The sequence below is a fragment of the Acinetobacter sp. YH12076 genome, from assembly GCF_013419525.1.
Taxonomy (GTDB): domain Bacteria; phylum Pseudomonadota; class Gammaproteobacteria; order Pseudomonadales; family Moraxellaceae; genus Acinetobacter; species Acinetobacter amyesii.
In genome coordinates this window covers 57672-115342 of the sequence record NZ_VOZY01000008.1, presented here as the reverse complement: position 1 = coordinate 115342, position 57671 = coordinate 57672, and the positions used below count along the sequence as shown (strand labels likewise).

The 57671-nt window shown below is 40.2% G+C and carries 62 protein-coding genes (2 of these 62 cut by a window edge); 16 read left to right on the top strand and 46 right to left on the bottom strand.

Annotated features, from left to right (window positions below; all coding sequences use genetic code 11):
* Both rhlB and FTU22_RS09790 read right to left on the bottom strand, forming a co-directional pair.
* A protein-coding gene (rhlB, locus tag FTU22_RS09795) for an ATP-dependent RNA helicase RhlB (RefSeq protein WP_180003018.1) crosses the window boundary here: on the bottom strand, positions 1 to 339 show its 5' end (the start). It extends 813 nt beyond the left edge of the window; 339 of the gene's 1152 nt are visible here — the first part of the coding sequence; it begins with the start codon at positions 337 to 339; its stop codon lies off the left edge, out of view.
* Positions 340 to 438: 99 nt separating this feature from the next.
* The gene (locus FTU22_RS09790; protein ID WP_005014923.1) at positions 439 to 651 is read right to left on the bottom strand and encodes a cold-shock protein; all 213 of its coding nucleotides are present in this window, start codon (positions 649 to 651) and stop codon (positions 439 to 441) included.
* Positions 652 to 1066: 415 nt separating this feature from the next.
* Between FTU22_RS09790 and FTU22_RS09785 the strand changes: the two genes are divergently transcribed.
* From FTU22_RS09785 to FTU22_RS09760, 6 genes are all read left to right on the top strand, one after another.
* Positions 1067 to 1261, top strand: coding sequence for a sulfurtransferase TusA family protein (locus FTU22_RS09785; protein WP_078189214.1), 195 nt, complete (start codon positions 1067 to 1069; stop codon positions 1259 to 1261).
* A 142-nt stretch (positions 1262 to 1403) separates the two neighbouring features.
* The gene (rpoH, locus tag FTU22_RS09780) at positions 1404 to 2273 is read left to right on the top strand and encodes an RNA polymerase sigma factor RpoH (protein ID WP_180034717.1); all 870 of its coding nucleotides are present in this window, start codon (positions 1404 to 1406) and stop codon (positions 2271 to 2273) included.
* 168 nt (positions 2274 to 2441) lie between these two features.
* Positions 2442 to 2807 carry a DUF423 domain-containing protein gene (locus FTU22_RS09775; protein WP_078188880.1) on the top strand — a complete coding sequence of 122 codons (366 nt, stop codon included), beginning with the start codon at positions 2442 to 2444 and terminating at the stop codon, positions 2805 to 2807.
* Between the two features lie 57 nt (positions 2808 to 2864).
* Complete coding sequence (gene thiS, locus FTU22_RS09770; protein WP_180007313.1) at positions 2865 to 3062, top strand: sulfur carrier protein ThiS; 198 nt, start codon at positions 2865 to 2867, stop codon at positions 3060 to 3062.
* A gap of 12 nt (positions 3063 to 3074) precedes the next feature.
* Positions 3075 to 3860: a thiazole synthase gene (locus FTU22_RS09765; RefSeq protein WP_111885685.1), complete on the top strand. Its 786-nt coding sequence runs from the start codon at positions 3075 to 3077 to the stop codon at positions 3858 to 3860.
* A 181-nt stretch (positions 3861 to 4041) separates the two neighbouring features.
* A complete protein-coding gene (locus tag FTU22_RS09760) occupies positions 4042 to 4614 on the top strand; it encodes a hypothetical protein (protein ID WP_180094210.1) in 573 nt (190 codons plus the stop codon).
* 67 nt (positions 4615 to 4681) lie between these two features.
* Here the strand turns inward: FTU22_RS09760 and FTU22_RS09755 are convergent, their stop codons facing one another.
* A complete protein-coding gene (locus tag FTU22_RS09755) occupies positions 4682 to 5293 on the bottom strand; it encodes a glutathione binding-like protein (RefSeq protein ID WP_180023888.1) in 612 nt (203 codons plus the stop codon).
* A gap of 215 nt (positions 5294 to 5508) precedes the next feature.
* On the opposite strand from FTU22_RS09755, the gene FTU22_RS09750 reads away from it, so the two are divergent.
* The 3 genes from FTU22_RS09750 to trmB all read left to right on the top strand — a co-directional run bounded on the left by FTU22_RS09750 (position 5509) and on the right by trmB (position 10072).
* Positions 5509 to 6951 carry a SulP family inorganic anion transporter gene (locus tag FTU22_RS09750; protein WP_180094209.1) on the top strand — a complete coding sequence of 481 codons (1443 nt, stop codon included), beginning with the start codon at positions 5509 to 5511 and terminating at the stop codon, positions 6949 to 6951.
* Positions 6952 to 7240: 289 nt separating this feature from the next.
* Entirely contained in the window at positions 7241 to 9181 is a 1941-nt protein-coding gene (locus tag FTU22_RS09745) for a sensor histidine kinase (protein WP_180094208.1), read from the top strand.
* Between the two features lie 174 nt (positions 9182 to 9355).
* The gene (trmB, locus tag FTU22_RS09740) at positions 9356 to 10072 is read left to right on the top strand and encodes a tRNA (guanosine(46)-N7)-methyltransferase TrmB (RefSeq protein ID WP_078188891.1); all 717 of its coding nucleotides are present in this window, start codon (positions 9356 to 9358) and stop codon (positions 10070 to 10072) included.
* Positions 10073 to 10175: 103 nt separating this feature from the next.
* On the opposite strand, the gene FTU22_RS09735 is transcribed toward trmB, so the two are convergent.
* From FTU22_RS09735 to FTU22_RS09710, 6 genes are all read right to left on the bottom strand, one after another.
* Positions 10176 to 11792 (bottom strand): GMC family oxidoreductase, encoded by a 1617-nt coding sequence (locus FTU22_RS09735; protein ID WP_180094207.1) that lies wholly within the window; start codon positions 11790 to 11792, stop codon positions 10176 to 10178.
* A gap of 215 nt (positions 11793 to 12007) precedes the next feature.
* Entirely contained in the window at positions 12008 to 12691 is a 684-nt protein-coding gene (locus FTU22_RS09730) for a class I SAM-dependent methyltransferase (protein ID WP_180094206.1), read from the bottom strand.
* Between the two features lie 62 nt (positions 12692 to 12753).
* On the bottom strand, positions 12754 to 13530 hold the full coding sequence (locus FTU22_RS09725; protein ID WP_180094204.1) for a Rossmann-like and DUF2520 domain-containing protein: 777 nt from the start codon (positions 13528 to 13530) through the stop codon (positions 12754 to 12756).
* Positions 13531 to 13756: 226 nt separating this feature from the next.
* Positions 13757 to 13969 (bottom strand): hypothetical protein, encoded by a 213-nt coding sequence (locus FTU22_RS09720; RefSeq protein WP_078193638.1) that lies wholly within the window; start codon positions 13967 to 13969, stop codon positions 13757 to 13759.
* Between the two features lie 331 nt (positions 13970 to 14300).
* A complete protein-coding gene (gene pepN, locus FTU22_RS09715) occupies positions 14301 to 16910 on the bottom strand; it encodes an aminopeptidase N (RefSeq protein WP_180094202.1) in 2610 nt (869 codons plus the stop codon).
* 353 nt (positions 16911 to 17263) lie between these two features.
* Positions 17264 to 17539: a hypothetical protein gene (locus FTU22_RS09710; RefSeq protein WP_180094200.1), complete on the bottom strand. Its 276-nt coding sequence runs from the start codon at positions 17537 to 17539 to the stop codon at positions 17264 to 17266.
* A 495-nt stretch (positions 17540 to 18034) separates the two neighbouring features.
* Between FTU22_RS09710 and FTU22_RS09705 the strand changes: the two genes are divergently transcribed.
* The 3 genes from FTU22_RS09705 (at position 18035) to thiM (ending at position 20485) form a co-directional block, all read left to right on the top strand.
* Positions 18035 to 18298, top strand: coding sequence for a hypothetical protein (locus FTU22_RS09705; RefSeq protein ID WP_111885040.1), 264 nt, complete (start codon positions 18035 to 18037; stop codon positions 18296 to 18298).
* A 148-nt stretch (positions 18299 to 18446) separates the two neighbouring features.
* Entirely contained in the window at positions 18447 to 19604 is a 1158-nt protein-coding gene (locus FTU22_RS09700) for a hypothetical protein (protein ID WP_180094198.1), read from the top strand.
* A gap of 11 nt (positions 19605 to 19615) precedes the next feature.
* Positions 19616 to 20485, top strand: coding sequence for a hydroxyethylthiazole kinase (gene thiM / locus FTU22_RS09695; RefSeq protein ID WP_180063121.1), 870 nt, complete (start codon positions 19616 to 19618; stop codon positions 20483 to 20485).
* A 97-nt stretch (positions 20486 to 20582) separates the two neighbouring features.
* On the opposite strand, the gene FTU22_RS09690 is transcribed toward thiM, so the two are convergent.
* From FTU22_RS09690 to FTU22_RS09680, 3 genes are all read right to left on the bottom strand, one after another.
* Complete coding sequence (locus FTU22_RS09690) at positions 20583 to 21134, bottom strand: hypothetical protein (RefSeq protein WP_180023898.1); 552 nt, start codon at positions 21132 to 21134, stop codon at positions 20583 to 20585.
* A 19-nt stretch (positions 21135 to 21153) separates the two neighbouring features.
* Positions 21154 to 21882, bottom strand: a complete 729-nt coding sequence (locus FTU22_RS09685; RefSeq protein WP_180094196.1) for a hypothetical protein — start codon at positions 21880 to 21882, stop codon at positions 21154 to 21156.
* Between the two features lie 379 nt (positions 21883 to 22261).
* Positions 22262 to 23782 (bottom strand): transporter associated domain-containing protein, encoded by a 1521-nt coding sequence (locus FTU22_RS09680; RefSeq protein ID WP_078193645.1) that lies wholly within the window; start codon positions 23780 to 23782, stop codon positions 22262 to 22264.
* Between the two features lie 616 nt (positions 23783 to 24398).
* On the opposite strand from FTU22_RS09680, the gene FTU22_RS09675 reads away from it, so the two are divergent.
* Positions 24399 to 24863 (top strand): MarR family winged helix-turn-helix transcriptional regulator, encoded by a 465-nt coding sequence (locus tag FTU22_RS09675; RefSeq protein WP_078193646.1) that lies wholly within the window; start codon positions 24399 to 24401, stop codon positions 24861 to 24863.
* A gap of 20 nt (positions 24864 to 24883) precedes the next feature.
* Here FTU22_RS09675 and FTU22_RS09670 read toward each other — a convergent pair whose 3' ends face one another.
* Entirely contained in the window at positions 24884 to 25543 is a 660-nt protein-coding gene (locus FTU22_RS09670; RefSeq protein ID WP_180094195.1) for an SOS response-associated peptidase family protein, read from the bottom strand.
* A 38-nt stretch (positions 25544 to 25581) separates the two neighbouring features.
* Here FTU22_RS09670 and FTU22_RS09665 point away from each other — a divergent pair, with 38 nt between their 5' ends.
* Positions 25582 to 26568: a hypothetical protein gene (locus FTU22_RS09665; protein WP_180094193.1), complete on the top strand. Its 987-nt coding sequence runs from the start codon at positions 25582 to 25584 to the stop codon at positions 26566 to 26568.
* Between the two features lie 76 nt (positions 26569 to 26644).
* On the opposite strand, the gene FTU22_RS09660 is transcribed toward FTU22_RS09665, so the two are convergent.
* From FTU22_RS09660 to FTU22_RS09640, 5 genes are all read right to left on the bottom strand, one after another.
* Entirely contained in the window at positions 26645 to 28087 is a 1443-nt protein-coding gene (locus FTU22_RS09660) for an aldehyde dehydrogenase family protein (protein ID WP_180094191.1), read from the bottom strand.
* Positions 28088 to 28198: 111 nt separating this feature from the next.
* Entirely contained in the window at positions 28199 to 28675 is a 477-nt protein-coding gene (locus FTU22_RS09655) for a hypothetical protein (RefSeq protein ID WP_180094189.1), read from the bottom strand.
* A gap of 88 nt (positions 28676 to 28763) precedes the next feature.
* Positions 28764 to 30926, bottom strand: coding sequence for a malate synthase G (locus FTU22_RS09650; RefSeq protein ID WP_180054559.1), 2163 nt, complete (start codon positions 30924 to 30926; stop codon positions 28764 to 28766).
* A gap of 525 nt (positions 30927 to 31451) precedes the next feature.
* A complete protein-coding gene (gene zapE, locus FTU22_RS09645) occupies positions 31452 to 32603 on the bottom strand; it encodes a cell division protein ZapE (protein ID WP_111885050.1) in 1152 nt (383 codons plus the stop codon).
* 84 nt (positions 32604 to 32687) lie between these two features.
* Complete coding sequence (locus tag FTU22_RS09640) at positions 32688 to 33695, bottom strand: AraC family transcriptional regulator (protein WP_180094188.1); 1008 nt, start codon at positions 33693 to 33695, stop codon at positions 32688 to 32690.
* Between the two features lie 157 nt (positions 33696 to 33852).
* Here FTU22_RS09640 and FTU22_RS09635 point away from each other — a divergent pair, with 157 nt between their 5' ends.
* Both FTU22_RS09635 and FTU22_RS09630 read left to right on the top strand, forming a co-directional pair.
* Positions 33853 to 35382, top strand: coding sequence for an NAD(P)/FAD-dependent oxidoreductase (locus FTU22_RS09635; protein WP_180094305.1), 1530 nt, complete (start codon positions 33853 to 33855; stop codon positions 35380 to 35382).
* A gap of 49 nt (positions 35383 to 35431) precedes the next feature.
* Positions 35432 to 36340 (top strand): lysine exporter LysO family protein, encoded by a 909-nt coding sequence (locus FTU22_RS09630; protein ID WP_180094186.1) that lies wholly within the window; start codon positions 35432 to 35434, stop codon positions 36338 to 36340.
* Positions 36341 to 36418: 78 nt separating this feature from the next.
* Here FTU22_RS09630 and pyrF read toward each other — a convergent pair whose 3' ends face one another.
* The 28 genes from pyrF to FTU22_RS09490 all read right to left on the bottom strand — a co-directional run.
* Positions 36419 to 37099 carry an orotidine-5'-phosphate decarboxylase gene (gene pyrF / locus FTU22_RS09625; RefSeq protein WP_078193653.1) on the bottom strand — a complete coding sequence of 227 codons (681 nt, stop codon included), beginning with the start codon at positions 37097 to 37099 and terminating at the stop codon, positions 36419 to 36421.
* 240 nt (positions 37100 to 37339) lie between these two features.
* Entirely contained in the window at positions 37340 to 37705 is a 366-nt protein-coding gene (locus FTU22_RS09620) for a lipopolysaccharide assembly protein LapA domain-containing protein (RefSeq protein ID WP_078188931.1), read from the bottom strand.
* Positions 37706 to 37729: 24 nt separating this feature from the next.
* A complete protein-coding gene (locus tag FTU22_RS09615) occupies positions 37730 to 38032 on the bottom strand; it encodes an integration host factor subunit beta (protein ID WP_067767464.1) in 303 nt (100 codons plus the stop codon).
* Between the two features lie 162 nt (positions 38033 to 38194).
* Complete coding sequence (rpsA, locus tag FTU22_RS09610) at positions 38195 to 39874, bottom strand: 30S ribosomal protein S1 (RefSeq protein ID WP_078193655.1); 1680 nt, start codon at positions 39872 to 39874, stop codon at positions 38195 to 38197.
* 107 nt (positions 39875 to 39981) lie between these two features.
* Positions 39982 to 40665, bottom strand: a complete 684-nt coding sequence (gene cmk / locus FTU22_RS09605) for a (d)CMP kinase (protein ID WP_078193656.1) — start codon at positions 40663 to 40665, stop codon at positions 39982 to 39984.
* Positions 40666 to 40682: 17 nt separating this feature from the next.
* Positions 40683 to 41114: an SRPBCC family protein gene (locus FTU22_RS09600; protein ID WP_180094185.1), complete on the bottom strand. Its 432-nt coding sequence runs from the start codon at positions 41112 to 41114 to the stop codon at positions 40683 to 40685.
* A 26-nt stretch (positions 41115 to 41140) separates the two neighbouring features.
* A complete protein-coding gene (gene tadA / locus FTU22_RS09595) occupies positions 41141 to 41692 on the bottom strand; it encodes a tRNA adenosine(34) deaminase TadA (RefSeq protein WP_111885055.1) in 552 nt (183 codons plus the stop codon).
* Between the two features lie 7 nt (positions 41693 to 41699).
* Complete coding sequence (locus FTU22_RS09590; protein ID WP_180094184.1) at positions 41700 to 42821, bottom strand: enoyl-CoA hydratase/isomerase family protein; 1122 nt, start codon at positions 42819 to 42821, stop codon at positions 41700 to 41702.
* Complete coding sequence (gene ung, locus FTU22_RS09585; RefSeq protein WP_078193660.1) at positions 42818 to 43531, bottom strand: uracil-DNA glycosylase; 714 nt, start codon at positions 43529 to 43531, stop codon at positions 42818 to 42820. Before ung ends, FTU22_RS09590 begins: the two co-directional genes overlap by 4 nt.
* 36 nt (positions 43532 to 43567) lie before the next feature.
* On the bottom strand, positions 43568 to 44164 hold the full coding sequence (locus FTU22_RS09580) for a 6-carboxytetrahydropterin synthase (RefSeq protein WP_180077646.1): 597 nt from the start codon (positions 44162 to 44164) through the stop codon (positions 43568 to 43570).
* 130 nt (positions 44165 to 44294) lie between these two features.
* A complete protein-coding gene (gene gspK, locus FTU22_RS09575) occupies positions 44295 to 45242 on the bottom strand; it encodes a type II secretion system minor pseudopilin GspK (RefSeq protein WP_180094183.1) in 948 nt (315 codons plus the stop codon).
* A gap of 39 nt (positions 45243 to 45281) precedes the next feature.
* Complete coding sequence (gene gspJ, locus FTU22_RS09570; protein ID WP_180094303.1) at positions 45282 to 45911, bottom strand: type II secretion system minor pseudopilin GspJ; 630 nt, start codon at positions 45909 to 45911, stop codon at positions 45282 to 45284.
* Between the two features lie 46 nt (positions 45912 to 45957).
* Complete coding sequence (gspI, locus tag FTU22_RS09565; protein WP_078188947.1) at positions 45958 to 46350, bottom strand: type II secretion system minor pseudopilin GspI; 393 nt, start codon at positions 46348 to 46350, stop codon at positions 45958 to 45960.
* Positions 46340 to 46897: a type II secretion system protein gene (locus tag FTU22_RS09560; RefSeq protein ID WP_078193664.1), complete on the bottom strand. Its 558-nt coding sequence runs from the start codon at positions 46895 to 46897 to the stop codon at positions 46340 to 46342. The genes gspI and FTU22_RS09560 overlap by 11 nt, the downstream gene beginning before the upstream one ends.
* A gap of 9 nt (positions 46898 to 46906) precedes the next feature.
* On the bottom strand, positions 46907 to 47521 hold the full coding sequence (locus tag FTU22_RS09555) for a TetR/AcrR family transcriptional regulator (protein WP_078193665.1): 615 nt from the start codon (positions 47519 to 47521) through the stop codon (positions 46907 to 46909).
* A gap of 42 nt (positions 47522 to 47563) precedes the next feature.
* The gene (locus FTU22_RS09550) at positions 47564 to 48337 is read right to left on the bottom strand and encodes a TatD family hydrolase (protein WP_078193666.1); all 774 of its coding nucleotides are present in this window, start codon (positions 48335 to 48337) and stop codon (positions 47564 to 47566) included.
* A gap of 31 nt (positions 48338 to 48368) precedes the next feature.
* Positions 48369 to 48710 (bottom strand): PilZ domain-containing protein, encoded by a 342-nt coding sequence (locus tag FTU22_RS09545; RefSeq protein WP_111885061.1) that lies wholly within the window; start codon positions 48708 to 48710, stop codon positions 48369 to 48371.
* Positions 48711 to 48725: 15 nt separating this feature from the next.
* Positions 48726 to 49709 carry a DNA polymerase III subunit delta' gene (locus FTU22_RS09540; protein ID WP_180094182.1) on the bottom strand — a complete coding sequence of 328 codons (984 nt, stop codon included), beginning with the start codon at positions 49707 to 49709 and terminating at the stop codon, positions 48726 to 48728.
* Between the two features lie 13 nt (positions 49710 to 49722).
* The gene (gene kdsB, locus FTU22_RS09535; protein ID WP_180094181.1) at positions 49723 to 50484 is read right to left on the bottom strand and encodes a 3-deoxy-manno-octulosonate cytidylyltransferase; all 762 of its coding nucleotides are present in this window, start codon (positions 50482 to 50484) and stop codon (positions 49723 to 49725) included.
* 3 nt (positions 50485 to 50487) lie between these two features.
* Positions 50488 to 51501 carry a tetraacyldisaccharide 4'-kinase gene (gene lpxK / locus FTU22_RS09530; RefSeq protein WP_180094180.1) on the bottom strand — a complete coding sequence of 338 codons (1014 nt, stop codon included), beginning with the start codon at positions 51499 to 51501 and terminating at the stop codon, positions 50488 to 50490.
* Between the two features lie 3 nt (positions 51502 to 51504).
* On the bottom strand, positions 51505 to 53232 hold the full coding sequence (gene msbA, locus FTU22_RS09525; RefSeq protein WP_180074254.1) for a lipid A export permease/ATP-binding protein MsbA: 1728 nt from the start codon (positions 53230 to 53232) through the stop codon (positions 51505 to 51507).
* A complete protein-coding gene (locus tag FTU22_RS09520; protein ID WP_078193671.1) occupies positions 53232 to 53654 on the bottom strand; it encodes a biopolymer transporter ExbD in 423 nt (140 codons plus the stop codon). The genes msbA and FTU22_RS09520 overlap by 1 nt, the downstream gene beginning before the upstream one ends.
* A 13-nt stretch (positions 53655 to 53667) precedes the next feature.
* The gene (locus FTU22_RS09515; RefSeq protein ID WP_180094179.1) at positions 53668 to 54309 is read right to left on the bottom strand and encodes a MotA/TolQ/ExbB proton channel family protein; all 642 of its coding nucleotides are present in this window, start codon (positions 54307 to 54309) and stop codon (positions 53668 to 53670) included.
* Between the two features lie 31 nt (positions 54310 to 54340).
* Positions 54341 to 55228: a ParB/RepB/Spo0J family partition protein gene (locus FTU22_RS09510; protein ID WP_168378888.1), complete on the bottom strand. Its 888-nt coding sequence runs from the start codon at positions 55226 to 55228 to the stop codon at positions 54341 to 54343.
* On the bottom strand, positions 55225 to 56007 hold the full coding sequence (locus FTU22_RS09505; protein ID WP_078188958.1) for a ParA family protein: 783 nt from the start codon (positions 56005 to 56007) through the stop codon (positions 55225 to 55227). Before FTU22_RS09505 ends, FTU22_RS09510 begins: the two co-directional genes overlap by 4 nt.
* A 24-nt stretch (positions 56008 to 56031) precedes the next feature.
* A complete protein-coding gene (gene rsmG, locus FTU22_RS09500) occupies positions 56032 to 56664 on the bottom strand; it encodes a 16S rRNA (guanine(527)-N(7))-methyltransferase RsmG (protein WP_180003083.1) in 633 nt (210 codons plus the stop codon).
* Positions 56665 to 56748: 84 nt separating this feature from the next.
* Positions 56749 to 57438 carry an N-acetylmuramate alpha-1-phosphate uridylyltransferase MurU gene (gene murU / locus FTU22_RS09495; protein WP_180094177.1) on the bottom strand — a complete coding sequence of 230 codons (690 nt, stop codon included), beginning with the start codon at positions 57436 to 57438 and terminating at the stop codon, positions 56749 to 56751.
* On the bottom strand, positions 57438 to 57671 hold the 3' portion of the coding sequence (locus FTU22_RS09490) for an aminoglycoside phosphotransferase family protein (RefSeq protein ID WP_180094174.1). The gene runs 780 nt beyond the window's last position; the window shows 234 of its 1014 coding nt (coding positions 781-1014); its start codon lies off the right edge, out of view; the stop codon is at positions 57438 to 57440. Before FTU22_RS09490 ends, murU begins: the two co-directional genes overlap by 1 nt.

The following is a 57671-nucleotide window of genomic DNA, read 5'->3' as shown; positions in this document are numbered from 1 at the left end:
GAGCAAAGTCATGACATTGAGATCAGTGTATTTCACTAATTCTTTTGCATCACTTTCAATTTGCAAAGCAAGTTCGCGCGTTGGTGCAAGAATCAATGCACGCGGTTCACCACGATAACGCTGTTCCTTAATTGGATTATTCAACAAGTCATTGATCACACTGACCAAGAAAGCCGCAGTCTTACCAGTACCAGTTTGAGCACGACCAATAGCGTCATGTCCAGCCAATGTAAATTTTAAAACCTTTTGCTGAATAGGCGTCATATCCTTAAAACCTAAAGCATCAATGGCTTTTTTAAGGTTCGGATGTAAATTTAAGGTTTCAAAACCTGATGACATATAGATGTGCCCTAATTGAATAATCACAAAATTGCTGAAGCATTATAAACAAAAAACGCCCCAATTTACATTGGAGCGTTTTTGAGTACATTCAGACGATTAGTCTAAAGGTTGTACTTCTTCAGCTTGGAAGCCTTTTTGACCTTTAACAACGCTGAATTCTACGCGTTGACCGTCACGAAGTGAACGGTGGCCTTCGCCCATAATTGCGCGGAAATGAACGAATACGTCGTCGCCGCCGTTACGTTGAATAAAGCCAAAGCCTTTAGTGTCGTTGAACCATTTAACAACGCCTTGTTCACGAGCTGTCATAAGTTAATCCTTATCGTATTTAAAAAAGAAGGACCACCCGGTGTTGCAAACAGCAGACCAAACAAGGTTAAAAAAAATATTTTTATTTCTAAGCTTGTAATCATTCTGTAAAACTATCAACAAAATCCCGGTTACATCCAAATATATCAAGAGTTAAGAGGCTTCACAGCCAACAAAAATCTTAACAACGCAACGAGCTTAACACGGGTTTACCGCAATTAATAGATTTTTTTGATCTATTTTCCTTTTGAATATTCTTATTTTTTCACATCGTTTGAGTTATAAATCACAAAGGATTTTTACCTATTTTAGGTTGGGATTTGGCACTGTATTTGCTAATATTTCCATTGAAATGTAAACATGTTGGATCTGCTTCGTGAATGACAGCCAAAATTCGCTTTTAACTGTAGATGCAATGGGTAAACCCTGCCCGATGCCACTATTGATGCTCAAAAAAGCTTTAAAGAAAAGTCCAGACCAATCTTTATTGTTAAAGTCATCCGATCCGCACAGCCAACAAGATGTATCACGATACTGTCAAATACATCAGTTAAACTGTGAAATGCGCAAAATTTCCGATTCTGAGTTTCATTACTTGATTGAATCTTAAAAAGATTCAGTTAAACTAAATTGCTTCATAATTGAATAAAAGTTTACATTTCTATACCCAATTTTCCATAATTTACGGAAATATTGGATTAAGATGAATCTTAGTTATTGGGCTTACCCATTTTAATTCTCAAGGAGAAAACATGAGTGACAGCAGCAATCAATTGATGCCCCTGTCATTATCGGCACCTGGGGTGAATCTTGGTGCTTATATTAGTACTGTTAATCAGATTCCAATTTTATCGGCCGAACAAGAAAAAGAGCTGGCTGAGCGTTATTATTATGACCAAGATTTAGACGCAGCTAAAATGCTAGTGATGTCGCATCTTCGTTTTGTTGTGCATATCGCACGTAGCTATGCAGGCTACGGTTTGCCACAAGGTGACCTGATTCAAGAAGGTAACTTGGGCTTAATGAAAGCGGTAAAACGTTTTGACCCAAACATGGGCGTACGTCTCGTATCTTTTGCTGTACATTGGATTAAAGCAGAAATTCATGAATATGTGATTCGTAACTGGCGTATTGTCAAAATTGCGACCACTAAAGCGCAGCGTAAATTATTCTTTAATTTACGTAGCTTAAAAAAGTCCTCTAAAAAATTATCTTTGGCTGAAGCACAGTCGATTGCCAATGACTTAAATGTAACACCTGAACAAGTCTTGGAAATGGAAGGCCGTTTAACTGCTTATGATGCTGCCTTTGAAGCTCAAGGTGATGACGACGATGAAGGTTCGACCCATGTCGCTCCTGCCCTTTATCTCGAAGATAACCGTTACGACCCTGCGCGTTTAGCGGAAGATGAAGATTACGAAGAACAAAGCACTTCAGCTTTACATGAAGCCATGGATCAGTTGGATGACCGTTCGCGTAACATCTTACAACGTCGCTGGTTAGATGACGAAAAGTCGACGCTGCATGAATTGGCGGCGGAATATAATGTATCTGCTGAACGTATTCGTCAGTTGGAAAAAAATGCGATGGAAAAAATTAAAGTCGCAATGTCCTCAAACTAAGTTGAAGGCTTTTCCAGTCATTCTTAAAAAGAGCACTTCGATGCTCTTTTTTATGTCTGAATAGTATTGAATGACAAGCTACAACACAAAAACTTTGGGCATTTTTGCTTTAACCCTGCGTGCTAAATATGCTATGGTTATGCGCAAATTTTGTTAAGGTGAATGCACATGTGGATTGCCATTTCCGCACTTAACTTAGCTTTTGCTGTAATGCTTGGTGCCTTTGGTGCACACGGATTAAAAGCTCGCGCGACTGAAGCCCAATTGGCTTGGTGGCAAACTGCAACGGACTATTTCTTTTATCATGCACTGGGCTTACTTGCCCTCGCGATCTTATCCAAAGTCATTCCCCAACTTCCAATAAAAGCCAGTTTCCTACTTATACAAATTGGTATTTTCTTCTTCTGTGGTTCTTTATATGTGATGGCTCTAGGTTTACCACGCGGTCTCGGTGCAATTACCCCGATTGGTGGAGCGCTGATGATTGCTGGATGGCTCATATTGGCATGGAATGCGTTTAAATACGCAAAATAATCAACAGCAGATATTGGTCTTACTCAACAGGTAAGGCAGCAAGAACGGAATCCGCAAATGCAAATCTATTTAAACGGCGAAGCTACACAAACCGAATGTGTCAACCTCTTGCAATTGGTTCAACAATTACAACTGGAAGGCAAACGCTTCGCTGTTGAAAAAAATGAAATGATCATCTCGAAAAGTAAATTGGAACAAACCCCAATTACTGAGCAAGATCATATTGAAATTATTCATGCCGTAGGTGGCGGCTAAAATGGAGCTCCCATGGAAGATACACCCCTAATCATTGGTTCACGTACATTTAATTCACGACTTTTAGTTGGTACAGGTAAGTACAAGGACTTAACGGAAACTGACCAGGCCATTCAAGCCAGTGGTGCTGAAATTGTGACCGTTGCCATTCGCCGTGTGAATATTGGTCAACATCCAGACCAGCCAAACTTGCTTTCAGTGGTTCCACCTGAGAAATATACGATTTTGCCAAATACAGCAGGTTGTTTCGATGCGAACAGTGCGGTCCGTACTTGCATGTTGGCGCGTGAACTCTTAGATGGTCACAATTTGGTTAAACTTGAGGTTTTAGGCGATGAGAAAACCCTATATCCAAATATTACCGAGACTTTAAAAGCTGCACGTACATTGATTGACGATGGCTTTGAAATCATGGTTTATACCTCAGATGACCCGATTGTGGCACAAGAACTGGAAAGCATGGGCTGTGTAGCGATTATGCCTTTAGGTAGTCTCATTGGCTCAGGTTTAGGCATTCTCAACCCACATACTATTTCGATCATTAAAGACAATGCCAAAGTGCCTGTCTTGGTCGATGCGGGTGTAGGTACAGCAAGTGATGCAGCGATAGCGATGGAATTGGGCTGTGATGGCGTATTAATGAATACAGCCATTGCAGCAGCTCAAAACCCTGTTCTAATGGCTTCAGCGATGAAAAAAGCAGTTGAAGCCGGTCGTGAAGCATTCCTAGCAGGACGTATGCCGCGTAAACGCATGGCAAATGCCAGTTCACCTGAAACCGGCTACTTCTTTAAATAAGAACTCATTCACGGTATAAAAGAGGACTCTATTGAGTCCTTTTTTTGATTTTGAAAACCTGATAACAATGAAAATATCCCATATATTTTGTACTTTGAGTCTTTGTGTCGCATCTAGTTGGCTGTCTGCCCAAGTGCCCAGCACAGCCAAATCACTCGCGCCTCAAGGTTGGGACATTTTGATGGCTACGACTGGCGACCTAAACAAAGATCAAATGCCAGATATTGCGATGATCGTGGAAAAACAAAAAGTCGATGTGGTGACCTATGATGACGATGGCAAAGTCGTTCATAACCATCCACGACAACTCATCGTATTTTTTAAAACCGCAAAGGGATATCAACGTATCGTAGAAAACAACAGTATCCCAGTCGCTCAGCAACCGAATTCATGCTTACTTGATCCACTTGCTGAAGCAGAAGACATCCAAATCAGTAAAGGCAATTTACTCGTTCATTTTAGTTATTTTATGGCTTGTGGTGGCTGGGAATGGCCCCGACATAGTTATACCTTCCGTTGGCAAAATCAACGCTTTGACCTGATTGGTTTTGACTACAGTAGCTTTCACCGAGCTTCTGGTGAAGAAACATCGAAAAGCTATAATTTTTCGACCTTAAAACGTAAGGAAATTGTAGGCGGCAATATGTTTGAAGATGCCAAAACTCATACCAAATGGTCAAGCTTCAAAGCACCACAACAGCTGACGCTTAAAAATATTAACTTTGATGATTTCTATACACAGTTCGAGTACTAAGTTGAACCTGAGCAATAAAAAACCGCCAATTTCGGCGGTATTTTATTATTCAATTTGAATACACAACTTAAGGAATCAATCCTTCATCACGCATCGCAATTTGAACTGATTGACGCTCTGCAACTTTGTTACGTAATGCAATGATATTTTTATATGGCGTTAAATCATGTCCGATGCCATTTGACCAATTTGTCAGTACAAAGAGATAGGCATCTGCTGGGCCAAAGTTATCATCGACCAAATAGTCGTTATCCGATTCATCAATCGCTTTATCGATATATGTCAATAAACGATCAATTTCTGCATAAGCTTTTTCTTTAGCGTCTGCATCTAGTGGTGCACCAAAGAATACGGCATAAGCATCATGTAATTCTGAGTTCAAATAGCCAAGCCATTCTAAAACTTTGGCACGACCTAAACCTGATGGCGGAATTAAGTCTTGTTTTGGATCATGCTGTGCAAGGAACGGTAAAATGGCCACATTCTCGGTCAAGATCAAACCTGGGTTAATTTCTAATGCAGGTACATAACCTTTTGGGTTGATCTCGTAATAATCTACCCCTTTTTCTGTTTTATGGTTTTTTAGGTCAACACGGACCAAATCAAAATCGACATTAATTTCATTTAAAATTATATGTGATGCTAATGAACATGCACCTGGAGAATAATAAAGCTTCATATCTGATCCTTGTTATGTACTATTCAATGTTTTAAATCTCTTCTGTCAAACTTTCAAGTGATCAAACCTGTAAATTGCAAAAAAGCGTAAATGCTGAAACATATATACTCATTGACTATTATCCATATTTAAGAAGATTTCAAGTCACTGTGTTATGCATTTTTATACTCAGTTGTTTTAACATAGCCGCGTTTAAGATTTGATGAAAAGTTACCGTGTTACAACTTAAAAAAGAACAATGGTTTTCCAATATTCGTACTGATGTACTCGCTGGCTTGGTGGTTGGACTTGCGTTGATTCCAGAATCCATCGCCTTTTCAGCCATCGCTGGGGTTGACCCTCAGGTTGGTTTGTACGCTTCGTTTTGTATTGCCGTCACCATTGCCTTTTTTGGTGGTCGTACAGCAATGATTTCAGCTGCTACGGGTGCGATGGCCTTACTTATGATCACGTTGGTCAAAGATCATGGTTTGCAATACCTTTTGGTTGCCACGATTTTAACTGGTGTGATTCAGTTCATTGCTGGCTATTTTAAAGTCGCAAAACTTATGCGCTTCGTCTCGCAGTCAGTGGTGTATGGTTTTTTAAATGCACTCGCGATTTTGATTTTTTTCGCACAGCTACCTGAAATGTCAAAGATGGATAGTTTGGGCTATGTCTTTATGCTTTTAGGGCTTGCAATTATTTATCTGTTTCCATATCTACCTAAAATTGGCAAAGCCATTCCATCACCGCTGATTTGCATTATTGTCCTCAGTGGTTTGGCATTATTTTTAGGTGCTGACCTGCGTACTGTGAGTGATTTGGGTAAGTTTCCAGAGACTTTACCTATTTTCTTGATTCCTGAAATTCCTTTTAATCTTGAAACCCTCACGATTATTTTTCCCTATTCCATTACCCTAGCAACAGTTGGCCTATTAGAAACCATGATGACCACGACAGTGATCAATGAAGTCACTGGAACTGAAGGTGATCGTCATCAGGAATGTCGTGGTCAAGGGATTGCCAATATAGTCAGTGGCTTTATGGGCGGCATGGCTGGATGTGCCATGATTGGGCAGTCGATTATTAATGTTAGTTCTGGCGGGCGAACTCGCCTTTCCACTTTGGTTGCAGGTGTATTTTTGTTGTGTTTGGTGGTGTTCTTAAAAGAATGGTTGGCTTATGTCCCAATGGCGGCCTTAGTCGCGATTATGGTCATGGTGTCATTCACTACTTTCCAGTGGAATTCCGTCAAGCAATTTTCAAAGCATCCAATGTCTTTTAATGTCGTGATGATTGCTGTGGTGATCGTGGTGCTTGCAACACATAACTTGGCGCTTGGCGTATTGGTTGGTGTGCTCCTCTCTGCGTTGTTTATTATCAATCAACTGGAAAGTTCGGTAAAAGTCACATCAGAACTTAAAGACAAAGTCCGTAGTTACACGGTCTATGGGCAAATTTTCTTTAGTAGCTCTGAGAGTTTTTATCAATTTTTTGATTTTCAGGAGAGGGTTAGTCATGTTCGAATTGATCTGAGTCATGCACATATTTGGGATATTACTTCCGTTAATATTTTGAAGAATGTCGTGCAAAAATTTGAATCAAGACAGATTCAAGTAGAGGTTTTTGGCTTAAATGAAGCAAGTAGCACTTTACTCGACCGTGTCAGTGACTAATGGATTTTTGAAATATTCACTTTGAATCCAATCAATTTTCAATAAAGTGTGACCTATTGAAACCCTATTCAGGATGTATATAGCAAAGGGTTTCAATAATCAAAGTCTCATTTGTAATGACATTACATAAAATACTAAGGCTATAAAAAAGAGAAAAATTCACCATTCATTCGATTTAACTGTATAATTCATCTCATAAAATTATAACTATCAAGAATAAAACAAAGATTTGATGTGACTTTCTATTTATTTTTTTAAATTGTGGATACACAAAATTGGGGGAATTTTGATGGTATGGTTTTGGTCACGACACTGCATTCAAGCAAATCAGCTGCTGGTCTTAGCGAGTCTATTTTGCCTGCTATGTTGTATTGCTATACCCACTTTTGCCAATTCCACCCCTCAGATCTCAAGCAGTCATTGTCCTGTTGAAATTACCCATATTGCCACAGCTAAAAGCGCTGTCGAGCAAGAGCGCCCACGTACAGGTTGGCAAAATCTGCAAAAGCTTCCAGACACATGGAATAAACGTTGGCCGGACTATCATGGTATCGCTTGGTACAAAATCCAATTTAAGTTGAACTGTAATTTCCATCAGTTAAATCAACCCATCGCTATCGCTATACAAGGCATCACCCAAAGTGGACGGGTTTACATCAACGATGCCCTACTTTGGCAAGATTATATTTCAACAGAACATTTTTCACGAAGCCAACATCAACCTAGACTATTGAACTTGCCTAGCTCGAGTTTAAAGCAAGGTGTAAATACCATTTGGGTGCAAGTGTATGGTTCAGTGACCCAAAAATCAGGACTCAGTTCAGTTCAAATTGGAGAATACCCGCAAGTCTATGACACCTTTAAAATTTGGTTACTCGAACAACGACAATTAGTCGAACTCAATACGATGATTAATTTCGTCGTGGCTGTGTTCTTTTTTTTAGCATGGCTCGCCAATCGTAATGAAAGAGCTTACTTATGGTTAACCATCACAGGCATGGCTTGGGTATTTTATAGCCTGTGTATTATTTTTAATGGGCCAATTGCATTTCTAACCACCGTTCAAGTCGACCGCCTACAAAATATAATTTTCTGCTTTTATACGGTTTTTGGCTGTATTGGTGCATGGTATTTTGCAAACCACCCATTCCCGAAAATTCAGAAAATGTTATTAAGCCTAGCCACCATCGCCGCGCTCTGTATAGGTTTTGCGCCAGAGGCTTATTTAAAGACCGTCATCCAAATTTGTTTTAGCTTCTTTGTTTTTGTCTTTGTGGCCAAATGTATTAGCTACCCCTATTTAGCGTATAAAGCCAAAATGGCTGAAACCTATTTGCTTGCAACGCTTTATCTGATTTATTTACCGATTGCGGTACATGATGCTCACTTTATGATGACCATGGAAGGTCATGCCCTCTCGCCCTATACCGGGCCAGTGACCACCCTCATCTTGGGCGGCGTACTGGCTTTACGTTTAGCCCGACACACCCGTCAAATTGAGCGCTTTAATAAGACCTTAACTGAAAATGTACAACGTGCAGAACTGAAACTCGCCACTTCACTTGGTCAACAACATCAACTCGCACTTGAAAATGCACGACTTCAAGAACGAATTCATTTATCTCATGACTTACATGATGGTTTAGGCGGATCAATTGTCCGTTCAATTTTACTGTTAGAACAAAATGACAAAATTGAAAAACCACAAATCATGTCGATGCTTAAACTGTTCCGAAATGATTTAAGACAAGTCATCGATTCAGGTTCGAGTATAGGAACGAAAGTTCCCGACACCCCGATCGAATGGGCGGCACCGATTCGCCATCGCTTTGTACAGCTCTTTGAGGAATTAGACATAAGCTCGAGCTGGAAAATTGCTGCCGAATGGATTCACTCACCTTCTGCGACCCAATGTCTCAATTTGACACGTGTCGCAGAAGAAACCCTCACCAATATTTTAAAACACAGTCAAGCAAGCAAAATTCATTTCAGTTTGTGCCAAATAGAAACTCAGTTGGTATTACGTATTGAAGATAACGGTATAGGCTTCAACCCTAACAATGTTGAACAAGGTCTACATGTTGGTCTACATAGTATGCAAACACGAATCCATCGTATCGGCGGTGAATTTATAATACAATCACAGCCGGGTTCTACCGTTCTTGAGGCCATTTTGCCATTTAAATCTGATGGTACTGATAGTGAAGATCTTGATGAAAAAACAGCCTAGATTAATGTTAATTCATGACTTTTGAGCTAAGTAATTCACTGTACATGGCAAATGCGAAGCACGGCTCCAATCGGTAAGATTGAGCAAAAAGCGGATTTATTCACGGTAAAAATTTGACTTGTGTATCTCAGGACTTAAAATACGGCATTCGAATTTTTTACATTTGCCAAAGTTATGTCGAACGATCAATTAGACCAGCACGCAGTAGATCTGGATAACCTGAACGAACACCGTGAAATCGTGACGTTTATGCGCCGCTCTGCGCCACTTAATACTTCGCAACGTACTGCGCTGGAACAATATGGTCATCTAATTTTGGAATATCCTGTTGGGGATTTGCGTCAGCATTTTGAACACCCTGAACGTCCATTAACTGTTGAGATCGGTTTTGGTATGGGGCGTTCTTTGGTACTAATGGCAAAAGCAAACCCTGAACGTAACTTTGTCGGTATTGAAGTACATGTTCCGGGTATCGCTCAATGTGTGTATGAAGCCGGTCTTGCAGGTTTAACTAACCTTCGAGTATTGGATGCTGATGCCATCCAAGTGCTACGTGAAATGCCAGACAACAGTATTAACACTGTGCAATTATACTTCCCAGATCCATGGCAGAAGAAACGTCATTTCAAACGTCGTTTTGTATCTCATGACCGTATGCCATTGGTTGAAGAAAAATTAGAAATCGGCGGTACATTCCATTCAGCAACTGACTGGGAACCGTATGCTGAATGGATGATCGAAGTGCTTGAAGAACGTCCACGTCTTGAAAACCTTGCAGGTAAAGGCAATAGCTACCCTCGTCCAGACTGGCGTCCGCAAACTAAGTTTGAACGTCGCGGAATTGAAGCAGGCCATAAAATTAATGACTTCATCTTCAAAAAAGTAAACTAACTTTGGAATAAAGCAAAAAACCACCGTTAGCGGTGGTTTTTTATTGCTGTTTTTGATCTAAGATTTATCTGTGTTGTATCAAATCATATAAAACGAATAACCACTAAGCTACTTGCGCTTGGAGCTGACTTTGTCGAATCATATCCACGGCTTTTTCAGCAATCATCACTGTCGGCGCGTTGGTATTGCCATTCACCACAGAAGGCATGATAGATGCATCGACGACACGAAGGTTTTGAATCCCGTAGACTTTCAATTCAGGGTCAACCACAGACATTTCATCTACGCCCATCTTACAACTACCGACAGGGTGATAAACCGTATCCACACGCTGACGTAAGATTGCACGTATGTCATCATCGGTTTTGACCAGTGAGGTAAACAAATCTTGCTGATAATGGTTCGATAGAGACGGTGACATCATCAATTGTTGCGTCAATTTAAAGCCTTGTACCAAATCTTCTAAATCCTGTTCATCCCCTAAAAAGTTTGGATCAATCAATAATGGATCATTGACACTAGAACCACTTAGTTTGATCGTGCCGCGGCTTCTTGGATTGAGCAGACACACATGACACGATAAACCATGGCTTGCATGAAATTTCCGTGCATGGTCATCTACTAACGCCACGACAAAGTGTAATTGCAAATTTGGAATGGCTAAATCGGGTGAAGACTTTAGAAAACCACCGCATTCTGCAAAATTTGAAGCAATCATACCCCGCCGTTTCTTACGATAGCGACTGATCTGCTTGAACATATCAATTGAGCCGGGTAAGGACACCCCAAATGTGCCCTGGTATTCTTTGACTTTATAACCAAAAATGAAATCGGGATGGTCGTGGAAGTTCTTTCCTACACCCGGTAAATGGTGTTTCACTTCAATGCCATGCGCTTGGAGTTCGCTCTGGTCGCCTACTCCAGACAACATTAAAATCTGCGGTGACTGCATCTCTCCGGCACTGAGTAAAACCTCCCGTCTGGCTTTTAAGTGTTTCATTTGCCCTGCATGTTGGACTTCAACACCTGTGGCCACTTTATCTTCTATAATGATTTTATGTGTTGTGGCTTTGGTCAATACCGTTAAATTTGGTCGGTTTAAATGCGGAAACAAATAAGCACGCGCCACACTACAACGCTCTCCATTGATATGTGTTACCTGATAAACCCCTAAGCCTTCTTGTTCTGCGCCATTAAAATCATCGAGAAATTTATGGCCTTGTGCACGAGCCGCTTCGGTATAGCGTTGATGGAAAATATTATCGCTTTGCACATCTGTCACGGAAAGAGGGCCGTCATTACCGTGAAATTCATTGTGTATTCGGTTGTTATTTTCCGAGCGAATAAAATAGGGCAAGACCTCGTCGTATGACCAGCCAGTATTTCCCTGTGCCGCCCATTGATCATAGTCATTTTTATGTCCACGAATATAAATCATGGCATTAATACTGGATGAACCGCCTAGGCATTTTCCACGCGGTTGATAGCCTTTACGACCATTCAAGCCAGCTTGAGGCACAGTTTCAAAGGCCCAATTATTGATCTTGGTCGGCAAGCTCACCACGCATGCAGCTGGAATATTGACCGTCCACTGATCACCTTGCCCGCCTACTTCTAGTAAGCACACAGATATATTCGGATCTTCGCTGAGTCGTGCAGCAAGTACGCACCCCGCACTTCCACCACCAATCACAATGTAATCAAATTCCATTTTTGACATTATTTTCATCCAATTGATTATTTTTATAAATGCACAATAATGGATTTAACGCTGACAGAAAAAGTTTCTTTCTTAAAATAATGAGCGCCATACCGAGCAAGAAAAATGAGACTATTGATCAAAATTTTGATGCAAGTTTCACTCATGCAACGTAGTAACTATATCGGTGAAAATGATCGATAAACTTAATACACTCAAACTTGGTCTTTATTCTTTTAATCCATAGCCTTTTTAAATGCACTGTAAGCTGCATAGCTAAAGATTTGACTGAAACAATAAATTTGATCAAAGCCTATTTCCGTCAGTAAGCTTTGATAGTGCTGCTGGCTAATCAGTTCAAAATCATCTTCTAAACGCTGCATCATTTTTGTCGCTTGCGCAGCAGATAAACCTTGCATTTGGCAAAATTCAGGCAGGACACGCTGCTCAAAATTCGAATGAGTTTGCATCAAGTCAAAACTTAAAAAAATGCCCTGCGGTTTAAGCAGTTCAAATGCTTTTGCTAAAAAATTCGTTTTCTCTGACAACGCAATGAAATGTGTCACCAAGATATTCAGCACCGCATCAAAACAACTTACTTCCTCAAAAGCAGTATGACTGCCCAAAACAAAATTGACGCGATGCAACTGTCCAGCGGCTTCAACGCGTTGCCGTGTTTGATTCAGCATATTTTCAGACAATTCTGTAACGGTAAATGACCATGTTGGATTCAAGTCCATGAGATAACCCAATTCATAGCCCGTCCCACATCCAATGATCAGTACATGGGCATCTTCAGCGACATGGCAATTCAACACCGCCTGAATCTGTTGATGGACAAGTTCATAGCCGGGAATTAATTTTCGTATATGTGCATCATAACTTTCGACCACTTGCGGACTATTAAAATCTTTTGCCATGTAAAATCCTGTTTGACATGTATGTCTAAGCTAATAAATATTCATTATTCTATATGGATTGTTTATTTCTGATGATGCCCAAGAATCTGCTGACTCAGCATTTCATAGACCGCTTTCAGATCGACTTGATCAGCTTGCTCAAGCATATGGGCGTGCATTTGCATGATATTTTGATCCCCACGCATGGCAGGACCTGTTTGCATGTTACGTGGTTCAGCCTGAGTAGCTTTATTGGCTGTCTCTAAAATCAAAGGATAAAGTAAGCTAAAATCGACGTGTTTTGCATCGACAATCTGCTTTGCCATGTCATAACAATAATTACTAAAATTACAGGCAAACACCGCAGCGAGATGCAAACTCAAGCGCTGTGCCGAATCATATTGATAAACCCTTTGGCTAATGCTGTTTGCTAAATCTGTAAGTGTCGTCAAATCTGTAGGATCTGCCGCTTCTACAAAGATCGGTGTCGACGTCCAGTCCACATCTCGATCTAAACTAAAAGTTTGTAAAGGATAAAACACCCCTGCTCGCGAATGCTGCTGGGTCAGTACTGTGATATTGGTGCTACCTGACGTATGCACAATCAGAACTTGTGGCAGATAGGCTTTGACTTGCTGAATAACGGTTGCAATCGACTGGTCGCTCACCGCTATGATCAATAGATCAATCTCAGCATTCAACTCACTTGGGCTATGAATGGCTTCTGCACCTACACTTGCTGCAAGTTTTTCTGCCTTTTCAAGATTTCGTGCATAAATTTGCACAATGTGATGTTGTGGATGAAGCACATTGAGCAAATGATGTGCAACACGACCTGCACCCACAATACTGATTCTCATATAAATTTAACTCATTTTGGATGGCTACAGCATGTCAGGAAAATATCGGACGTGCAAATCGAGTCGTATTGATAGAATGATTTATTTTCAATACTTCCCATCAATTTCGCTCAGATAAGCACAAAAAAGGGATGCACTTCATCCCTTTAGCTAGACGTCAATCTGAGTCTGATTCGTATCTTGCCCATTTCAATCTAGACAATATCCACGATATACACTTTAGCTTTTACGATTTACCAATGATTTGATTCAGAGTCTGTAGGTATTGTTCTGCATCGCGGCGCGCATTGAATTTCTTTTCAAATACACCTGTGTTTTGCACACTATTGGGCGTGTATTCTACCGACACAACAAAGGTATCAAGCAAATCTCTATTAATCCGAATTGCAATAATATGATGTGAGTTTAAATAAAAACCTTCATCAACCTTAACTAACATGACCCGCCTCAAAATCTTGCACAATGAAATAGATAAAAAATCTAAACATTCATGAACTTGGATGCCTTACCGCATACAGTCATTCATGTGTTAGACCTATTTTATTGTAGCGCCATTATGTGATTTATGTTGCAATTATTATGCAATTTAAATAAATACTCAGAGAAAATTTTTGAGTTTCAGCCATCTAAACATGATTGATTTTCAATTCTAGCTAAAGATTGGATAAAAAGACTGGATATAAAAAAAGCCTGCTGCCATAGCCATGGCAACAGGCTCATTTCAGTACGACTGATTTAACTCAAATCAATCGTACAGAGAGGTTGAATGATTAAACACTTAACATGCTATTTAAGGTTTCTGATACATTCTTCGATTTCACGACAGGTTTAAGCGCTTCAAGTTCGGCTTTAACTTCACTACGCTGCGGCTCTGCCAACGTGTACCAACGGGACAAAATTTGCAGTAACCGTGAACCGACAATTGGATTTTTCTCATCGAGGAATTTTGCTAATTCAACAATATGCTGCACACCAAAGCTCCAAGTGTTGACAGGATTGCTATTTAAGCCACCAGTAACCGCACGAATACGGTTCGGCACTTTCAAGTCATAATCAGGATGAGCAGTCAGTGCCTTAATGGTTTCCGCAGTTGCTTTCGGATGTGCCGCTTGCAACATAAACCATTGGTCCATCGACAAAGCTTCATTTTTAAAGCGTGTATAGAAGGTTTCTAAAGCTTGCTGTGCTTGTGGTGCATCATTCCAAACCAATACTTTTAAAGCACCAAGGCGTTCAGACATATTGCCTGTTGAGCTGAATTGTTCATAAGCCAATTCAAATACAGAGGCATCGCCTTGACGTGCCATCATGCTCAACATAATGTTTTTCAATGCACGAACACCCATAGCTTGTGAAAACTCTTTCTGCGCATCTGGGTCTAAAGTTGCATAAGTCTCTTTAAAGAATGAACCTAGCTCACGTGCCACACGACTTAACAGTGCTTCACGCTGTTCTTGCACTTGGGCAGGACTGTAGTCGGTATCAATACGGCTACCTAAATAACCCTCTGTCGGTACATCGAATAAACGTGAAGCAAGTAATGGATCACGCTCAACCAATGCTGGTAATGTATTTTGTATAGCTTGGACATAGATGTCAGCATCATGGCCATTTAACAAAATACGTTCTAACAAGGTTTGGCTGGCTTGCCATTGGTTAAAACCATTCGGCTCGTACTGCATCAGGAAAGCAAGCTCTTCATCTGAATAGTTAAATTCAAGATTAACAGGTGCAGAGAAATTACGCAGTAAAGACACAACAGGCTGGGTTTTTACACCGCTAAATGTAATGGTTGCAGTATCGGTATCAAATAAATACACGCCATCTTTGATGCCATTTTCAACCAATGCATCTGAGCTGAGAAGTAACTGTTCACCACTCGTCGCATCAAACAATGCCAAAGCCACAGGAATAGGCACTGCTTTTAAATTTGGATATTTCGGATGCGCTTTTAAGCTTTGTTTCAAGCTTAAAGTATAGGTTTGATTTGCAGCATCGTACTCACCTTTTGCTTCAAGTTTTGGTGTGCCCGGTTGGTTATACCAAATCAAGAAATTCGATAAATCTACACCTGATCCCGCTGTTAGTGCTGCTACCCAATCTTCAACAGTCACGGCTTGACCATCATGGCGTTTGAAATATTCGTCTGTACCTGCGCGGAATTTTTCTTTGCCTAGCAATGTCGCCATCATGCGGTTGATTTCCGCACCTTTTTCATACACTGTTGCGGTATAGAAGTTATTAATTTCAACAAAATGATCTGGACGCGGTGGATGTGAAAGCGGGCCTGAATCTTCTGGGAACTGATGTGCTTTTAACACTGCAACGTCATCGATACGTTGTACCGCAGCAGATTGTAAATCTTCTGAGAACGACTGATCACGGAATACTGTCAAACCTTCTTTTAAGCAGAGTTGGAACCAATCACGACAGGTAATACGGTTACCCGTCCAGTTATGGAAGTATTCATGTGCAATCACAGACTGAACGCGCATGATCGCAGCATCAGTGGTGTATTCTTCATCAGCAAGCACACAAGAGGTGTTGAAAATATTCAAGCCTTTGTTTTCCATTGCACCCATATTAAATGCACTGGTTGCCACGATCATATAATTGTCTAAATCATAAGGACGACCATAATGTTCTTCGTCCCAACGCATCGAATGTTTTAAAGCTTCCATGGCAATATGACATTTTGGAATGTCTTTTTCTTCTGCATAGATTTCTAAAGCAACATTACGACCTTCAGACGTCACATAAGTGTCTTTAAGTACTGCCAAATCACCAATCACACAAGCAAATAGATACGATGGTTTTTTGGTTGGATCTTGCCAAACGGTATAATGACGACCTTCACCGGTTTCACCCGCTTCAATCAAATTACCATTGGCAAGTAATACAGGGAATTTTTTATCCGCTTCGACACGTGTGGTAAATACCGATAGCACATCAGGACGGTCAGGATAATAGGTAATTTTACGGAAGCCTTCAGGCTCGTTTTGGGTAACGAATAAATCGCCTGCCGCTTGGTATAAACCTTCAAGTTGAGTATTGCTTTCAGGATGAATCACGACTTCGGTTTCAATGACAGCTTGGTCAGGTGCATTTGAAATTACCAGTTGTTCTGCATCTACAACATAGGCATCTGCTGGCAAAACTTGACCATTTAAGCGAATTGATTTGAGTTCCAAATCACGACCCAATAACACCAAATCCCCAGCCGTTTGACGCTGCATCACTAATTTTGCATTTACATTGGTATGCTTATCAAAGACTTGAATATCTAGATCGATACTTTCTACGACAAATGATGGTTTTTGATAATCTTTTAAATAAACAGTTTGGTCTGCTTCGACCACTGGATTTGCCGCAATATTCATATCTCGTCCTATTCCTTAGTTATTGCTTCATCAGCTTTTTGAACACATTGTGAATGACTTGATCATACGACAAGATGCATAAGCTGTCTTCGCATTTACAATGATTTATATATGGGCTCAGCGCATGTTGTTTTCAATCATCTTTATTGAATAATTTAAAGGCTGGCACATATTTTCGCCATGTTTCAGCAAAATAAATGCCTGAGTTGAGTACAGCTATAACAATGTGCAAATTTTTTATCTACCTAAAATAAATAAAGCGCCTATATACTAGAAAGAGAAAGTACAGGTGCTTAATCCATCTGTACGTTCAAATTATTGCGCTCAAACTTACCTGCTTAAGACTTAGAGGATTATTGATTTTCGAAAATTAAATCGAGCGCGCTGTCATAGTCTGCAGCAAAGTAAAATTGAAATACCGTGACTTTTGAGGTGAGGAATTGCTGAATTTCTTCCGTCGCACCCGCCACATAAATTTTAGATACTTGATGTTGCTGCGCCAGGCCCAATAACTCGATCGTCTTTTCTAAAGTTTGATCATGCCCAATAATCAGCGCACCAACCGTACCCTGTGGCTGCTTATATAATTGCATACGGGTGATATTGCTGTTTTTAAGTGCGTCTGACATATGTATTCCATACAAAGAAAGGATAAAAAAAGATCAAAACCTTTAGAAATCCAGCTGAATCATGCTGTGTATCAAGTTCAGTAGATTCCGCTTGGTTTCAATCCTAGAAGCCTAGATCATTAAAAATTATAAGCTCAATATATACAAATATACTTTTCAAATCCAATCGCTTAGGTGATTCCTTCCAAAAAGCACCTTAGTACGTAATTCATATCAATCTTCTAATTTGTATTTGATTGCATACTTCTGTTTAAACCATGCACCAAGATGTTTCTTTTTCAACAGTTTAAGCATTTTGAGAATTCATTAGACATAGCCATACACATCAATATTATTTTGTTACTTTTAAATTAATAATTTATTTTCAATATCTTAGTAAATAATTATAAAGTTTATCTGCTTTAAAATGTCTACTCAAAACATTTGAGCATGCGTTTTGCATCTACTTAATTGCCAAAAGCAAAATCATCAGGCTAAAACAAAAAGAGGTGCATTATGTTTATTAAAGAACACATCATCCGTATTGAAAATATGAAGACCCTGCAAGCGCTTGATGCTGCAAATATCGACCATCAAGTAATTGCAATGTTTATGACTTGCGAAGGGATTCCACTCAAAGCCTTTGAGGTCAGTTCATTACTTAACTCATATAGTGCATTAGGCACTAAAAAAGTCGCGTCTAAAAAAGTGCAAGCCTTAATACAAGCCAAACAAGTTGGAGAGGAGGACGAATCGATCCCATGCCCAGCCGCCTATTAATAATCCATTCTGACTAAAAGCTGCATCATCACTATGCAGTTTTTTTATTTGTCGACATATCGCCTGAGCTGCCGCAACTGAAATTGCAAACCCGTCTTTAAACAGAGATGTGTATAATCAATTTAACCTTTCAAGAAACGCTGGCAACATGTTCAATATTCTACGCAAACAAATGGATGAAAGTACGCAATGCCCGTTGTGTCGTGCATCTATGTATTGGGTAGATGCTGAAAAATTAGATGAGCAAGAATTTAATTTTTATCAGTGTAGCCACTGTCATCATCAAATATTTCCAGAACAGCAATACAACTGCCATTGTGAAAACTGTCAGGCCGCGCGAAAAAAACTACTGAAAGAAACCCGCTTACAAGAACAGCGTAAACTCAAAAATAAAGATATCGTTGAACGTGAATTAAGTGAACTGAGTTTTTTACAGAAACTCTTTTTGCTGGCTTTATTGGATAATCACGTCCAAGAACATATGGCACATCAAGAATTTATCGACTGGGACGCTATTAAATACCACAACATCAGCCCGAATTATTTCTTCCAACAATCACTCAAAAAGCATCTCGTGCATGAGCAAATTTTGATTGTGAAAGATGATGCGCTACAAGCTGAACAGTATTATGTCAATGTCCGTCTGGATGGCTATTCGGAGCCCAGTCTTTTTAGCGTAGCGCAGCAACTCCGTCATTGGTTTTATGAAAATTTAGCCTTGGGTGTTCCCTTTAAAAGTGCTGACGAAGTGAAAGAGTGTTTGTATCTCCTACTGTTTCAAGAAATTGTGCAATTCATGCAGTTTTATTGTAAGACATGGGGTATTCAAATTGCAGGAAATAAAAGCTTTCAAGTGTTCTGTTATCGCCTACTCGACCATCTAGCGGTTGGGCAGATTTACTATATGATTCAGTCAGCACTCGAATACCTACATAAACAAAAAGCCCTGCAAGTTCGTAATGAAAATTTCATTAACACCAATCTGTTGAAAAAGACCTTACAGCAATACCGTGAACGTGGCTTACAGGAAAAATGGGAAACCTTTACCCTCCCTCGTCCGCCACAACTCCCCTTTAGTAAAATGAGTGAAATTTTGCTCTTTAACTTTTTAGGACTCGATGAAAGTATCTTTGTGCAACCAATACGCCATGCTTGGAAAAAAATCGAACCTCGCTTAAATTTTTATTCCACAAAGCGTTGCATGTACTGTGGTTCACAAGAACTCTCTGTCGATTATGATGCCGCAGATTATGTGACCCTGTTCTGCCGTAATTGTAAACATCAAGACCATTACTTCACCCGCTAAGGGAGAAAACGATGAATCAATCTGAAAATTTTGAAACGACCATGAACAGTGAATTGACTGACTTAAATAGCCCGCTTTTACAAAGCGTCATCAATGCGTGGATTGAACTTCAATCCAAACAACCTTTGGTGCATATCATCACCAATGCAGTCGCGAGCAATTATGTGGCCAATGTCCTTTTAGCTGCGGGTGCTTCTCCTGCAATGATTGACAATCCCTTTGAAGCTGAAAGCTTTGCCTCGATTGCCAGTGCATTGAATATCAATTTAGGTACGCCAACGTCTGAACAAATGCAGGCCATGCAAATTGCTGCACAAACAGCACAAAATTTAAATAAACCTTGGGTGCTTGACCCTGTCGGTTATGGCCCCGTTTTGCCATGGCGATCTGAAATGGTTGACCAATTACTCCAATACAAGCCAAGTATTATTCGCGGCAACGCATCAGAAATTAGCGGTCTTGCAGGTAACCAAGGAGAATCACGTGGTGTAGATAGCACGCTCAATAGTGCAGAAATTTATTTAAATGCTGTGCCCTTGTTAGAACACTGTGAATGTGTGGCAATTTCAGGCGAATCAGATTTCATCTTATCGAAAGAAATGAATGCAGTGATACAGATTAATGGTGGATCTTACTTACAACCCAAAGTGACGGCTTCTGGCTGCGCTTTAGGTGCGTTAACAGCGGCGTATTGCGCCGTAAGTGAAACGCTAACTGCTGGCACGATCGCAGCACATTTGCACTTTGCGATTGCGGGTCAAAAAGCTTATGAAATTAGCTCAAGTGTCGGCAGTTTTAATGTTGCATTTTTAGATGAAATTTATAATCTCAATGAAGATGATTTCAATCAACTTGCCAACATGCAAATTTATTCACTATAAAGCTATGATACCTTGAGAAAACAAAAACAGCTTGAGTATAGGACTCAAGCTGTTCAGGGATTCATACTGTTTTGTACTAATTAATATGCAAAAAAATTTACTGTGCCGTACTGTCACTTGCAGCATTGGCATCAAACATTTCTGAATCTTCGATCGTTTCTGTTGGATTACTCAAAATCATGTCTAGGTCATAGTCCCCCGCATAGACAATATTTTTTATTTTTGAACAGTCGCCATCACTCATTTCATAATTTAAGACTTTGGCTTCATCACCAATTTTAAACTCAGCACGAACAACGTTTTTATTTTCATCAAAACTCAGTTTAGGCTGAACGCCTTTTTTCGAATCTTGCTGCGGATCTTGGCTATCCGTGAATATATCAAAATCCACATTACACACTTGTTGCGACTGCTTACAGTTAATTTCTGCTTGCATACGTTCCGCTAACGATGGCTCAAAATAGGCAGCAAGTTGATCTTTACTCAAAGCATGTAATTTCAACTCTTGGTCATAAATTTGTTTGACCAGTTTTTCCGGTGCAACACATTTCTGCGATTGCTCTTGTACTTTTTGCTCTGCAGGCTGACAAGCCGTTAAAAAGATTGCCGCACCGAAACCGAATAATCGATATATTGTCATTTGTCGCATAATACATCCATGTCCATCATTAAACTGCCCGCCCAACTGCCAGATTCATACTTGCTTCAAAAATGGTTGATACATTTAATTTACAAATACACATTAACCCCATGCCATCAAAATAATCTGGCACGTGCTGCATAAAAAATTGAACATGTTCATCAGATTTTTTCCGTAGCCGAACCAATTGCTCAGGCGTCACCTTCGGTAAATCACAACGATGAACAAAAATATCCTCAGCCCGATGCTGCACATCATGCTGACGGATTTTATAACTGTTTAAAACATCCGCATACTCAGTGGGCATCGGGACACCGTGCCTTGGATAAAACTTAACAGAGCGCGAGGCAAATAATGTATATACCTTTGGTTGTGCCAATGTAGCCACAAACCACATCGGAATCGCTGGAAATCGAATCTGATGCTGCATTGCCACTTTAATCGCCGAGTTTAAGGTCAGGTTTTTCCGACGATAATCAACCAATACCCCAGCCCGTGAATTAAAAATAAAAATCGGCCGATTGTTATGCATAATTTTTAATATACGCACAATATTTTGCCCGATCAGTTTATCATGCTCAAAATACTGAATGATTGGTAATGCAACAATATCGGGGTCATGCATGTATTGATAGAGTTGCTCAATCTTAGAAGTTGGGAAAATACATTGATCAAACTCCCAGAGCCGTTGAAACAACTCATGTTTTTCTTCAATCGTGAGTTTACTAAAATCAATGATATTCTCAGTGATCGCCATACCAACACCCATTTTTTTAATGGATTAACTTTGAATTTCTTCAAAGTACCTAGTTATAAAGTTTTCCGAAGCGATATTTAAATGAAATAAAATTATTCATAGATCATCAATGATGATTAAAACCCCAAGTTAAAAATGAATCGCTATTTACCCTCATGCTTTTTTAAAATCAACCCCATCAATATTTTTTACTTTTGAACCGCTTTAACCCTCTAAAAGCTCAAAAGTTGCAGCGTTTTTTGACTGTTACATCATGTAAATATAATACGTTTTAACATCGTGAATTGCAGCTCTCGTTATATAGGATTTCTTATACTTTCTAGTCATAAAAAAGACAGCTTCGAAAAGCTGTCTTAGGGTCATTTTTAATATTTGAGCATTAGGCCTGGTAATAGATATCAACCGTTTTAATGCGGTTTTCATCCATTGCCGTGACTTTAAATTGAATGCCTTTAAAATCAACCACAGTACCGACTTCTACATTGCCGTGGGTCTGATCTAAAATAAGACCTGAAACACTGATATAACCATCATCTTCTTCGATCAAATCCAGCATTTCCAATTCAAGTTCTAACTGATACAGATCGAGCATGCCTGAAGCTTTCCAATGTTCATCATCGATTTTAATCAAATCAAGTTGTTCATCTGCATCAGGGAATTCACCAGCAATCGCTTCAAACACATCGAGTGGTGAAATCAGACCTTGTACCGCCCCAAACTCATCCGTAACCAGCACCAAAGAGCCTTTTGAGGTACGCAAGGTATTAATCGCATCAATCACCTTCATCTTTTGGAAAATAAAGATTGGACGATGACGTTTAATCAATGCTTTTAGATCATCTTCACTGTCTAGAACATCAATAAGTTCTTTCGCGCGGACAATACTAATCACTTTATCCAAGCTACCACGACACACAGGGAATAAACTGTGCGGCACTGAAAGGACTTGCTCACGAATTTGTTCAGGTGTGTCATTTAAATCCACCCAAGAAATTTGATTACGGGGAGTCATGATCGACGCAACTGAACGCTCTGCAAGGGTCAACACCCCCCCAATCATGTAACGCTCTTCGTCTGCAAAGGTTTCTTGCGCCTGATTACCGACTTGATCAGCTTCTAAGCGCCCACCCATCAGTTTTAAAATACTGTCTGCAGTACGATGGCGTAATGGAATTTTCGCTTCATGTTTTTGAGCATTGCGTTGACTAAACTGGTTAAAGGCTTCGATGACAATCGCAACACCAATACCTGAGTAGATATAGCCTTTCGGAATATGGAAACCAAAACCTTCTGCTATCAAACTAATACCGATCAGTAATAAGAAGCTTAAACATAGGATCACGACGGTCGGATGTCGGTTTACAAAAGCCGTTAGCGGTTTAGATGCAAGTAACATCACTGCCATTGCCACAATCATTGCTGCCATCATGACATAAATGTTGTCGACCATACCGATCGCTGTAATGACAGAGTCTAAAGAGAAAACCGCATCTAAGACAACAATTTGCGCAACAACTGCTGTAAAGCTGGCATATGCCACTTTTGTTGTCACTTGAACTTCTGGTTTTCCTTCTAATTTCTCATGTAGCTCTGTGACCGCCTTATAGACTAAGAACAATCCACCGAACAATAATATGAGATCTCGACCAGAGAATGTCCAATCAAAAACGGTAATCAGGGGCTTTGTTAATGTGACCAACCAAGAGATTGCAAATAACAATCCTAATCGCATAAATAATGCGAGTGAAAGACCAAGTACGCGGGCTTTATCACGTTGTTCTGGAGGGAGTTTTTCTGCCAAAATGGCAATAAAGACTAGGTTATCAATCCCTAGTACAATTTCTAAAATAATTAATGTAAGTAAACCAACCCAGATTCCGGGATCTAACAAAAATTCCATTAGCTCTCTTCCTCATTCTGGATTGTAAGAATATCTTCAAGCAGACCAACGCACGGCGACGGATCCATAAATTTAACCTGTGTAACTAGAGACCATTCCATTATGCATAATCTTGCGCATTTGTAATGTATTCAAGCATATTTTTTCGCATCAACAATATGACAAAATGTTAAAAACGCTGAATGTATTACAAATCGAATGGGCGATATAAAATACACATCTAGATGTTAAAACCTACTTTTTGACATCTCCTCTTCCACTTTAAAAAAAGTATGAATTCACCTGACTTTTAATTAAATGTAATTAAATACGTTGTATGAAATTGTATGACAAATCTAATGAATTATTTATTTCTACCTTTTGGTAAAAAATATTAATATTCAATTCAAATTAAAAACTTATTTATTTTCACTACACTATCTCTATACTTAACCTTATTTTTAATTTCTGTTAAGCATTTAGACAGAATATCAATATAATCTATTTAGATAATCTAAAAATGAGATATCTTCTACTTTCTATTTTTTTATTGTGAACTCTTGCTATTACCCTCTATTTTTCAATAGAATGTTAAAACATTAAATAAAATTAAAACAAATATTCAGGGGACTCCTTTATGACAAAAAAGTATTCAAAATTTTTACCATCCACCGATGACTTTAGTTTAGAAAATTTTCCTTTCTACTGGGTTACTCAGGTGCATTCACAATATGTTTTAAACGTCGACCATGCATTAAAAAAGTATGGCGTTGATAATTCACGTCGTCGTATCCTGCTCGCACTCAAGTCTAAACCTCATGCGAGTGTTTCAGATTTATCTGAAATGGTCGTATCTAAAATGTCGACGACAACCAAGATCGTTTATCGTTTAAAAGATGAAGGCTTAGTAGATACCTATTCTTGTGAAGATGATGCGCGTATTACCCGCGTCGTGTTAACCGATAAAGGCACTGCTATGACGCAGAAGATTAACGATCTAACGAATGTCGTTCTAGAGCAATCTTTTGAAGGCTTAACACCGCTACAAATTGAAAAAACCATGGAAAGCTTAAAGCATATCTTTAAAAACTTAGCTCGATAAGCATTTGCATCACCGAAATATCAATCGAAAATATTCAGTTGGGGACTGATTTTTTCGATTTTTATTTTGGGTGCGTGCGCACATTCAAACTCATCAACAGGAAAACCTTGTACAAAACTTTGGATGTTGGGTGATTTCCAACTTAGCCATTCCTCTAAGCGCGCATGCGGAATCACAATGACCGAACGTTTTACATTGCCCGGCTCATGAAAATGCTTCATCATCTCATGCTGAATAGCATCCATCGTAATCATGGTACTTGAACGTACAATCTCATCACCTTGTCTACAAATGTCATATAAGGCAGCAATATAAAACGCTTCTCCATCTCTGCGTTTGACACTCCAACGCTGCGGCTTATTATCGATATACATTGACTCATAAAATTCAGACACGGGTATCACGCCAAACTTACATTTTGAGATCGCATTAATAAACGTAGGCTTTTGATACAAAGTTTCATTTCGAGCATTATAGGTTTTAAGTGCGATTGATTTGTCTGCGGCCCATTTAGGCACCATGCCAAAATTCACTTTTCGCCACTCTAACCCTTGTTCAGACTTAAAGAGTAATGGCAAATCATAATTTGGATAGACTTCCTCAGGATATTCAAAGCTGATTTCAGGCAAGTTTTGAGACTTTAATTGCGATAAGGTAATCGGTTTGAAATTAGCACACATATTTGCCATAATCCGCAAAAAATCAATCTTTATAATAAATGAAAAATCTGGACCGAAGTCGCTTTATCGTTTTAATTCTAATTTCAAGCCTATATTCAACCGCACATGCCGCAAAAGTCTCTGTACATACCGTTTCATTTCTACCTTTTAGTCTCGACGCGCTCTATCTCAACGAATATCCATTTAAACAAGACCTAATCAATAAGGTCGAGATTCCTGCAGGCAAATACCGCATTCAGTATAAGCATTTACGCAATCAGCAAATGATCAGTTCGAATCACTGGGTTACGGTCAAAAATCTTCCCAACACCCAAGAACAACAATTTTCATTGGTCATCTTGCCTGATGGTGAAGTATTCAATGTCTCTGACTTTAAAATTACATCTCCAGAGATGTTTCCTGAAATCCGTTTTGCAAAACGTGCTCAAAATAGTTATCGCTTGATGCAAAATCAGCAAAGACAAAGAGATCAGTTTGGCGTGATTTTTCCTGACGTAGATGAAGCACACACGACAGAATTAGAAGATCAATTTGGCTGGTTTACGATGAACGCAGATGGAGGCCGTGTCAGGACTAATTGTACAGGCACGTTTAAAATCAATCCTCAAGATGCGCTCCCCTATTTCACTACTGCAAATTCAGCTCTTCAGTTTAATTATCAACAAGGAAACAAAATACATAACGCATATTTAGCGTTTAGTGATAACAATCCGCTTATTCCAATTGCAGATCGAACAATTCATGAGGCAACAGATTACAAAAATGGCTTGAAGTTTGATGTGTATATTCACAATATCCAAAAAATGAAAACCGAGAGTATTTCTTCTAATTATTCAATCTACAATTACAAGGTTCAGGTCAAGCTGTATATGACGGCCTTGCAGCGTAAACCTATGCTGTTGATGAATCACAAAATGTACTATCAAGATAACTGTTCAAGTCAGGATATTGACGCTTTTCTGTATTACAAAACACGTTGGAGCCGTTTTTGGGACTATATTCTGCCTGATATTTCATGGAAATAAACTAAAAATATCCTGCGTAACAGAACCTGCAGTGAAGTCTATTGCACAAGATTAAATAGACTTCACTTTGAGTATTTTAAGCAGGGAAAGTTTGCCAATGGGTGCGGGTAAATTCCTCAAATATCCAATCACCATTAAAACGACCAAGGCCTGAATTACGTTCACCGCCAAAGGGTGCATTAGAATGATCCGCCACACTGATGCCATTGATATGCGTCATGCCTATATCGAGTTTGGCAGCAAACTCTCCACCGCGCGCTAAGTTTGAGGTACATACCGCGCTCGACAAACCAAATCGGGATGAATTCGCCAATTCAAGTGCATGCGCTTCATCTCGAGCTTTTAAAATTGGCAAAATTGGTCCAAAGCTTTCTTCTAATGCAATATCAGCGTGCGCATCCACATGGGTGAAAATATGCGGTGCAACCAATTGACCTTCTATGCCGCCTGCATAGGCTAAAATCGCATCTTGCTGAATAGCATTTTGAATAATGGTTTTTAATTTATCGACTTGCGCCTTATTGATGATAGGCCCTATCAGAGTTTCGGTAGCATTCGGATCACCGACCACAATGCTTTTTACCCTTTTAATTAATTTTTCAACATAAGCATCGTGTAGGGATTCATCCACAATCACTCTATTGGTACTCATGCAGATTTGCCCTTGATGCAAAAACCGCCCCATCACGGTCAGTTCAACGGCTAAATCTAAATCCGCATCATCTAAAATCACTAAAGGCGCATTACCGCCAAGTTCCAGCGCTAAACGCTTAATCCGTGAACTTCCTAGTGCTTTCACCCCGACCTGCTGACCCACTTCAGTTGAACCTGTAAATGAAATCATTTTAGGCACAGGATGCTCCACAAAATAGTCGCCAATTTCACTGCCGCTGCCTGCAACAACATTTAATACGCCATGCGGCAAACCCGCTTCTTCAAATAATTTCCCGAGTAACGTTCCACCTGTCACTGGCGTGTCACTTGCAGGCTTCAGTACCACACTATTGCCGCAAGCAATCGCAGTCACCACAGAACGCATCGACAAATGAAATGGGAAATTCCACGGGCTAATCACCGCAATGACACCCAATGGTTTACGCAGCACAAAACTCTTTCGGCTCGGGTCTTTACTCTCTAGCTCCACGGTTTGCATTTTTTTAGGAAAACTCAGCGATTCTTGGATAATGCCGAGCGCAGCATCAACTTCAATATTGGCTTTTAAACGTGTACTACCAGATTCATCAATCAGCCATTGAATAATCTCTTCTCTTCGTTGCTGAATGGTTTGAGTTAATTTACTGATAACTTGCTGACGTACTTCAATGGACTTGGTTATTTCTGATTTAAAGGCAGCTTCTGCAGCACTATAAGCACTGTCTACATCGACACTGCTGGCAGCCTGCAATTCAAAAATTTCTGCTTGACTAAAGGGATTTATATTTTTGATGTATCGCGTTGAAGTCCCTGCTCGCCATTGTCCACCAATATATTGCAAATCTAATGCTGTATATGCTGACATCGCTTCCATCCTATTTTTATCATTCATCCCAATGTAAAGGCTTCAGCATTGAAAAGCTATGAGAAAAACAGGATAAAACTTTATAATTAATTTCTTTTACAACCTTATACTTTAAACAGGCTGATGAATCTGCCGCATCGCTTTATAGATTCGCCAATAAATATAACAGCTAATGATGACTTCAAAACTTAGATCTTTAACTGTGGTGAGTTGCTCAAGCGCAGCCTCCTCCATGTTTAGGGTCAACATGGGTAACAGCCCTTCGACTACAACAGCGATCAAGATAAAGAGGACTAAACTCTGAATCGTTACGGGCAAATACAATGCAATAAAGCGCTTTAAAAAATCTCGGCCTTGCTCGCCGCCATTGGCTTTAAATATGGCATTCACCCAGCTAATCAGCAGCCCAACTTGTAAAACAAACGAAGCCCAAGCTTCTGTAGGTTTGGATTCTGGGGTTAAGGTCAGTGCTAAGTAGCTAAAGAAAATCAATATTGAGCTGGCAATATAGTAGTTTTTATAATGGGTTTCAGAGACTTTATTCAGTCGTATATCCTCCACCAACCGATTTACATTCCATACATACATGGAGTTTCCTTTTCATTTTTTATGTCGACATTCTAACTTTCTCAAGCAATAAAAAAAGCCTCCGAAGAGGCTTTTTTTGATTTACAGATTAGTCACCTGTATAACCTTTTAATTTTAAACGGTAAGCATGAAGAAGCGGCTCTGTATAACCAGAAGGCTGCTCGCCACCTTTGAATACTAGGTCATATGCAGCTTTGTATGCATAGCCATCAAAGCTTGGTGCCATTGGCGTATAAAGTGGATCATTAGCATTTTGCTCATCCACAACTTTCGCCATGCGCTTAAATACTTCTTCAACTTGCTCAGCAGTTACGATACCGTGACGTAACCAGTTTGCAACGTGTTGAGAAGAAATACGTAAAGTTGCACGGTCTTCCATCAAACCAACATTGTTGATGTCTAGAACTTTTGAACAACCTACACCCAAATCAACCCAACGAACTACATAACCCAAGATACCTTGAAGGTTATTTTCGAGCTCTTTGGTTTTCTCTTCTTCAGACCAGTTTGTATCTGTCGCTAAAGGCGGTGTTAACAAGTCATCTAAAGATAGCGGTTGAGTATTCAACAACTCTTTTTGACGCTCAGAAACATTGCACTGATGGTAATGGATCGCGTGAATAACAGCACCAGATGGAGACGGAACCCATGCACAGCTTGCGCCAGCTTCTGGATGCTCAATCTTAGTTTTATACATATCAAGCAACATATCTGGTTTTGGCCACATGCCTTTACCGATTTGCGCTTTACCACGTAAGCCGGCTTGAAGACCGATCATCACGTTACGGTTTTCATATGCAGGGAACCAGATTTGAGACTTCACTTCGCCTTTACGAACGAATGGACCTGCTTCCATGAAAGTATGGATTTCATCACCCGTACGATCCATGAAACCTGTATTAATAAAGATCGTACGATCTTTCGCTTGCGCGATACAGTTTTTCAAGTTCACAGAAGTACGACGTTCTTCGTCCATGATACCGATTTTCAAAGTCTTCGCAGGTAGACCAAGCGCTTGTTCAGCACGCTCAAATAATTCAACTGCAAATGCAACTTCTTCTGGACCATGCATTTTTGGTTTAACGATGTACATAGAACCTTTACGAGAGTTCTTGTTTTCGTTTTCGCCTTTAATGTCTGCAAAGGTCAATAACGGTGTGATCAATGCATCCATGATGCCTTCGTAGATTTCAGCACCATCTACAAGGATCGCAGGGTTTGTCATCAAATGACCTACGTTACGAAGCAACATCAATGAACGACCGTGAAGCGTAGTTTCACCACCGATCAAGTTTTTGTGCGTACGGTCTTTATTTAATGTACGCGTTATGATCTTACCATTTTTCTCGATTGACTCAGAAAGTGTACCTTTCATTAAGCCTAACCAGTTACGGTAGCCTTCAACTTTCTCTTCAGCATCAACTGCTGCAATTGAGTCTTCTAAGTCTTGAATTGTGGTTACCGCAGCCTCAAGAACTAAGTCTTTAACGCCCGCAGCATCAGTTGAACCAATTGGGCTCGTCGCATCAATTTCAATGATTACATGCAAACCATTGTTTAAAAGTACAATTTCAGTTGGCGCAGCTTCGTCACCATTAAAACCAACAAACTGAGCTTCTTTCGCTAAAGTTGCAGTTGAGCCATCTTTTAGGCTTACAACTAACTTTTTGCCTTCTACCGCATATTTAGTTGCATCTGCATGCGAACCATTAGCTAGCGGGAAAGTTTCATTTAAGAAGTTTTTAGCAAATTCGATAACTTTTGCGCCACGAGCTGGGTTATAGCCCTTACCTTTTTCCGCGCCACCTTCTTCTGAGATCACGTCAAAACCGTAAAGAGCATCGTAGAGTGAACCCCAACGTGCGTTCGCAGCGTTTAAGCAGTAACGTGCATTACGTACAGGCACTACTAATTGCGCACCAGCCAATAATGCGATTTCTTCGTCTACATTTTCTGTGCTGATTTGGAAATCTTCTACTTCTGGTAATAAGTAGCCAATTTCAGTAAGGAAAGCTTTGTAAGCTTCGAGTTCAAATTTGTTGTTGCGGTGCCATTCATCAATCTTCGCTTGAATGTCGTCACGCTTAGCCAATAGTGCTTTGTTCTTTGGGCTAAGATCGACAACGACTTGTTCAAAGTTTTTCCAGTAAGTTTCACTGTCTAAACCTGAACCCGGTAGTGCTTCATTTTCGATGAAATCGTAAAGTTCTTTAGCAATCGCTAACTTGCCTTTTTGAATACGTGCAGTCATTGTCTTTCCTGATATTGCTATTTTTTATAACAAGAGATTCTAGTATACCCATTTATACTTTGCTGAATAGTACTATCACATTCCTAAATAATGATCATTTTCTATGTAATGAAATACCCTCATCATTCAACATAATAAAGATCAGAAATACGACGTCATCATCAGCCTGAATACCTTTTTACAGTGTATAAAGTTTTTGAAATGTCGAAATTAGACTTAAGTGCAGAATTTTGTTCTAAAACTGAACAAATAGACCCAAGCGTCAAACAAACTCACTCGATTAAGCCATGAAATGCTGCCAATGTCGATGCTACAACTTCAACCAATCAGTTTAAATTTAACGCTTTTATCGATGAATTATTAAACAACCCTTCTTCTTATTTAATGATGCTTTTATCATGAGACTTTGCTTTAACTTCTATTGTTCGTTCCACAGCTTTTCTTAATTTATACATGTTTTCTAAAACTAAAAATCAAAAAAAAGAACGCCATCAAGACGTTCTTTTTTCATTCCAACAGAAACACTTAATTTTCTGCCGTAGATTCTGGTGCATTGATTTGACGGTGAGAGGTATGTAGATAATCATCAGATTGCATTTCCAATAAGCGCGAACGTGTACGCTCAATTTCAAATGCCAATTTTTCACCTTGATATAATTCAATAATCGTATCTTCTGAAGTAAGCAACAACTTCACACCACGGTCATAAAACTCATCAACCAGGTAGATAAAACGACGAGTCCCTTCAGACAAATAATCCGTCATGTGCGGCACATTACTCACCAAGACTGTATTATAAATATTGGCAATTTCAATAAAGTCCGCTGGACTACGTGGTTTTAGGCAAAGTTCAGAATATTCACACCACAGCACATCTTCCGTATGACCAATGGTTTCTACAATACGCTGATTAATAATAATTGGCTCTTGCGAAACTGTTTGGGTTTGCGTTAATGCTGTAAAACGCTGAGCCATCCACAACTTATGTTCATGTGTTAAAGGCGACTTAAACAACTGCGCTTGTTTCAATACACGTAAACGATAGTCTACGCCTGAGTCTACATTTAAAATCACACAGTTCTTTTTTACCATTTCGATGGTTGGGATAAAACGGTCACGATGGATCCCGTTTTTATACAAACCATCTGGTGCGATGTTAGATGTTGCAACAAGGGTGATCCCACGCGTAAATAATTTTTGGAATAGATCACTCAAAATCATCGCATCCGTGACATTGGATACAAAGAATTCATCAAAGCAGATCACGACTGCTTCTTTATAAATTTGGTCGGCAACAAGGTCTAGTGGATTACGCTGACCTGAAAGCTTATTTAATTCACGGTGTACGTACTGCATAAAGTGATGGAAATGCATACGTGTTTTGCGTCGAAATGGCACAGAATCATAAAACTGATCCATCAGCCACGTTTTACCACGTCCTACACCGCCCCACATATACACCCCTTTCGGTGCAGTTTGACGACGGAAACGACGAAACGCTTTTTTAGAAGCCTTAAAACGTTGGATTAATTCTTGCCAAACTCGATCCAACTCATGCACCGCTTGCGCCTGTTCCTGATCTGGTAAAAACTGACCAGATGCTAAGGCTTGAGCATAACGCTCAGCCGGTGAAATCGGAGTAAATGCGGTGTTGTGTGGTGACTGAAAATCTGACATATCATTAAATACTTTTTTGGGCTAAATGAATTATAACGAAGAATAAACTCGAAGATATAACACTTTGGCAGTAAAGCGCATTGGCTATTTATTATATTGTCTCGGACTATGCCCAAACCAACGTTTAAACGCATGATTAAACGCCGCAGGTTCTGAATAGCCCAGCAATTCTGCAATCATTTCAATTGAATATTCATTATATTCAATCATACGGAGTGCTTTATCTTTAATAATATCTTCACGAATTTGCTTATAACTGGTATTTAACTGTTGCAGTTGATGACGCAAAGTTCTTTCAGGCAAGTTCAACGCTTGAGCAGTTGCTGCCATACTTGGCATCGCACCACTTTGTAATTCCAAATAATCTTGCACACGTTGAACCAATGATGGCGCATCTTCATCGGCGCTTAAACGTTCTAACTCCGCAATACATTTCGACTCATATAATCGAAAAGTAATCATATCTGCGGAAGGGATCCGAATATCTAAAACATCTTCATCAAACCAAAATGCCGCAAATGGCGCACCAAATCGAACTTGAGAGCCATAATAATCAGTAAACATTTTTAATTTTTCAGGATCTTTGGGTTCAGCGAACGGCAAATCAATTTGAACTTGCGGTGTAGATAGCCCCATCATTTTGTACAGATCACGGATGAATTTATAAGTTCCTGAAATCTCTGACTGTGCCAATAATGCACCCAGTGGTGCATACACATCTTGGGGTTGATAACATAAGGCCACTTTATGCTGACTGATTTGCAAACTCAAACGCCCAGTTAGATGCGTCAACTGTTGAAAGCGAATTCCCTGATTTAAAGCTTGGCGTAAAGTATCACTGGTGACCAATAACATCAGCAAAGGGCCATAACCCGCCAATGTATAATGCTGACCAATAAATAACCCTTGCTCAGGTTCTACATCTTTACCAATGACTTTCAGTACATCCCACTCCAAACTCGGATGAATCACTGAAGTTGGATCGAGTGCATCGACACGCAGGCCAATGGTTTGCAAACGTTGATCGACATCTACGCCCGCTTTACGCATTCCTTGTACTAAATACATCAGGCTTAGAATAGATCGTTTCATAAATCGTAAAATAACATTAAATTTCTTCTTTTTTACTACAAATTTGCAATTATGAACATTGCCGTTTCGATCAATTTTTCTGTCACCTCAATCATATTGTTCTGATCATGAACTCAAGTATGCTTAGCTTGTAATCTCGCTTGGAATTAAAAAAATGATGCAGGAAGCGCAAACAAAAACAGTGCAAACCCCAAACGCCAATTCTGAAATACATACACAAATCGCCATCATCGGCGGTGGTTTTGGTGGTATTGCTATGGCGATACGACTTTTACAACAAGGCAATCAAGATTTTCTGATCCTCGAAAAAGCCAATGATTTTGGTGGAACCTGGCGTGAAAACCGCTACCCTGGCGCTGCGTGTGATGTGCAATCACATATGTATTCGCTTTCTTTTGCACCCAAAACAGATTGGTCAAAACGTTACGCCGAAGCGCCGGAAATATTTGACTATATCCAACACGTTACCCGTGAATATAATTTAAAACAGTTCTGCCGCTTTAACAGTGAAGTGCTTTCAAGCCACTACAATGAATCAACCTGCGACTGGCATTTAGAACTCAAAGATGGCGTTAAAATTACCGCTCAATATGTGATTTTTGCATCTGGCCCGTTACATGTCCCACAAATTCCACATATTCCAGGTATTGAAAAATTTAAGGGTAAAGTGTTCCATTCTTCTCAATGGGATCATCAATATCCATTAGCAGGTAAAAAGGTCGCATCGATTGGTACAGGCGGCAGTGCCATCCAATACATTCCTGAAATCGCACCACAAACAAAGCAACTGTATGTTTTTCAGCGTACCGCGGCTTGGGTCATTCCACGAGATGAGCGTAGTTATCATGGTTTAGAAAAATTACTATTTAAAAAATATGATTGGTTTCGAAAAATTCACCGTGCTCGCCTGTATTGGACCAACGAATCACGTGTCGTGCCAATTGTTAAACCGACCACCATGAAGTATGCGCAAAAACTTGCAGAACTGTATATTAAGTATCAAGTGAAAGATGCTGAACTTGCCAAGAAACTAACGCCAAACTACATCATGGGTTGTAAACGCATTTTAATTTCTAATAAATACTTTCCAACCTTTAATCGACCTAATGTGGAATTGGTCAGTGATGCAATACAAGAAATCACTGAAAATGCTATTATTACCAAAGATGGAAAATCCCGTGAAATTGATTGTCTAATCTATGGTACTGGCTTTATTACCGATCCAAGAATTTATTTAAAATCATTTGAATGTATTGGTGAAAATACTCAAGAACTCAAACAAGTGTGGCAGGCTGGCGCAGAAAGCTTTTATGGCATTTGCACCAAAGGCTTTCCAAATCTGTTCCAATTATTAGGCCCCAATACCGTACTTGCCCATAATTCAGTGGTATTTATGATTGAGGCACAAGTCGATTACATCTTACAAATGATGCAATTGGTTTCAAAATCTAATGTTCAAGCCATCGCTGTTAAAGATCAGGTGCAAGATCAATTTAACACTCATGTACAAGACATGCTTGATGGTACGGTATGGCAATCAGGCTGCGTGAGCTGGTATCAACAAAATGGCGGTAAAAATTTTGCACTGTGGCCAACTTATACATGGAAATATTGGCTGGCTACTCGAAAAATAAATCCAGCCGATTTTCGACTCCTCAGTAAAACAAAATCTAGTCATGCAGCTTAAGCAATAACAGGTCATAATAGGCAGGTATTCATTATCTGCCTATTTTTGTATGCAATCTTTCTGGTTGATTTTCCAGCTCTTGGCCTGTTTAGGGCTTGGTTTTATTCTTGCACGTCGCCTACCCACTTGGCTTGAAAAAATCGCCTTTAAACTTCTGCCGTATTTTACTTATATTTTGTTATTTGCGATTGCAATCGAATTTTCCGAAACATTACACAATATTCCAGCACCTCTGCAAATCCTCTCTTCATCAGTACTTATTGCACTATTGACCTCAGTGGGTGCTTTGATTTGCTGCTATATTTTATTTAAGCTTTTAGGCTACAAACCAAGTCATGGCAAAGTGTCTATGCAGTTAGTAATAAGCTCACTCATCAATATTAGCTATGCTTTTATTGCATTAGGTTTAGGTTACGCTTTTGCTGAAATGGCAGCACATTTTAGTCTTCAGCCACATATGAGTACATGGGATCTACTTTTAGTCTTTATGTTTCTGATCGGTCTAGATCTCGCCTACTCACCGCTCGATCGTTCTTGGTTAAATTGGAAAATTCTACTTGTTCCACTCGGCTGTATCGTCGGTTCACTTTTGGGCGCTTTTGCTGCTGCATACCTATTACCACAAATCAGTTTGAAAGATTTGATTATGTTGTCACAAGGCTACGGTTTCTATTCGATGACAGGCATCGTCGTGACTGAATTAAAAAATGCGCATCTAGGCAGTATCGCGCTGATGAATGATTTATTCAGAGAAATTTTTGCGATTGTATTTATGTATATTATTGGCTGGCGCTACCCACGCTCTGCAATTTCATCTGCGGGTGCAACAGCTATGGATGTCACCCTACCTATGGTCAAACAAGCCTGCGGTAATGATTTTATTCCACATGCCATGGTCAGCGGCTTTATCCTTTCTGTACTTGCACCTATATTGGTGAGTATATTAGCAGCTATCTAACCCTCACCTAAGTCCTCTCCCAGAGAGGGAGAGGACTTCCTCTCTCCCTTTGGGAGAGAGTTAGAGAGAGGGTAAATATTAAAGTGTCGCCAAAATATCTTTTAAAGTTTGACGCATATTGTCCGATTTAGTAATTGGACGGCCAATCACCAAATGTGTAGAACCATCAAGCATTGCCTGTTTAGGTGTCACAATTCGTTTTTGATCATCCGCTGCAGAACCCTCAGGACGGATACCCGGTGTTACTAATGCAAAGTCAGCACCCAAAGTTTCACGTAACATTTTCGCTTCTTGTGCCGAACAAACTACACCATCCAAACCACTTTCTTTCGTTAAAGTCGCAAGACGCTTCACATGTTCAAAAGGTTCCACATCTAAGCCTAATTCCGCAAGATCTTCACGACCCATTGATGTCAAAACCGTAACAGCAATTAGCTGAGTATTGTAATTGCCCGCCTTTAGGCGCTCTACACAGGTTTCCATCATTTTACGGCCACCTGATGCATGGACATTGACCATCCACACACCCATATCCGCAGCTGCACAAACTGCTTGTGCTGTGGTGTTTGGAATATCATGGAATTTAAGATCTAGAAATACTTCAAAACCTTTATCGTGCAATGCTTTAACGATACTTGAACCCTCATGGGTAAATAACTCTTTACCAACCTTAACTCGACATAATGCAGGATCTAACTGCTCTGCAATTGTAAGTGCGTCATATTGGCTTTTAGCATCTAGTGCAACGATGATACTCAAGAGACTTACCCTTCATTTTGACAAAATTAGTGCATTATAGATGGATTCAACTTGATCAGAAAGTCATAAAACTCATGTTAATTGAAATGATTAATTTGAATTTAGCTATCTCATTATTTTATTTAAGATATATGGCTTATTTTTTCAGCCCATAAAAAAACACCCCGATGATCCACCAGAGTGTTTAATATAAAATTTAACTATACTCATAAAAGTAGTTAATTTACTTCATAAGCCCAATTATAACGGGTTAGAAGGACGCTCATTTGCATCAATATCTAAAACTGTTTTTTCATGACGTGTATGTGCAGCCGCTTCAGCAGCAGCCAGTTGAGCAGTTTGAATTTGCTCTTTACGTAGGCGGTCAATATCTTTACGTAGACGTTTAATTTCCCAGTTATTTTGAAATACTCGGAATACTTGCACTGCCAATAAAAGACCTAAAACCAAACCTAATGACAATGTTAATAGCAATAAAAGCCCTAAACGCATTGCAGGCACTTGTGTAAACAACAAATCGACTGAAAGTTCAGTGCCGTTTTGCAGAACCAAAGCCAATGAGTATCCAAATAGGACTAGTAGAATTACGACCAATACGTAACGCATAAACACCCCTAACAATGTTTTGAATTAGTTTGCAGATTCGTTTACCGCATCACGTAAAGCTTTACCAGGTTTAAAGTGCGGTACAGCTTTTGCTGCAACTTCAACTGATTTACCTGTTTTTGGGTTACGACCCACACGTGGTTCACGGTGATGTAATGCAAAACTACCAAAACCACGGATTTCAATTCGGTTGTCTGTAGACAAAGCTTCGATCATTTGATCGATCATTATCTTAACGGCTTCTTCCACTAAGGGTTCAGCTAAGTGTGGGTTTTTAAGAGAAATACGCTCTATTAAGTCAGACTTATTAAGTGCTTCAGTAGTCATCTGCGACCTCTTTAATTATCAAGCTACCTAGGATCAGTTTCCCGATAATAACCTGTTTAAATACAAAACGGTAGCGTAATAATCACTTACTACGCTACCGTTACAGTAATTGTGTAAAATATATTAATTAATTTACATTAACAATACAATTCAAACACTTACTTAGTGGTTCATTTGAGCTTTGATCAAATCACCAATAGTTTTAGGACCATTGTCTGAAGTTGCTGTAGCTGTCTTGTTCAAGTTAGCTACTGCTTCTTTTTCTTCAGCTTCGTCTTTCGCTTTGATAGACAAGTTGATAGAACGTGATTTGCGGTCTACGTTGATGATTTTAGCTTCAACTTCTTGACCAACTTCAAGGAACTTAGTTGCATCTTCAACGCGGTCGCGGTTGATTTCAGATGCTTTAAGAGTCGCTTCAACTTCGTCAGCTAACTTAACAGTAGCGCCTTTAGCGTCAACTGCAGTTACAGTACCTTTAACAAGCGCACCGCGTTCGTTAGCAGCTAAGAAATCGTTGAACGGATCGCTGTTCATTTGTTTGATGCCAAGGCTGATACGGTTGCCTTCAGCGTCTACTGAAAGGATAACCGCTTCAACTGTGTCACCTTTCTTGTAACGACGGATAGCTTCTTCGCCTTGTTCGTTCCAAGAAATGTCAGACAAGTGAACTAGACCATCGATACCGCCTGGTAAACCGATGAAGATACCGAAGTCAGTGATTGACTTGATAGTACCTGAAACTTTTTCACCTTTGTCGTGTTCTTTAGCAAACTCTTCCCATGGGTTAGCACGAGTTTGTTTGATACCAAGAGAAATACGACGACGCTCTTCATCAACTTCAAGAACCATAACGTCAACTTCGTCACCGATCTGAACAACTTTAGATGGGTGGATGTTTTTGTTAGTGTGGTCCATTTCTGAAACGTGTACTAAGCCTTCAACGCCTTCAGCGATTTCAGCGAAGCAACCGTAGTCAGTTAAGTTAGTTACACGAGCTTTAACGATAGAACCTTTAGGATAACGGTTCATGATCGCTAACCATGGATCTTCGCCTAATTGTTTAAGGCCTAAAGATACGCGGTTACGTTCGCGGTCGAATTTAAGTACTTTAACAGTAACTTCTTGACCAACTTCAACAACTTCTGAAGGATGCTTGATACGTTTCCAAGCCATGTCAGTGATGTGAAGAAGACCATCAATACCGCCAAGGTCAACGAACGCGCCGTAGTCAGTAAGATTTTTGATAGTACCAGTAACTGTTTGACCTTCTTCAAGCTGAGCAAGAAGAGCTTCACGGTCAGCTGAAGATTCAGCTTCCATAACAGCACGACGAGATACAACAACGTTGTTACGTTTAGCATCTAGTTTGATTACTTTAAATTCTAACTCTTTACCTTCTAAGTGAGTAGTATCACGAATAGGACGAGTATCAACTAAAGAACCTGGAAGGAACGCACGAACTGGACCGATGTCAACAGTGAAACCGCCTTTAACCTTACCAGAGATAACACCAGTAACGATTTCGCCGTCTTCAAAGATTTTTTCAAGTTTAGTCCAAGTTTCAGCACGTTTAGCTTTTTCACGTGATAAAACTGTTTGACCCATACCGTTGTCAAGAGCTTCAACAACTACATCAACAGTGTCGCCAACTTGAACTTCAAGTTCACGTTGTTCATTTAAGAATTCAGCGCGGTCAACAATACCTTCTGATTTAAGGCCAGTGTCAACTGTTACCCAGTCAGAGTCGATGCTTACTACAACGCCTTGGATGACAGCACCCTTTTCAACGTTGAGGTTTAATTCGCTTTCTTCAAAGAGGGCTGCAAAAGATTCGGTCATGATATACCTAGTAAAGTCAGCGGTCTTGGATCAGACAAGGCCGGTTTAATTAAGCGTCTACATAGTCCGTATAAGACTGATCAAGCTATGCTTCTGCTGAAAATTCTTTAGTTTGCTAATTGCTGATCGATGTAATTCGTCATCAGCGTGAATACTTCATCAATACTCAAAGTTGAACTATCAATGAAGTAAGCATCTGGCGCAGGCTTGAGTGGAGCGACTGCGCGTTCCATATCTCGCTTATCACGCGCTTCGATATTAGCTAAAATGTCGTTTATTTTAACATCCACGCCCATAGCCTGCAACTGATTTACACGGCGCTCCGCACGGGACTGAGCAGAAGCCGTTAAATAAATCTTGGCTTGGGCATTTGGAAAAATCGTAGTTGCCATATCACGGCCATCTGCAACCAAACCAGGTGCTTGAGCAAAGGCATGCTGACGTTCTAAAAGCGCAGTTCTAAGTGCAGGAATTGCAGCAACTTTTGAAGCGAACTCTCCAACTCTCTCAGTACGGATAACTTTTGAGACATCTTCACCATCTAAAAGCACCGAAACACCTGCTTCATTTGTCACAAATTGTATGTCTAAATTTGTTGCAATTTTTACGCATTCATCGAGCTTTGAGTCTAATGCATCAATTAAGTCTTGCTTATGCAATGACAATCCCAACAGACGATATAACGCACCTGAGTCGAGTAAGTGGAACTGATAATGTGCCGCAATTTTTGCTGCCAGTGTTCCTTTACCTGAGCCACTTGGGCCATCAATTGTAATGATTTGAACTGTCATTGCTCTTCCACTTTTGTTTATACGGTTTTTGCAAGTTTTGAAAAACCAATTTTAATCGCTGACTTCAGTTGCGCAAGGATTAAATGACTAACGAATGGCGCACGCGTCTGTAATTCAATCGTATAAGTGACTAAAGTACGCCCGGCATCGATCGCTTCGAATTGAATCACGCCCAAATGATGTTTCACCAATGGGTTTTTAATAATTTTATATTCAATACGTTGGTTTGGCTCAAGCAAAGTAATTTGCTCTTGTAATGGCTTCACGGGCCCAAAGCCCATACGACGTACAGAACCTACACCATCAGGACGTTCAGGATCTGCTGAATCTTTTACGCGCACCACTTGAATCGGCGCAAAAGCCACGTTGTAGGTCGAATGTTTTGAAAGTAATTCAAAAACCTGCTCGACCGGTGCATTAAATTCTTTTTTTACTTGAATGGATTTCATGGTGTACCCTATTTTATTTGACAATATTAATTGTCAGTAGAGTTTACTTGGTTTTTTAAATTAAGTTCAGTCAAAGTGGCTTTTTCCTGTAACTTCATCAGTCGTTTTTGTTCACGACGCATTTTAAAAAAATCACTTAATTGTTGAGAGCATTGCTCTTGTAGGCAACCATGCTCAAACTCAAAGATATGATTATAGTAGCCTGAATTTAATAATTGACGCGAACTGACCAAAGAACCTGCTTTAGGCTCAGTCGTCGCAAATACCACTCGTTTTATTCTTGAATGTACCAAAGCGCCCACACACATCGTGCATGGCTCTAAAGTTACATATAAAGTTGCGTCGTCAGGTAATCGGTAATTATCGATATTCAAACAAGCTTGACGCAAAGCTTGTACTTCCGCATGTGCGGTGGGATCTTTCAGAGAAATCGGCGCATTAAACCCTGCACCTATGACTTGATTTTGACTCACAATGACTGCGCCTACAGGAATTTCTTGCAATTCGGCAGCTTGTGCAGCCTGCTCGAAAGCAAGCTGCATCCAATGTTCATCACTATATAGATTTTGTTCAGACATCAATTAATTAAATTACACCATACTGTCTTAACAGTGCATTCCAACTGTCAATATTGGTTACAGGAGGCTCATCAGCCAGAATTCCTTTAAGGGAAAGATCTGTACCTTTTTTCCATTCTGGAGACAGGTCTTTATCGACTAGACGTGCGCGCACACCTTCCACAAAGTCTGCATGACGAATTTTCCAATCCGAAATTTGGGTTTCAAGTTCAAACACTTCATTCCAAGAATGTACCTGCTTGCCCCACTGCCATAACAACCATGTTAATGCGGCGGTTGCAGGTGAACCTTTTTGTAGATTTTCACTGGCTTGACGTAGCCAATCACTGCGTGCATCGCTTAAACCAATAATTGATTCATAGTCATGTTCAAAATTATGCCCACGGCACACACTTTGAATCACATCCAAAGAATTTTGTAATGGGCCAGGCCCCACAGGACGATGCATACTATTTAAAGTGTCATCAATGGCACGAAAATCGCCAGCTGGATAATGATCCCAATCAATATTGATGACAGTTTCAAGTACGTTATCACGCTGTGCATCACAAATATGCGTTGCCCAACCGATACCATAAGCACCTGCTGCAGTCATAATCGAGCCTGTAAGTCCCGTAAATAAACCAATGGCACCACGATCAGCAAGGAAACGCGTCGCACCCACATCTGGATACAAACCGATATTAATTTCAGGCATTGCTAAACGTGAATAAGGTGTTACCAAACGGAAAGGTGCGGCCATAAACAGACCTAAACCACCACCCATGACATAACCTTCACCCCAAACTAAAATCGGCTTTGCATAGTTATGCAGCAGCAAATCTAGGGCATATTCTTGTTCAAAGAATTTATTCGCCGTTTCAACTTCATCATTGACCACCAATTGTCGCAATTTGCGTACATCGCCACCTGCACAAAATGCTTTCGGCGTAGTGGAATCTAACCAAATCGCCTTTACAGCATCATCGTGTTGAAAGTCCTGAAAGACTTCAAGCAACGCTGTACAGATAGATTCATCTAATGCATGAAGTGATTTTGGGCGATTCAGGCGAACAATGCGCCAGCCGTTTTTCGCTTCTTCAACAATCAGATCTGGGTGATAATTTTTTGAAACGGGAGAATAAGTCATGCGTCCAGCTGCCAGTCTATTGGCTCAATGCCATTTTGTTTAAGATAATTATTACTTTTTGAGAACACCTTACAACCAAAAAAACCACCGCGGTTTGCAGCCAAAGGTGATGGATGCGCGGCTTTTAGCACCAAGTGCTTATTTTGGTCAATGCGTTGTCCCTTACGCTGTGCATATGCCCCCCATAAAATAAAGACAATATGCTCACGTTGCTCATTTAAAACATCAATCACATGGTCTGTAAAATCTTCCCAGCCACGTTTTTGATGTGAAGTTGGTTGCCCAGCCTCAACAGTCAGTACCGCATTTAAAAGCAAAACACCTTGTTCTGCCCAGCGTGTTAAGTCCCCATGTTTTGACACAGGCACCCCAAGGTCGGTATTTAACTCATGGAAAATATTACGTAAAGAAGGTGGTAATGCAACCCCCTTTTGTACTGAAAAACTCAAGCCATGTGCCTGATTTGGCCCATGATACGGGTCTTGACCTAAAATCACCACCTTTACATTTGCCATAGGTGTCGTGTTTAAGGCATTAAAGATCAGCGGATTCGGTGGATAAATCACTTTATCCTGTTTGATTTGTTGTAGCAGAAAGTCTTTTAACTCATCCATGCGAGGGCTAAGCAAAAACTCACTTAGGGCATATTTCCAGCTAGGCTCAAGCTGCACTTTAGCGAGTTTTGCTTGTTGCTCTTCTGTTAAAGACATCACTGTTAACCAATCCTAATAAAACCAAATATTTACTTAAATTCTAACTTGTAAATCAACTGCAGGGTTTAAAAATTTTTGACCCTGTTTTAATTTTTCATACATCTGGGTATCGTTCCATTCCGACTGAACCTGTTCGGAGAAGATAATTTGATCTAACTGCAACAACCCCATTTGTGCGTTGTCGATATCTTCTAAGAAGCTTTGCGCATAGCCTGTGTCTGTCTCATGCACGATCACAGAATACACCTCAACATCACCCTCACCATTTTGAGTTTCTGTTGATTTTAGAACTTGTTGTGCTAAGTAAAAGAAGATTCGTGAAAATTGTTCCGCTGAGGGCGATACGGGTAGTTCGACCCAACGTGCACTGAACTGTTTGCAGGCACGAATGTACTCAGCATCATCGTGTTGCCAAAAACAAATCGCGTGATCAAAACTGTCAAATAAGTCTTTAATTACCCCTTTGAGCAAACCAAAATCGTAAACCATTTGTCCATGGTCAAGTTTCGACGCTTTAAGTAATAGTTCGACTTTATAACTGTGTCCATGAATGGAACGTTTGCAACGGTCTGACGTGCAATTACGCACGATATGCGCGTTTTCAAACTTAAATAACTTACGAATTAACATGTGTCGTAATGCAATCAAATAATCTATGGGTTCTCAGAGATTATAATGCAAAAGTCTAACAAGAGGCATTAATTTTGCTATTCAGCACAATTGGGAAAAGGCATCATGAAAATTTAGCGACCTTTAAGACCTAAAATGGTGCCATACTGCGAAAAGCCACATATACATCTTTATCTTTTCGCACTAACTCACTGGTAAATTGACGCTTTCTTTCATTTAAAATAATTTCAATTTGCGCTTTAAAATAGTTCGACTGCACACCCAATTGTGAATTTAAAACTTCCCTATTTTCTGTGCTCACCTGTGCAAATGGCTCCATTGCCCATAAATCATTGATATTTTCGAAATGTTCAAATTTGGCAGCTTTTTGTTGCAAAGCTTGCTCAACTGCATTGACATCTAAACGATCATCCATAGTCGCTAACAAAAATGCAGGAGCGGTATTAATGTTTACCGTTGTTTCATGCGAGGGCAAGCTACTCACATAGGGCGCAATCAGTTTATATTGAGCACCTTCAAAACCACGGACTGATTTCAGTTCTTCCACACTATGAAATTTTGCATTTGGCGGTAATGCCGCATTATTTAAACCACGATAGTACGCCAGCTCTGCTCCCATCGGGCCAGAGGTCTCATCATTTTCATCTTGCCAATCAATCACGGCTTGACTTAATTCTGCGGGTAAACCAACACGCTGCAATATTTTTTCAAACCATAGCTTTGCTTTGTCATTTACCACACCTTCTTCTGAAACCAAACTATTGAGGTTAAATTTTCCAGATTCGTCTTGCAGCACACCTGCAACAGTTCCACCTTCCACTGGAAAGGCGGGCATAGGCTGAGCCCAATTTTCTTGGAGGTGATCCACCTGCCCTGCATTTTCGGCATCATTTACTAAAAGTTCAGCAAAAAATGCTTCGGCACTTTTCGCATATAACAACGACTGATTTTGGCGCATCACATAAGCGGTATTTTCAGAAGTATGGGCTTGTTGTTTTGCGATGCCTGCTGCAACTATGGTTGCCAAAGCTACCATCATCAGGATAGTTAACAAAGCGATGCCACGTTGCTGTTTCATACGCAACTCCGAACTTCAAATGACTCTACTACCTGACCGCTAACCATTCTTATTTTTATCCAATAAAAAATCAGTATTTAACAAACTGAATAACCATTCGTAGTTTGTCCCATCAACTGTGAGCTGCATCCTGATACCCCGCGGTAACAGTTGAATGGTTTTTTCATTATTCAAATCAGCGGCAGCATCTGGCCAATTCTCTAACTCACTTGGATTGAGTACCGTGATTTTATATTGTTCAACATTATCCAGTAAAACACTCGAATCTGGCTGATCATGCCCCGTTTGGTTGAGATTTTTAAATTTTAGCCGATACAATTTTTTTTCATCAGCTTTGTATTGATATTCCACTCGCTCGTCAGGTGCAATGCCCTGATTTAATGGATCAGTGACACCTGTCTTACTGAAATTAAATCGGCCATTTTGCAATACTAACGCTGGTTGAATATCTCCATTAATATTGGCAGTTAACGGCACAGCTTGTACAGTGTCTCTGAGTATTTGCTGATGGGCATCTTGCAACTGACTGAGCCTTACTTCATGGGTTGCGTTTCGCTCTTTCACTTTCGAGACATAATCAAAGACCTTCCAGCCCAAAGCAGACAGCACTGCGAAAATAGCAATCGCAACCAAAAGCTCAACTAAGGTAAATCCTGCTCGATTCCTCATTCCTTGCTGCACAAGCACAGGCATATCTTGAGATGTACGTTTTTTTCTAGTTATTATTTTCATCCAACGGAGCCTTATAGTTAAAGAACACCAAACTGCTAATCCCTGCTTCAACATCGCCTGTTTCAGCATTCATCAAACTCACTTGGATATCAATACGTTGTACATTTGGACTAATGGTGGCTTGGGCTTTTTTGTCAATTTGCCATTGTTCGCCTTGTTCAGTGACTTGTTTAGATGCAGTACCTGTCATCCATTCACGATTGATTTCCATCTTAGCGATTTCATTCAACGCGACGAATTGTGCTTTATTTCTTAAAATTGCGTGTGCTGTCGACTGTGTATATTGCATCGCAACATTAGACAAAGCCATTGCCGCCGTCGCAAAAATCGCCAATGCCACCATGACTTCAAGTAGCGTAAACCCTTTAGCCCGCATTGACTTTCCCTAAATGATCAATTTCGATTTCATTACCAATGGGACGTTCTTCAAAATAAAACTGTATACGCACAGGCTTTACCTCACCATTGCCCAACCATATCAACTTGGGTGCATTGGTATTTAACAAATCATCATTATTGGCATTTTCATACTGCTGATCTAAAGGCTGAATTGTAAAAGAGACATTTTCAGGTAATACTCGGGTTTCAAAATCTTTATAGTTTTGCCATTTATTATTTTGATTTAAAATACTATTTTCTACACGTTTTTGTTCTGGTAAATATTCTTGTACCGCATAGCTTTGCGTGTTGACATCCGTTCCAGCTTTTTGCTGTAAAGCCAATATCAAAGCTTGATCATTTGCATCACGTAAAATTCGTTTCAGATCCATCACAAACACTTCGCGTGCTTGCATGGCTTTGCGTTGATCTGTCCCACCAATATTTAAAAGTACCAATGAGGCCATGATGCCCATAATCACAATCACCACCATCAATTCTACGAGGGTGAAGCCACGAACCGATGATGGTGATGCACTTTTCATAAGCAGCCTTTAAGCGAATTGAGCAACCGCATGCACTTGTTTTGGTAAGGCCAAGGCTTGATCAATATAAGCAACCCGCAAGGTGTCTCTTGAACCCAAATAACGCTGATAAAAACTAGAGTTCAAAATTGCTGCAGCGCCATGTGTAAGTGACCAAATCGAAGCAAGATAATCACGTACTGGCATGCTACTTTGAATCGACTCCAAATAATGCTCAGTCATACGAATGATCAATCGTAGGCGTTGTTTGCGCACTTGATATAGTTCACTAAACAAGTGCTGAATACCCACACCTGTTGTCGATAAACGCTCTTCAATTTGATGAAATAACACTGTACGTTCTGGGTGATGTAAGTGATGCAACATAAAGAAAGCAAGGTGTTCAGGAAAAGCTTTATCGGTGTCTTTAATCATTTCCAATAACATGCGTTCATTACGAATAATGAGCAACATATATAGTTCATCTTTACTTTGAAAATGTTTATATAACGTCCCTTTTGCCAAGTCGAGTTCTGCCGCTAGCGCATCTAGTGTCATCCCTGCTTCGCCATTTTCCAATAGCAGCTGCTCTGCCACTTGGAAAATTAATGCCTCTCTTGCTCTAAACTGAGCTTGACGATCCATCTTCACCCTATACTCTCTTACTCTTATATCAATTCAAATTATTTACTTAAGATTGAGGAGATTTTCAAAGTTTTGCATTGTAATGAAAGCCATCTCTTCAATTGACTTATCATATACATCACTTAAGGCTTTGGCTACATAAGGAACGTATTTTGGTTCATTAGACTTTCCTCTATAAGGCATCGGTGCAAGGTATGGGCTATCTGTTTCAATCAGCACGCGATCCAGTGGCACTTGCTTGGCCACATCACGCAAATCTTGTGCATTTTTAAAAGAAACAATGCCTGAAAATGACACGTAATAACCACAATCTAAGACAGCTTTTGCCGTTTCCCAATCTTCAGTAAAACAATGCAAAATACCGTGAGTAGATTTCTCTGCACGGATAATATCAACCGTATCATGCTTTGCAGAACGGGTGTGTACAACCACTGGCTTTTTCACGGCCTGCGATGCGTGAATATGGCGAGCAAAACATTCTTTTTGCTCTGCAACAAAGTCGGTACTATGAAAATAGTCCAGCCCTGTTTCACCAATCGCCCAAACCTTTTCAGGTTGTGCTAATTCAATGAGATATTCTTCTGTTGCCCGAGCCATCGTTGCAGGATCTTCACATGGGTGCACCCCAACGGAATAACCCACATCAGCATGACGTGATGCAATTTTTGAAAGTTCGATATGGTCATCTAGATCAACCGAGATACTCATAAATTTTGAGACCCCGGCTTGACGAGCCTGATCCAATGCAAGATCTAAATTACCCTCATAAGGGCTTAGGTCGAGCATGGTTAAATGGCAATGGGTATCTACAAACACAATATGTACCTACAAGTCTTCACTGTTGTAACTACATAGTGTAACTTCTACGCCCCTCAGATTTAAGCCCTGCAAGTAAACGTTCTGCTTCTGTTTTAAAATAAACGCCTTTTTCGCCGCTTAATTGAATTCCAAAGCCTTGTGGTTTAATGCCATTTTGCTTTTGCGAAATCCAAATCACTTTTCCTGTCAAAGGAATTTTTATACTTTGTTCAGGCAAAGTCGCCAATAAGAAAACCTCATCACCCATTTTCACAGCTTGCTTTGATGGTACAAATAAACCGCCACCAACGACATAAGGCATGTAGCTCGCAAAAAGTGTTTCCACATCTGGAATATTAGCGTGAACAATCCCGCCCATACGTGGTTGCATGATGTTTCCCCTTAATTAAACATTCATCAGTTTGATACAAAGCTCATCTACGACCAGATTCCCCTGTACGTTCTGCTCGATGAACCGCTTAGACTGCTGTAATTCTGTATAAATCCCAAAGAGTGTTTCGAGCGAATATTGCTCTGCCAACACCCCAAAATCCAAATCTATATTTTTTATGGATTGATTTAGCTTGACACAAATTATATCGGACAACAAGTATTCAAACATTTGACTAAAATCACTAAAACTCAGTGCTTTATTCCACTTGGTCGCAATTGCCATCGGCATGCTTTTTTGTGTCACAAGTTTTTGCCAATCTTGTAGAAACTCTTGGCGCATATTTAGCCATTCACTATTTGCCAATGAAATTGCTTGTAATGGCATTTGACTGGCTAAGTTCATGAGAACTTTGCGCTGGGTTTCACCACTATCGGGCAAATGCTGCTGTAAATATTGCTGTGATTGTTCGGGTTCAAGACGATCCAAGGCATAGTGCTGCATGCGACTGCGAATGGTTGCCGGCAATTTCAAATAATGCTCTGCCAACAACATAATCACAATCCGCTCACCCGGCTCTTCTAGCGTTTTCAGCAACGCATTCGATGATGCAATGTTTAATGCTTCAGCAGGCTCAATCAACACAACTCGCCAACCGTCTACGGTTTGCTGTACAAAGGGCAACAAATCACGAATTTTTTCGATTTTAATTTTGGCATTTTGCTTTTTATTGTCTTCATCTGTACTGATGTGGACAAAATTTGGATGTGTATCTGACTTTAACCACTGGCAACTCCCACACTCACCACATGGCTCAGTCCGCTCATCACGTTTTTGACACAGCACCCATGCAAGAAATTGTTTTGCAAATGCCTCTTTACCACAGCCTTTTTTGCCATACAAAAGCACGCCATGTCCCAATTGTGGAAAACGGCTGGTTAATGTATTCCATGTATTTTTCTGCCAAGGGTACACTTGCGCCACAATGTCATTTTGCATAAATCGTTTAACCTTATTCGAAGTTCGAAACATCCATTTGGTTCAAACGATCAAGGTCAGCTTGAGTATCTACGCCCGGTGGAAGGTTCGCTTCTGCCACAGCAATGGCAATACGGTGACCATTTTCCAAAACGCGTAATTGTTCAAGGCTTTCTAATTTTTCCAGCACACCCATATCCCAAGTGACATATTCTTGAAGCAGTTTTACGCGGTATGCATAAAGACCTAAATGACGATAAGCCTGATCATGCAAGGTTTGTTCAGCTAGCTTTGCACCATCACGGTCATACGGAATAGTCGCACGGCTGAAATACAGCGCTTGATTGTGCTTTGACATCACCACTTTGACGATGCTGTCACGTTGAAACTCATCTAGACTATGAATCGGCTCGCAGAGTGTCGACATTGAACATGTCGGCTGATCAACAAGTAATTGTGCAACTTGTTTTACCAATTGAGCAGGAAGCAAAGGTTCATCACCTTGCACATTGACAATAATGTCATCACTCGCCCAACCTTTGATGCGTGCAACTTCACTTAAACGATCTGTACCAGATGGATGTTCTGCAGAGGTCAATACCACATCAACCCCTTCCGCACGACATACTGCTGCAATACGCTCATCATCTGTAGCGACACAAAGGTCATCGAATCCTGCAACTTTTTTGGCTTGATCGACCACACGTAAAATCATCGGACGGCCATGAATTTCAAGTAAAGGCTTACCCGGTAAACGTGAACTTGAAAAACGTGCAGGAATAACAATATGTTTCATAAATTAAATGCCTTCGGGAAGTTTCAGACCCAGTTGTTTCAACTGCGCATGCAAAGTTTCATAACACGCAGGTGACAACACTGCATCTACAGGAACAACCCATATTTCTCTTTTAAAATCTGGATTATTTTTGAGGATCGCTAAAATTTTAACTGCATCTTTTTCAGTGGTAATGATGGGATTGGCATCTTCAAACTGCAAATCACTCAGTTCATATTCATAATGATCTGGAAATTCATGACATTGAAATTGATGAATCCCCATATTTTCTAAGGTTTTATAAAAGCGTTGCGGAAAGCCGATACCCACCACAGCATAAAAATCTTTATTTGCATCAAATGTCGTCACAAGATCTTTATTGAGCAAATAAGGTTGCGCCGCTTCTAGGTGCATATTCAGTGGAGAACTTGGATCTGCTGAATGCTCAATGACCGTTCCACTGGCAAGACGCTTTTTCGGTTCACGCAAATAACCTTCAGGTAATAATTTTTCATTGCCTAAACCACGGTTATTATCCAGCACGATCCACTCCAACTGACGTTGAAGTGCCCAATGCTGCAAACCATCATCACAGATGATCAAATCCAATTCATGCTTGGATAGTAGCAACTCAATACTTTGCTGGCGATTTGGACCGACCGCCATTGGCACACCTGTAGACTGAACGATTAAGCTCGGTTCATCACCCACGATTTCAGCCGTCGACTCTAAATCCACATAGGCCGGAAATGGTCCTTGACCACCATAGCCACGACTGATCACACCAACACGCAGCTTTAAGCTATTCAAATAACTGACCAAATGAATGAGCAATGGGGTTTTACCACTTCCACCGACTGTGATGTTTCCAATGACCATGACTGGAATAGGCGCTTTATAACTTTGCTTAATACCTGATTGATAGAGTTTTTTATTGAGTAAAAAGCCGCCACGATAAAGCCATGACAAAGGTCTAAACACAACGAGCCACTTTGCCTGTTCATTCCAAGCATCCTGAATCAATTGTGCAAAAGACATGTCTTAATTTTCCTCAAAATTACGCTGATGAAGTTGGTAATATGCACCACGTTGTGCCATCAATTCCGTATGAGAACCTTGTTCAATAATACGCCCTTTATCCATCACTACAATACAGTCTGCATTTTCAATGGTCGATAAACGATGCGCAATCACGATCGTGGTACGATCTTGCATCGCAGCGTCAAATGCTTGCTGAATAAAAAATTCAGATTCGTTATCTAGCGCACTGGTCGCTTCATCTAAAATTAAGATCGGTGCATTTTTCAAAATGGCACGTGCAATCGCAATCCGTTGACGTTGACCACCTGATAGATTTAAACCTTGGGCACCCAATGGTGTGTCATAACCTTGCGGTAAATCCATAATAAAATCATGTGCAAATGCAGCTTTGGCAGCAGCAATGACTTGCTCATCAGTTGCATGCTCGAGCTGACCATAAGCGATATTTTCACGCACAGTACGGTTAAACAAAACCACTTGCTGATTGACCATCGAAATCTGAGTACGCAAGCTATTGAGTTCTATGTCGTGAATATCATGCTGATCAAGCAACAATTGTCCTGATGACACCTCTTGGTAACGTACCAACAGATTAACCAGTGAGGTTTTACCTGCACCCGAACGTCCAACCAATGCAACGGTTTGTCCTGCATTGACTTTTAAATTGAAGTCATGAATCGCATGGTGACCATCGGCATAGATCAAGTTGACATTTTTAAATTCGATTTCGCCTTTTAAAGCAGGCTTCAGCGTGCCGTTATTCACCTCTTCTGGCATATCGAGCAATTCAAAAACTGAATAAGCTGCCGCCATGCCTCGTTGCAGTTTTTCATTGACATCCGTTAAGGTTTTAATCGGCTTACTCAACATACCTGCGGCAGTGATATAGGCAACAAACTCACCTGCTGATGTATCTTGTAAAATCTCAGGGCGTAGCGCGATATACATCACGATACTGAGCGCGATCGACATAATCAGCTGAACAATTGGGCTATTGAGTTGTTGCACCACAACCATTTTTAAGCCGCGGCGTAAGTTCTCCATTGAGCTTTCATAAAAACGTTTTTGTTCATAATCTTGCCCTGCAAAGCCCTTAACCACTAGGTTGCCTTGCACTGTCTCTTGCACCACATGGTTAACATCACCCATGGTACTTTGCACTTGCATGGATAATTTACGCATGCGCTTGGATGCTTTACGGATAATCAGACCAATAATTGGGCCAAAAATCAAAATACATAGAGTTAAACGCCAGTTGGTATAGAGCAAATAACCCAATAATGCGATGGTAATCAGACCCTGTTGTACAATCGTTTTCAGTGACTCAGATGATGCTGCCGTCAACTGTTCAACGTTATACATAATTTTTGCAGTGATATGACCGCTCGAATTATCTAAATAATATTGCGAAGGCAAACGCATGAGTTTTGCGAACACTTGCTGACGAATATTAAAGATTAAGTTTCGAGAAATCACTGCGGTAAAATATCCCCCCATGAACAAACCGAGTCCACGGAAGAACATCAATAAAACCACCAAGAGTGGAAATAAGGTTGTAAAGCTTTGATCTTTGTTTTGAATGGCTTCAATAATGCGTTCCAATAATTTTGCGACAGAAACTTCTGTCGCAGCATTAATACCGAAACCAAGCAAAACCAGCAGGCCGATTCCCCAAAAAGGTTTTAAATAACTTAATAGGCGTAAATAGACCTTAAAATCGTGCTTCACTAATAACCTCGAGTTGGAACTTTGGTACTGATGTTGATATTCACAAATCCAAGTTGACCTGCAACATCCATCACCCGAATCACATCCTGATGTGTTGCTTTTGCATCTGCTGCAATCACAAACATTAAATCACGACGATCATTGGCTGTCTGTTTAATTGCAGTATTCAAATCAGAGACTTCTTTACTCGCCAATGACTGACCATTGACAGAATAATGTCCTGTTGAATCCACCACAACTTCAATCTTTTGATCATAGTTTTTAGGTGGAACACCCTGTGCATCTGGCAAAGTCAGGTTCATTCGACTCATCTGATTAAAGGTAGTCGAGAGCAACAAGAACACCAAAATAAACATCAAACAGTCAATCATCGGTGTGAGGTTGATATGAATATCTTCAACCTGACGACGTTTAAATTTCATGCGCAGTCTCCACTCAGCTGGCTTTCTGAATGTCCTGACTTTCTACTTCAGGTGTTTTTTTATAAAACAAAGCGGCATGAAATAATGTCGACTGCTGTTCTAACTCAGCCACATATTCCTGAACCAAACGTTGGAAATAACGATGCGCAAATAATGCAGGCACAGCAATTAACATACCGGCAGCAGTGGTAATCAAGGCTTTTGAAATACCCGGCATCATTAACACTGGATCACTATTAGTACCAATATCAATCATTAAGAATGCTTCAATGATACCGATCACCGTACCCAATAAACCCAGTAACGGTGCAACAGCACTTAACGTTCCCAAAAAGTTGATATTTTTTTCTAAATAACCAATTTCTTGTGACGCTGTGACTTCCATTTGCGCACGTGCATATTGCTCGTTTTGATCTTTACTGACATAACCTGCATCCAAGACACGACCCAATGTACTTTGCTGTAAAGTTGGACTTTGCTTTAGCTGCTGCACCACATCTTTCACCGATGTGTTTACATTCATCATCAAGTCTTTTGGTAACACCATTGATTTCTTTAAACGAATAAAGCGCTCAATGGTAATGGCTACCGTAAAGATCGAACAAATGACGAGCGGGATCATTAACCACCCGCCCGCTTTGACTAATTCCCACATTTGATTTTCCCCAATAAATCGATTTTAAAAATTATTCAGCTAGACAAATATTTAAAATGCCATCTAGCTCTTCAAGAGTATGGTAGCTAATCACCAGCTTACCTTTCCCTTGTTTATTATGATCAATTTTCACATCTGCACTGAAACGGTCAGAGAGACGTTGTGTCAGTTGTTGAATGTCTGATGAAACACTTGGTTTAGCTTTTTGTTGTTTTGGTGCATTCAAATCACGAACAAATTGTTCGGTTTGACGTACAGACATACTTTTTTCAATCACCATTTCGGCAACTTTAAGCTGATCTTTGGCTTTTAACGTCAAGATCGCACGTGCATGCCCCATATCGAGCAAACCTTGCTGCATAAAGTCTTTGACTTGATCTGCTAAAGACAACAGGCGTAGTAAGTTACTAATTGTGGTACGTGCTTTACCAACCGTATCGGCAATCTCTTGATGACTTAAACCAAACTCATCATGGAAACGTTGCAAAGCCATGGCTTGATCGATTGGGTTCAAATCTTGACGTTGAATGTTTTCAATCAATGCCAAGGCAATTGCCACTTGGTCACTCAAGTCACGAACTATGGCAGGTACTTCAGTTAAACCTGCAAGCTGAGCTGCACGCCAACGACGCTCACCAGCAATAATTTCGTAGGGATGCTTTTCATCTTCGACAGGACGAATGACGATTGGCTGCATGACACCATGCTTTTCAATCGATGCAGCAAGTTCTTGTAAATCTTGTTCTTTAATGAAACGACGCGGTTGATACTCGCCGCGTTTCAATAAATGCACATCAATTTGTTTTAACTGTCCATGATCTAAAGCTTTTGCTTCGAGCTGTAGTTTTTCTTTTTGGATTGAGCCGAGTAAGGCATCCAGACCACGACCTTTAGCCAGTCCGCGTTTTTTTACGGTCATGCTTTAGTTCCTTTTTTTACTTTGGTTTTTTTTAACATCTCAGCTGCCAAGTTCAAATAAGCAACTGCACCCTTCGAGCTTTTTTCAAAATAAATCACTGGCAAACCGTGCGCAGGCGCTTCAGCCAAACGAATATTACGCGGAATGACCGTGTCATAAAGTTTCTGACCGAAGTATTGTTCAAGCTCAGCAGACACATCACGTGTTAAGGCATTACGCGCATCGTACATGGTACGAAGCACACCCACGATCTCTAGATCTGGGTTCAATGCTTGCTGAATACGGTCAATGGTTTGGGTTAAATCAGCCAAACCTTCCAAGGCATAATATTCACACTGCATTGGAATCAGCACCGCACGTACCGCTGCAAGTGCATTGACAGTGATCAAACTTAAACTTGGCGCACAATCGACAATAATATAGTCGAAGTCTTTTTCGACGCTTGCCAATGCTTCACGTAAAATAAACTCACGACCGTCTTGATCTGCAATTGCAAGCTCAACGCCAGCTAAGTCACGGTTTGCACCTAAAACCTTATAGCCCACTTCTGCTTTATAAATAGCGGTTTCAATTGGCACTTCACCAAGTAAGACATCCGTGACTGAATACAACAAATCATTTTTTTGAATGCCCGAACCCATCGTGGCATTGCCTTGTGAATCCATGTCCACAAGTAAAACTCGTTTTTTTAATATGGCTAAAGATGCAGCCAAGTTCACAGCAGTTGTGGTTTTACCTACGCCACCCTTTTGGTTTGCAATCGCAATAATTTGAGCCATGGTAACCCCAGTCCTTTGAAAATTTTAAATACGTTTAAGAAAAATTAAATGACGCTGCTCATCAAGTCGTGGAACTTTTAATGCAACGATATCAATCTTGAAATCACTTTTCAGTGTTTCAACTTCTTCTTCAGGAATTAAGCCTTTCATCGACGCGATAATACTTTGCGCATGCATATACGGTTTAGACGCATCCACAAAATCCGTTAACGATGCAAAAGCACGACTGGTAATCACATCAAACTGCCCCAGTTCATTAATGCTGTCTTCATTTTCGACACGTGTTTGTACCGCAATGACATTTTTTAGTTTTAAGTCAGCAATAAATTGTTTTAAGAATCGAATTTTTTTACCGTTGGCATCTAAAAGCACACATTCACGTTCAGGCTGACACAGTGCAATGATCATGCCCGGCATGCCACCACCCGTACCGATATCCAATAAACGACCTGCAGGCAAATCATTTAGGATACTTAAGCTATCCAATAAATGCTTAACCAACATTTCTTTAGGATCACGAATAGCAGTCAAGTTATACGCTTTGTTCCACAGCACTAGGGCATCTTGGTATTTCAGCAATAGATTTAATGCTTCTTCACTCAAATCTAAGCCAAGCTTTTGACTACCTTGCTTTAAGTCTTGAAAAAAAGGATGCATAAAGAAGACATCTCAATAAAAATTAACTGAAGTATACCGATTTCTAAGCCGTGGAACAGTAGCTAACGCTTAGCGAATATGCACTTAATCGTACATGCCTTGGCGAATCTGTAGATCTAGATCACTTAAACGCTCAGGTGTGCCAACATCAACCCACGCAGTTTGCATTTTCTCTGCAGAAATTTTTCCATCCAACATGGCTTGTTTCAATAATGGTGCGAGCGGACGCTTACCAGCTTCCAATCCATCAAACATATTTGGATGTATAACTGCGATTCCGCTATAGGTGAGTGCCTCGCCTGCATGTTCTTGCTCAAAGGTATAACTACGCCCAGCATCCAAGATAAAATCACCCTTAGGATGTTGCGCTGGGTTAGTCACATAGACCAAGTGTGCCAAGTCATCTTTTAGCTCAATATTGAGCAAAGCTGAAAAATCGTAGGTCGTCCAAACGTCACCATTCACCAAAATAAACGGTTCTGTCCCAAGCAAAGGTAAAGCATTAATAATGCCACCAGCTGTTTCCAGACCTTCCGCTTCACGTGTCCAGCGAATATTCACACCAAACTGCGAACCATCACCCAAAGTACCAATCAGGATATCTGCAAGCCATGCAGAATTGATGATAATTTCAGTTACGCCAATTTTTTTTAGCTTTTCTATATGCCAAACAATCAGTGGTTTTCCACCCACTTCAAGCAAAGGCTTTGGCTTATACAATGTTAAAGGGCGCATCCGATTTCCGAGACCCGCCGCTAAAATCATGGCTTTCATTATGCAACAACCTCATAAGTGCCGTATTTGGCTTCAAATTTCGGCAATACTTTATCCTGAATAAATTGCATAAAAGGTTGTAATTCTGCATATGGTTTACTTTCTTCAAGTAAATACCACATCACACGCGGCAAATCTTTGAGATAACCCGACTTACCATCACGCTCAAATAAGCGCACAAAAATACCTAAAATTTTGATATGACGTTGAATCGCCATCAGGTCGGCGTCTTG

Excerpts from the sequence above, each read along its gene's own strand:
- FTU22_RS09790 (WP_005014923.1), bottom strand. The coding sequence starts at position 651 with ATGACAGCTCGTGAACAAGGCGTTGTTAAATGGTTCAACGACACTAAA.
- FTU22_RS09785 (WP_078189214.1), top strand. The coding sequence starts at position 1,067 with ATGGGTAAACCCTGCCCGATGCCACTATTGATGCTCAAAAAAGCTTTA.
- rpoH (WP_180034717.1), top strand. The coding sequence starts at position 1,404 with ATGAGTGACAGCAGCAATCAATTGATGCCCCTGTCATTATCGGCACCT.
- FTU22_RS09775 (WP_078188880.1), top strand. The coding sequence starts at position 2,442 with ATGTGGATTGCCATTTCCGCACTTAACTTAGCTTTTGCTGTAATGCTT.
- thiS (WP_180007313.1), top strand. The coding sequence starts at position 2,865 with ATGCAAATCTATTTAAACGGCGAAGCTACACAAACCGAATGTGTCAAC.
- FTU22_RS09765 (WP_111885685.1), top strand. The coding sequence starts at position 3,075 with ATGGAAGATACACCCCTAATCATTGGTTCACGTACATTTAATTCACGA.
- FTU22_RS09760 (WP_180094210.1), top strand. The coding sequence starts at position 4,042 with ATGGCTACGACTGGCGACCTAAACAAAGATCAAATGCCAGATATTGCG.
- FTU22_RS09755 (WP_180023888.1), bottom strand. The coding sequence starts at position 5,293 with ATGAAGCTTTATTATTCTCCAGGTGCATGTTCATTAGCATCACATATA.
- FTU22_RS09745 (WP_180094208.1), top strand. The coding sequence starts at position 7,241 with ATGGTATGGTTTTGGTCACGACACTGCATTCAAGCAAATCAGCTGCTG.
- trmB (WP_078188891.1), top strand. The coding sequence starts at position 9,356 with ATGTCGAACGATCAATTAGACCAGCACGCAGTAGATCTGGATAACCTG.
- FTU22_RS09735 (WP_180094207.1), bottom strand. The coding sequence starts at position 11,792 with ATGTCAAAAATGGAATTTGATTACATTGTGATTGGTGGTGGAAGTGCG.
- FTU22_RS09730 (WP_180094206.1), bottom strand. The coding sequence starts at position 12,691 with ATGGCAAAAGATTTTAATAGTCCGCAAGTGGTCGAAAGTTATGATGCA.
- FTU22_RS09725 (WP_180094204.1), bottom strand. The coding sequence starts at position 13,530 with ATGAGAATCAGTATTGTGGGTGCAGGTCGTGTTGCACATCATTTGCTC.
- FTU22_RS09720 (WP_078193638.1), bottom strand. The coding sequence starts at position 13,969 with ATGTTAGTTAAGGTTGATGAAGGTTTTTATTTAAACTCACATCATATT.
- pepN (WP_180094202.1), bottom strand. The coding sequence starts at position 16,910 with ATGAATATTGCGGCAAATCCAGTGGTCGAAGCAGACCAAACTGTTTAT.
- FTU22_RS09710 (WP_180094200.1), bottom strand. The coding sequence starts at position 17,539 with ATGTCAGACGCACTTAAAAACAGCAATATCACCCGTATGCAATTATAT.
- FTU22_RS09705 (WP_111885040.1), top strand. The coding sequence starts at position 18,035 with ATGTTTATTAAAGAACACATCATCCGTATTGAAAATATGAAGACCCTG.
- FTU22_RS09700 (WP_180094198.1), top strand. The coding sequence starts at position 18,447 with ATGTTCAATATTCTACGCAAACAAATGGATGAAAGTACGCAATGCCCG.
- thiM (WP_180063121.1), top strand. The coding sequence starts at position 19,616 with ATGAATCAATCTGAAAATTTTGAAACGACCATGAACAGTGAATTGACT.
- FTU22_RS09690 (WP_180023898.1), bottom strand. The coding sequence starts at position 21,134 with ATGCGACAAATGACAATATATCGATTATTCGGTTTCGGTGCGGCAATC.
- FTU22_RS09685 (WP_180094196.1), bottom strand. The coding sequence starts at position 21,882 with ATGGCGATCACTGAGAATATCATTGATTTTAGTAAACTCACGATTGAA.
- FTU22_RS09680 (WP_078193645.1), bottom strand. The coding sequence starts at position 23,782 with ATGGAATTTTTGTTAGATCCCGGAATCTGGGTTGGTTTACTTACATTA.
- FTU22_RS09675 (WP_078193646.1), top strand. The coding sequence starts at position 24,399 with ATGACAAAAAAGTATTCAAAATTTTTACCATCCACCGATGACTTTAGT.
- FTU22_RS09670 (WP_180094195.1), bottom strand. The coding sequence starts at position 25,543 with ATGTGTGCTAATTTCAAACCGATTACCTTATCGCAATTAAAGTCTCAA.
- FTU22_RS09665 (WP_180094193.1), top strand. The coding sequence starts at position 25,582 with ATGAAAAATCTGGACCGAAGTCGCTTTATCGTTTTAATTCTAATTTCA.
- FTU22_RS09660 (WP_180094191.1), bottom strand. The coding sequence starts at position 28,087 with ATGTCAGCATATACAGCATTAGATTTGCAATATATTGGTGGACAATGG.
- FTU22_RS09655 (WP_180094189.1), bottom strand. The coding sequence starts at position 28,675 with ATGTATGTATGGAATGTAAATCGGTTGGTGGAGGATATACGACTGAAT.
- FTU22_RS09650 (WP_180054559.1), bottom strand. The coding sequence starts at position 30,926 with ATGACTGCACGTATTCAAAAAGGCAAGTTAGCGATTGCTAAAGAACTT.
- zapE (WP_111885050.1), bottom strand. The coding sequence starts at position 32,603 with ATGTCAGATTTTCAGTCACCACACAACACCGCATTTACTCCGATTTCA.
- FTU22_RS09640 (WP_180094188.1), bottom strand. The coding sequence starts at position 33,695 with ATGAAACGATCTATTCTAAGCCTGATGTATTTAGTACAAGGAATGCGT.
- FTU22_RS09635 (WP_180094305.1), top strand. The coding sequence starts at position 33,853 with ATGCAGGAAGCGCAAACAAAAACAGTGCAAACCCCAAACGCCAATTCT.
- FTU22_RS09630 (WP_180094186.1), top strand. The coding sequence starts at position 35,432 with ATGCAATCTTTCTGGTTGATTTTCCAGCTCTTGGCCTGTTTAGGGCTT.
- FTU22_RS09620 (WP_078188931.1), bottom strand. The coding sequence starts at position 37,705 with ATGCGTTACGTATTGGTCGTAATTCTACTAGTCCTATTTGGATACTCA.
- FTU22_RS09615 (WP_067767464.1), bottom strand. The coding sequence starts at position 38,032 with ATGACTACTGAAGCACTTAATAAGTCTGACTTAATAGAGCGTATTTCT.
- rpsA (WP_078193655.1), bottom strand. The coding sequence starts at position 39,874 with ATGACCGAATCTTTTGCAGCCCTCTTTGAAGAAAGCGAATTAAACCTC.
- cmk (WP_078193656.1), bottom strand. The coding sequence starts at position 40,665 with ATGACAGTTCAAATCATTACAATTGATGGCCCAAGTGGCTCAGGTAAA.
- FTU22_RS09600 (WP_180094185.1), bottom strand. The coding sequence starts at position 41,114 with ATGAAATCCATTCAAGTAAAAAAAGAATTTAATGCACCGGTCGAGCAG.
- tadA (WP_111885055.1), bottom strand. The coding sequence starts at position 41,692 with ATGTCTGAACAAAATCTATATAGTGATGAACATTGGATGCAGCTTGCT.
- FTU22_RS09590 (WP_180094184.1), bottom strand. The coding sequence starts at position 42,821 with ATGACTTATTCTCCCGTTTCAAAAAATTATCACCCAGATCTGATTGTT.
- ung (WP_078193660.1), bottom strand. The coding sequence starts at position 43,531 with ATGTCTTTAACAGAAGAGCAACAAGCAAAACTCGCTAAAGTGCAGCTT.
- FTU22_RS09580 (WP_180077646.1), bottom strand. The coding sequence starts at position 44,164 with ATGTTAATTCGTAAGTTATTTAAGTTTGAAAACGCGCATATCGTGCGT.
- gspK (WP_180094183.1), bottom strand. The coding sequence starts at position 45,242 with ATGAAACAGCAACGTGGCATCGCTTTGTTAACTATCCTGATGATGGTA.
- gspJ (WP_180094303.1), bottom strand. The coding sequence starts at position 45,911 with ATGAGGAATCGAGCAGGATTTACCTTAGTTGAGCTTTTGGTTGCGATT.
- gspI (WP_078188947.1), bottom strand. The coding sequence starts at position 46,350 with ATGCGGGCTAAAGGGTTTACGCTACTTGAAGTCATGGTGGCATTGGCG.
- FTU22_RS09560 (WP_078193664.1), bottom strand. The coding sequence starts at position 46,897 with ATGAAAAGTGCATCACCATCATCGGTTCGTGGCTTCACCCTCGTAGAA.
- FTU22_RS09555 (WP_078193665.1), bottom strand. The coding sequence starts at position 47,521 with ATGGATCGTCAAGCTCAGTTTAGAGCAAGAGAGGCATTAATTTTCCAA.
- FTU22_RS09545 (WP_111885061.1), bottom strand. The coding sequence starts at position 48,710 with ATGCAACCACGTATGGGCGGGATTGTTCACGCTAATATTCCAGATGTG.
- FTU22_RS09540 (WP_180094182.1), bottom strand. The coding sequence starts at position 49,709 with ATGCAAAATGACATTGTGGCGCAAGTGTACCCTTGGCAGAAAAATACA.
- kdsB (WP_180094181.1), bottom strand. The coding sequence starts at position 50,484 with ATGAAACATATTGTTATTCCTGCACGTTTTTCAAGTTCACGTTTACCG.
- lpxK (WP_180094180.1), bottom strand. The coding sequence starts at position 51,501 with ATGTCTTTTGCACAATTGATTCAGGATGCTTGGAATGAACAGGCAAAG.
- FTU22_RS09520 (WP_078193671.1), bottom strand. The coding sequence starts at position 53,654 with ATGAAATTTAAACGTCGTCAGGTTGAAGATATTCATATCAACCTCACA.
- FTU22_RS09515 (WP_180094179.1), bottom strand. The coding sequence starts at position 54,309 with ATGTGGGAATTAGTCAAAGCGGGCGGGTGGTTAATGATCCCGCTCGTC.
- FTU22_RS09510 (WP_168378888.1), bottom strand. The coding sequence starts at position 55,228 with ATGACCGTAAAAAAACGCGGACTGGCTAAAGGTCGTGGTCTGGATGCC.
- FTU22_RS09505 (WP_078188958.1), bottom strand. The coding sequence starts at position 56,007 with ATGGCTCAAATTATTGCGATTGCAAACCAAAAGGGTGGCGTAGGTAAA.
- rsmG (WP_180003083.1), bottom strand. The coding sequence starts at position 56,664 with ATGCATCCTTTTTTTCAAGACTTAAAGCAAGGTAGTCAAAAGCTTGGC.
- murU (WP_180094177.1), bottom strand. The coding sequence starts at position 57,438 with ATGAAAGCCATGATTTTAGCGGCGGGTCTCGGAAATCGGATGCGCCCT.